The 57,671-nt window shown below is 62.6% G+C and carries 42 protein-coding genes and 1 pseudogene (2 of these 43 only partly in view); 24 read left to right on the top strand and 19 right to left on the bottom strand.

Annotated features, from left to right (window positions below; all coding sequences use genetic code 11):
* From KBY66_RS07585 to KBY66_RS07555, 7 genes are all read right to left on the bottom strand, one after another.
* Window positions 1-2,013 carry the 5' portion of a formylglycine-generating enzyme family protein gene (locus KBY66_RS07585; RefSeq protein ID WP_255088690.1) on the bottom strand. Its footprint begins 948 nt before the window's first position, so the window shows 2,013 of its 2,961 coding nt (coding positions 1-2,013); it begins with the start codon at window positions 2,011-2,013; its stop codon lies beyond the left edge, outside the window.
* The gene (locus KBY66_RS07580; protein WP_410001003.1) at window positions 2,013-2,966 is read right to left on the bottom strand and encodes an AAA family ATPase; all 954 of its coding nucleotides are present in this window, start codon (window positions 2,964-2,966) and stop codon (window positions 2,013-2,015) included. The genes KBY66_RS07585 and KBY66_RS07580 overlap by 1 nt, the downstream gene beginning before the upstream one ends.
* Before the next feature lie 212 nt (window positions 2,967-3,178).
* Complete coding sequence (locus KBY66_RS07575; RefSeq protein ID WP_255088688.1) at window positions 3,179-4,654, bottom strand: toll/interleukin-1 receptor domain-containing protein; 1,476 nt, start codon at window positions 4,652-4,654, stop codon at window positions 3,179-3,181.
* A 1-nt stretch (window position 4,655) separates the two neighbouring features.
* Window positions 4,656-5,096 carry a toll/interleukin-1 receptor domain-containing protein gene (locus tag KBY66_RS07570; protein WP_255088687.1) on the bottom strand — a complete coding sequence of 147 codons (441 nt, stop codon included), beginning with the start codon at window positions 5,094-5,096 and terminating at the stop codon, window positions 4,656-4,658.
* A 354-nt stretch (window positions 5,097-5,450) separates the two neighbouring features.
* Window positions 5,451-6,710, bottom strand: a complete 1,260-nt coding sequence (locus KBY66_RS07565; protein WP_255088686.1) for an SUMF1/EgtB/PvdO family nonheme iron enzyme — start codon at window positions 6,708-6,710, stop codon at window positions 5,451-5,453.
* Window positions 6,711-6,759: 49 nt separating this feature from the next.
* The gene (locus tag KBY66_RS07560) at window positions 6,760-7,413 is read right to left on the bottom strand and encodes an SLATT domain-containing protein (RefSeq protein ID WP_255088685.1); all 654 of its coding nucleotides are present in this window, start codon (window positions 7,411-7,413) and stop codon (window positions 6,760-6,762) included.
* A 208-nt stretch (window positions 7,414-7,621) separates the two neighbouring features.
* Window positions 7,622-9,142 (bottom strand): SUMF1/EgtB/PvdO family nonheme iron enzyme, encoded by a 1,521-nt coding sequence (locus tag KBY66_RS07555; protein WP_255088684.1) that lies wholly within the window; start codon window positions 9,140-9,142, stop codon window positions 7,622-7,624.
* Window positions 9,143-9,186: 44 nt separating this feature from the next.
* Between KBY66_RS07555 and KBY66_RS07550 the strand changes: the two genes are divergently transcribed.
* From KBY66_RS07550 to KBY66_RS07530, 5 genes are all read left to right on the top strand, one after another.
* Window positions 9,187-9,540, top strand: a complete 354-nt coding sequence (locus KBY66_RS07550; protein WP_255088683.1) for a hydrogenase maturation nickel metallochaperone HypA — start codon at window positions 9,187-9,189, stop codon at window positions 9,538-9,540.
* 158 nt (window positions 9,541-9,698) lie between these two features.
* Entirely contained in the window at window positions 9,699-10,529 is an 831-nt protein-coding gene (locus tag KBY66_RS07545) for a caspase domain-containing protein (protein ID WP_255088682.1), read from the top strand.
* Between the two features lie 15 nt (window positions 10,530-10,544).
* Window positions 10,545-16,424, top strand: coding sequence for a CHAT domain-containing protein (locus KBY66_RS07540; protein WP_255088681.1), 5,880 nt, complete (start codon window positions 10,545-10,547; stop codon window positions 16,422-16,424).
* A gap of 65 nt (window positions 16,425-16,489) precedes the next feature.
* On the top strand, window positions 16,490-17,890 hold the full coding sequence (locus tag KBY66_RS07535) for a tetratricopeptide repeat-containing protein (RefSeq protein WP_255088680.1): 1,401 nt from the start codon (window positions 16,490-16,492) through the stop codon (window positions 17,888-17,890).
* 175 nt (window positions 17,891-18,065) lie between these two features.
* A complete protein-coding gene (locus KBY66_RS07530) occupies window positions 18,066-20,000 on the top strand; it encodes a caspase domain-containing protein (protein ID WP_255088679.1) in 1,935 nt (644 codons plus the stop codon).
* A 253-nt stretch (window positions 20,001-20,253) separates the two neighbouring features.
* Here the strand turns inward: KBY66_RS07530 and KBY66_RS07525 are convergent, their stop codons facing one another.
* Entirely contained in the window at window positions 20,254-21,696 is a 1,443-nt protein-coding gene (locus tag KBY66_RS07525; protein WP_255088678.1) for an SUMF1/EgtB/PvdO family nonheme iron enzyme, read from the bottom strand.
* Window positions 21,697-21,821: 125 nt separating this feature from the next.
* On the opposite strand from KBY66_RS07525, the gene KBY66_RS07520 reads away from it, so the two are divergent.
* Together KBY66_RS07520 and KBY66_RS07515 are read left to right on the top strand one after the other, a co-directional pair.
* Window positions 21,822-22,043, top strand: coding sequence for a hypothetical protein (locus KBY66_RS07520; protein WP_255088677.1), 222 nt, complete (start codon window positions 21,822-21,824; stop codon window positions 22,041-22,043).
* A gap of 2 nt (window positions 22,044-22,045) precedes the next feature.
* Window positions 22,046-22,423: a type II toxin-antitoxin system VapC family toxin gene (locus KBY66_RS07515; protein WP_255088676.1), complete on the top strand. Its 378-nt coding sequence runs from the start codon at window positions 22,046-22,048 to the stop codon at window positions 22,421-22,423.
* 327 nt (window positions 22,424-22,750) lie between these two features.
* Here the strand turns inward: KBY66_RS07515 and KBY66_RS07510 are convergent, their stop codons facing one another.
* Complete coding sequence (locus tag KBY66_RS07510; RefSeq protein ID WP_255088675.1) at window positions 22,751-24,151, bottom strand: SUMF1/EgtB/PvdO family nonheme iron enzyme; 1,401 nt, start codon at window positions 24,149-24,151, stop codon at window positions 22,751-22,753.
* A gap of 18 nt (window positions 24,152-24,169) precedes the next feature.
* On the opposite strand from KBY66_RS07510, the gene KBY66_RS07505 reads away from it, so the two are divergent.
* Together KBY66_RS07505 and KBY66_RS07500 are read left to right on the top strand one after the other, a co-directional pair.
* Window positions 24,170-24,406 (top strand): AbrB/MazE/SpoVT family DNA-binding domain-containing protein, encoded by a 237-nt coding sequence (locus KBY66_RS07505; RefSeq protein ID WP_255088673.1) that lies wholly within the window; start codon window positions 24,170-24,172, stop codon window positions 24,404-24,406.
* Entirely contained in the window at window positions 24,407-24,811 is a 405-nt protein-coding gene (locus tag KBY66_RS07500) for a PIN domain-containing protein (RefSeq protein ID WP_255088672.1), read from the top strand. It abuts the gene before it with no gap.
* Between the two features lie 64 nt (window positions 24,812-24,875).
* On the opposite strand, the gene KBY66_RS07495 is transcribed toward KBY66_RS07500, so the two are convergent.
* Window positions 24,876-25,088 (bottom strand): MbcA/ParS/Xre antitoxin family protein, encoded by a 213-nt coding sequence (locus KBY66_RS07495; protein WP_255088671.1) that lies wholly within the window; start codon window positions 25,086-25,088, stop codon window positions 24,876-24,878.
* A gap of 166 nt (window positions 25,089-25,254) precedes the next feature.
* On the bottom strand, window positions 25,255-26,943 hold the full coding sequence (recN, locus tag KBY66_RS07490; RefSeq protein ID WP_255088702.1) for a DNA repair protein RecN: 1,689 nt from the start codon (window positions 26,941-26,943) through the stop codon (window positions 25,255-25,257).
* Window positions 26,944-27,018: 75 nt separating this feature from the next.
* Between recN and KBY66_RS07485 the strand changes: the two genes are divergently transcribed.
* The 10 genes from KBY66_RS07485 (at window position 27,019) to KBY66_RS07440 (ending at window position 44,803) form a co-directional block, all read left to right on the top strand.
* Complete coding sequence (locus KBY66_RS07485) at window positions 27,019-28,938, top strand: ABC1 kinase family protein (protein ID WP_255088669.1); 1,920 nt, start codon at window positions 27,019-27,021, stop codon at window positions 28,936-28,938.
* Window positions 28,939-28,971: 33 nt separating this feature from the next.
* Entirely contained in the window at window positions 28,972-29,556 is a 585-nt protein-coding gene (locus tag KBY66_RS07480; protein WP_255088668.1) for an alpha/beta hydrolase, read from the top strand.
* A gap of 126 nt (window positions 29,557-29,682) precedes the next feature.
* Window positions 29,683-30,741 (top strand): threonine synthase, encoded by a 1,059-nt coding sequence (gene thrC / locus KBY66_RS07475; RefSeq protein ID WP_255088701.1) that lies wholly within the window; start codon window positions 29,683-29,685, stop codon window positions 30,739-30,741.
* Window positions 30,742-31,226: 485 nt separating this feature from the next.
* Window positions 31,227-32,408: a DNA polymerase III subunit beta gene (dnaN, locus tag KBY66_RS07470; protein ID WP_255088700.1), complete on the top strand. Its 1,182-nt coding sequence runs from the start codon at window positions 31,227-31,229 to the stop codon at window positions 32,406-32,408.
* Window positions 32,409-32,412: 4 nt separating this feature from the next.
* Window positions 32,413-33,186: an RNA methyltransferase gene (locus KBY66_RS07465; RefSeq protein WP_255088667.1), complete on the top strand. Its 774-nt coding sequence runs from the start codon at window positions 32,413-32,415 to the stop codon at window positions 33,184-33,186.
* 82 nt (window positions 33,187-33,268) lie between these two features.
* Complete coding sequence (gene purL, locus KBY66_RS07460) at window positions 33,269-35,653, top strand: phosphoribosylformylglycinamidine synthase subunit PurL (RefSeq protein WP_255088666.1); 2,385 nt, start codon at window positions 33,269-33,271, stop codon at window positions 35,651-35,653.
* A 113-nt stretch (window positions 35,654-35,766) separates the two neighbouring features.
* On the top strand, window positions 35,767-37,197 hold the full coding sequence (gene purF, locus KBY66_RS07455) for an amidophosphoribosyltransferase (RefSeq protein ID WP_255088699.1): 1,431 nt from the start codon (window positions 35,767-35,769) through the stop codon (window positions 37,195-37,197).
* 740 nt (window positions 37,198-37,937) lie between these two features.
* A complete protein-coding gene (locus KBY66_RS07450) occupies window positions 37,938-38,618 on the top strand; it encodes an IS1595 family transposase (RefSeq protein WP_255088665.1) in 681 nt (226 codons plus the stop codon).
* Window positions 38,619-38,702: 84 nt separating this feature from the next.
* A complete protein-coding gene (locus tag KBY66_RS07445; protein WP_255088664.1) occupies window positions 38,703-40,259 on the top strand; it encodes a TIR domain-containing protein in 1,557 nt (518 codons plus the stop codon).
* Entirely contained in the window at window positions 40,259-44,803 is a 4,545-nt protein-coding gene (locus KBY66_RS07440; protein WP_255088663.1) for a WD40 repeat domain-containing protein, read from the top strand. Before KBY66_RS07445 ends, KBY66_RS07440 begins: the two co-directional genes overlap by 1 nt.
* Window positions 44,804-45,288: 485 nt before the next feature.
* On the opposite strand, the gene KBY66_RS07435 is transcribed toward KBY66_RS07440, so the two are convergent.
* Window positions 45,289-45,750 (bottom strand): helix-turn-helix domain-containing protein, encoded by a 462-nt coding sequence (locus KBY66_RS07435; protein WP_255088662.1) that lies wholly within the window; start codon window positions 45,748-45,750, stop codon window positions 45,289-45,291.
* An 833-nt stretch (window positions 45,751-46,583) separates the two neighbouring features.
* On the opposite strand from KBY66_RS07435, the pseudogene KBY66_RS07430 reads away from it, so the two are divergent.
* Both KBY66_RS07430 and KBY66_RS07425 read left to right on the top strand, forming a co-directional pair.
* Window positions 46,584-46,721, top strand: a pseudogene (locus KBY66_RS07430) (photosystem II reaction center protein PsbZ); the annotation flags it as partial.
* A gap of 43 nt (window positions 46,722-46,764) precedes the next feature.
* Window positions 46,765-47,586, top strand: a complete 822-nt coding sequence (locus KBY66_RS07425) for a glycosyltransferase family 2 protein (protein ID WP_255088661.1) — start codon at window positions 46,765-46,767, stop codon at window positions 47,584-47,586.
* Between the two features lie 147 nt (window positions 47,587-47,733).
* On the opposite strand, the gene KBY66_RS15860 is transcribed toward KBY66_RS07425, so the two are convergent.
* From KBY66_RS15860 to psbZ, 6 genes are all read right to left on the bottom strand, one after another.
* Window positions 47,734-48,081 carry a glycosyltransferase family 2 protein gene (locus KBY66_RS15860; protein WP_399225314.1) on the bottom strand — a complete coding sequence of 116 codons (348 nt, stop codon included), beginning with the start codon at window positions 48,079-48,081 and terminating at the stop codon, window positions 47,734-47,736.
* Window positions 48,078-48,896 (bottom strand): ABC transporter permease, encoded by an 819-nt coding sequence (locus KBY66_RS07420; RefSeq protein ID WP_255088660.1) that lies wholly within the window; start codon window positions 48,894-48,896, stop codon window positions 48,078-48,080. Before KBY66_RS07420 ends, KBY66_RS15860 begins: the two co-directional genes overlap by 4 nt.
* On the bottom strand, window positions 48,893-49,603 hold the full coding sequence (locus KBY66_RS07415; RefSeq protein WP_255088658.1) for an ABC transporter ATP-binding protein: 711 nt from the start codon (window positions 49,601-49,603) through the stop codon (window positions 48,893-48,895). The genes KBY66_RS07420 and KBY66_RS07415 overlap by 4 nt, the downstream gene beginning before the upstream one ends.
* A gap of 311 nt (window positions 49,604-49,914) precedes the next feature.
* Window positions 49,915-50,442, bottom strand: coding sequence for a transposase (locus KBY66_RS07410; protein WP_255088657.1), 528 nt, complete (start codon window positions 50,440-50,442; stop codon window positions 49,915-49,917).
* Window positions 50,443-51,369: 927 nt separating this feature from the next.
* Window positions 51,370-51,870 (bottom strand): 6,7-dimethyl-8-ribityllumazine synthase, encoded by a 501-nt coding sequence (gene ribH / locus KBY66_RS07405; protein ID WP_255088655.1) that lies wholly within the window; start codon window positions 51,868-51,870, stop codon window positions 51,370-51,372.
* A gap of 6 nt (window positions 51,871-51,876) precedes the next feature.
* Complete coding sequence (psbZ, locus tag KBY66_RS07400; protein ID WP_255088654.1) at window positions 51,877-52,065, bottom strand: photosystem II reaction center protein PsbZ; 189 nt, start codon at window positions 52,063-52,065, stop codon at window positions 51,877-51,879.
* Window positions 52,066-52,545: 480 nt separating this feature from the next.
* Between psbZ and mutS the strand changes: the two genes are divergently transcribed.
* Window positions 52,546-55,338: a DNA mismatch repair protein MutS gene (gene mutS, locus KBY66_RS07395; RefSeq protein ID WP_255088652.1), complete on the top strand. Its 2,793-nt coding sequence runs from the start codon at window positions 52,546-52,548 to the stop codon at window positions 55,336-55,338.
* Between the two features lie 4 nt (window positions 55,339-55,342).
* Here mutS and KBY66_RS07390 read toward each other — a convergent pair whose 3' ends face one another.
* Window positions 55,343-55,951 carry a precorrin-8X methylmutase gene (locus tag KBY66_RS07390; RefSeq protein ID WP_255088651.1) on the bottom strand — a complete coding sequence of 203 codons (609 nt, stop codon included), beginning with the start codon at window positions 55,949-55,951 and terminating at the stop codon, window positions 55,343-55,345.
* 47 nt (window positions 55,952-55,998) lie between these two features.
* Here KBY66_RS07390 and holA point away from each other — a divergent pair, with 47 nt between their 5' ends.
* Both holA and KBY66_RS07380 read left to right on the top strand, forming a co-directional pair.
* Window positions 55,999-56,961, top strand: coding sequence for a DNA polymerase III subunit delta (gene holA / locus KBY66_RS07385; RefSeq protein ID WP_255088649.1), 963 nt, complete (start codon window positions 55,999-56,001; stop codon window positions 56,959-56,961).
* Between the two features lie 61 nt (window positions 56,962-57,022).
* Window positions 57,023-57,671, top strand: partial view of an aspartate kinase gene (locus tag KBY66_RS07380; protein ID WP_255088647.1) — the start only. Its footprint extends 1,163 nt past the window's final position; only the first 649 of its 1,812 coding nucleotides appear in the window; it begins with the start codon at window positions 57,023-57,025; its stop codon lies beyond the right edge, outside the window.

Below are 57,671 nucleotides of genomic sequence, written 5' to 3'. Positions count from 1 at the left end.
CGCAGCGCCGCCTTCCCTCTCCACCTGCTGCAGGAAGGTCAGCAGATCAGTTGGCCGCAGGGTCCGAAACACCACCTGCCGCAGCACAACTTCGTTCCACCGGGCCGTGGTGAAGGCCACCGCCTCCAGCTCGGGGGTGTCGACCAGCTGGGCCGCTTCAAATGCCACCTCCGCAAAGGCCATTGAGGCGGGCCAGGGGGATCCTGGCGGCAAGCCGCTGCCTTGGCGGATGCGCTCGGCGAAGGCCTGGGCCTCCGCCCCGGGCAGGCCGTCAAGCAGGCGGGCCGTGACAGAGGCGAACTGCACAACACCCTCCAACCCTTCGGGTGGCGAAACGGTGGGGTCGCACAACACTGCCTCAAAGGAGGGCTCGCCGATCATGCGGTTGCGGTTCCAGCGGCGCTCCACCAGGGCGCTGACGCGGCTGATCACATCGCGGCGTTCGGTCGCTGGCAGCTGATCCCGGAGCAGGATGGCAACCTCAGGCAGCACTTCAAACTGAATGTGCTGCGGTCGCAGCGACTTGCCGTTGTGCGCCTTCGAGTCAGAAGGGGCCTGCTTGCGCAACACCAGGCCCCCCGTGAGCACCTCGGCGATCGGCAACGAATCGGCCACCTCCGGCAGCTTCGCCGCCTTGAGCAGGCGGATCACCGGCAGGGTGAGCAGCGGAGCTGTGGCCATCACCATCAGCAATTGCTGAGCCTGGGGAGAGGCCATGGCTTGAAACGCCTCCCAGCGGGCTGCGGCCTCCTCGGCGGTGAGGGGCATGGGGGCAGGCGATGGCGCCGTGAGGTCGCGATCGCCAAGCAACTGCCGAAGCCGTTGCTGGAGCTGGGGCCCATGCGCCAGGGCCACGCCTGGGGTGGCATAGGCGGGATGGCCCATCAGCACGGCACTCCAGGTGCCCAGACCCTCGCGATTCAGGGGCAACACCGGCAGCGGCAGATCACGCCCCGGTGACAACGGCACTTCCCACCAGTTCAGGGGGTCGGCCGCATAGGCCGGATTGGCTGCGGCGGGGCTTGAATTGCGCACCGTCACACGCTCCACCGCCGACAGGGCCGTGCGGTTCCAGTGCCACATCGGCAGGGGTTGAAGGATCGCCGTGGGGCAAGTACGGGCCCAGATCTCCAGCGCCGCAAACATGCGCCCATCCCACCAGTGCCGGCCGGCGGTGTCGCTGAGGAACAGCAGCAGCGTCCGGCCTCCCGGCTGCAGCTTGGCCGCTCTGGACAGCTGCTCCACCGCCTGCTGGCGGGCGGCCGAATCCATGCCTCGCTCCACCGGCGCAGGCTGGAGCTCTTGCAACCGCACCCTCGGAAACACCTGGGTGGAGGCCAACACCCGCTGCAGCTCCTCAGCCTGCCGCCGCCACACCTGCATCGACACCCCGCCATCGCGGAGCAGCAGCACCTCATCAAAGGCCGGGCCCTGGCAAGGCTCAAAGACCGGCAGCAGCAAGCCGGTCTGGGCGTAGAGATCCACCGTGCGCTCCTCATTGAAGCGCTGGCGCCGGGGATCCGGTCGGCGCCGCAGCAAGGGCGCCAGGGCGCGCAGCAGCTTGTCGCGATCGCCCAGGGGCGCCTCCTCCCGCACCCGGCCCGGCAGCACCATGCCGGCCAGATCCCTGGCCACGTCCTGCTCGTCCGGCAGCACGGCAACCGGCAGCAGGGGGTCTTCCGGCACGGGCTCGGCCGAGATGCCGGGGAAGGGGGTGGGCAGGGAGGGATCGGGGGGCAGGGAGGGGGCTTCGGGCCGGATCTCCGGTTCGGGCGGCTCGGGCTGAGGGGGTGGACTGATCGATCCGGGCGCCGGATCGCCTGGATCAGGCAGAGGCGGCGTGTGAACAACCCTGCGGCGCTTGGGAAGCTCCGGGAGGCGCCCCGCCAGCCAGAGCACCTCGGCAAGCTCCAGGGGGCCGGGTGTCAGTTCATCGGGGCTGGCCTGGCTGTGGGCCACCATCCAGCTCAGGGCCTCGGCCAGATGGGCGGAACCAGGCTGGCGAGCGGGCATCAGGTCATCCCATCACTATCGGCGCCATCGCGCCCATGCAGTTCTCTGTAAAGGATGGATCGCAGTTGATCGCCAGCAACCGCATCAGGGGATAGCCAAAGGTTCTGGCTGGTCTGCTCCAGGGTGAGCAAGTGCAGAGCATTGAGCAGTTGATCGGTGGCCAGATCGCCGTTCTCATCCTTTCTGAGAAACGCCTCGATCTCTTCGGGCACTGGCGCATCCTTCAGAAATGGATGTTCCTTGACGCCCTTGCCCAAAGTTGCTTCGGGGTGGAAATGGGCCAGCACAACCTCCTTGAGGGTGTCGGCCTCGCTGGGGTGAGGCATCTCCACACGGATGCAGCGGCGGTTAAAAGCGGGCGGAAAATCGCGCTCCCGGTTGCTCGTCATCACCACAATCGGAAACTCCTTGCACTGCACCAGGCCTGCCCGCACGAGGGCGGTGCCGTTTTGATCGGCGGTGCGCACCGGCACGTCCTCAGGGGGAGGCAACGCCTGGTTGTTGCGCTCCGGTTTCCGTCTGGCGCGGTCTACTTCCCGCTGCAGGGGAGGGATGGTGTACGTCCCCTCCTCCAAAAGGCTCAACAGTTCATTCGGAAGTTGGATATCGGATTTGTCGATCTCATCGATCAGCAACACCCGTGGCCGCTTCCAGGGGAGAAAAGCCGTACCGGCGGGACCGAGTCGGATGTACTCCGCCACCGAGAAGGTTTCGTCACGGTAAATCTGCGAATCCTGAAGGCGGGCGATCGCGTCGTATTGAAACAGCCCATCTTCTTTCAACTGGCTGCGAGGAGAGATCGACCAACGCAACACCGGCCCCAGGTTGAGTTCCCAGGCGATGGCGTAGGCCAGGCTGGTTTTGCCGGTGCCAGGGCTGCCGGTGACCAGCAGCGGCCGGCGCAGATGGATCGCCGCGTTTACAGCCAGGCGCAACCGCTCCCCCAAGGGCATGATGGCCTGGCCCACCCGGGGCAGGCGAAAGGCCCGGCCCCGCTGCACGGTGTTGGAGGCGGGTTCCAACTGGGGCACGTCCTGCGCCTCGAGGCCATCCGGCAGATGCCGCACCCGCCAGGGGGGCATAGGGGGCCAGGTGGCCCCGGCAGGACGCGGGCTGCCGTTGTTGGTGAAGAGGTCCCAGGAGTTGGGGGGCGATTTGGGCATGCTCAGGAGGAAATGAGGAGCGCAGATACAGATCCGGGGCGTTCCCCTTCAGGAGCGCTGGAAGGGTCTTGGCGAGAGGGCGAGAAGAGCGCTTGAAGCATTGTCCGATCAGGAGCGCGGTCGGGATGGTCCACCAGGATGGTGAGGCCCCGCAAATCAACCTCAGGATGGCTCCACTTTTGTCGTGCCTTGGCCAGGCGTGTCAGATCCGGGCAATGGGGTCGTTTCACCGTGCGCCCTTGATTGATTTCTTCTCGGATCAAGGGTAGATGGCGCAAACAGAGTTGCACTTGCTCTTCCCCTAGGGAGTTCCTATGAGAGGGCCAAACCACAAGAGGAGCCATGGACATCAGGACCGATCTCAGCCAGGACGCTCTATTTTTCAACGTGGTGGATTGCATCAAACAAATCGCGGCGATCACGGCGTCACCGGCATCTTTATCCTGAGTTTGCCCATCCAGAGTTTCGAGAATCTGCGCCTTGATGAGCTGATCTTGCGGCAGCCAAGCCCCGGTTCCCTCGATGAGGTGTTGGTACATCCGCTTTAACGCTCCACGCCGTATATTCCACTCGCGATTGAGCAGGCGATCCGAGGAGCGCAGGAGAAAGGGTTGATAGGTGTGTAAGGGCTTGTCCTCGCCAGCTTGAGTGCTGATGCTCCCCCAGTCTTGATCAAGCAGATCATCAGGAACAAATAATTCCAGCACAGGAACATCCTCAAGCTTACTGTCGATCTTGATCCAGCCTTGCAGGCTATGCAGCAGCTCGGGAAGTTTCTCTTTAGCGAAGGAAGGCTCCGCACCGATATCACCGTTGGGGACTTCTTGAAAATGATTCTCTCCAACCCTTTGGATGAAAGCCCTCCACTGATAAAAGCGCTCGGATTCTTTTTCTTCTCCTGAAGGAGTGAGAACCAGTGCTACGGCATCACATGCCATGCGGGCCGGTGCAGGCTTGTTCGCTATTGGCACTGGCTGATCGGTGGGTAGTGCTTGCAGACGCTGAGCGAGAGGCGCGAACTCATTCCAGGTCTGAAAAACCACTTCGGATATCTTCTGTTCATGCTGTTCTCGTACGGCACGCGAGCATTTCGTCAAGACAGATCCTGAAATCACCTGCTGGTATTGGATGATTTCTTCTTGATCACAATTGCAAGGTGAGATCTGCTGCCATAACAAATGAATCTGACCTGTCTGGTGAGCCGCCAGCAACGGCTTCGCCTCTTTCTCCCAATGCTCGGAGGCCAAGTATTCATAGCTCACCAACACAACCGCAACCCTGCAGCGTCCAATCGCGGTATTGATCGCGACATCCTTGTTGCTCCCGGCCTGGATCATGCTTCGATCCCAAAGCTCAAAGCTGTCGTTCCTACGCGTAAAGGGTTTAAGCTGAGTTACTATCGCTTCACACGATTTCTGTGCTGCGCTTCCTGCGTTGGCGAAAAAGGAGACAAATACCAAGTCCTTTTCAGCAGCCATTTCAACGCTCCATTGCCTCTGCGATGGTTTCACTAATGGACACCAAGGACTGATTCAATTTGGACTTGCTCAGACTGGCCAGTGGCTGGGAAGGCTCCCAAACAGCCTGATAGTCATTTATCTTAGTTTGCTTGTAGTTGCTGAAGTGAATCGGTATCCAGAGAATTACAAGGCCACCACGTTCAGCCTCTGCCAGCAGGGGCGGCAGCTCATTTTCATCAATGAATTTTGATGCCAGGAAATCTGGGCTCACCAACAGAATTGCCACCTTTGCATCGGCAAGAGCCTTGCGAATCTCATCTGCCCAAAGGGCGCCAGGCTTGATCTTCTGGTCACTCCACACCTCCATCCCATCCCGAGTAAAAGGCGTGAGCATTACATTCAGCTTCTCAAGCCACTGCTTGTCCTTATGGCTGTAACTAATGAAGGCACTCGAGCGCATCGGGTCCAGATGAGGTCTTAGGTAGATTACCCCTTCCGCAGGCTGGTGCTGGCAATCTGGGAGGCAACGGCCTGGCTGTCGCCGCATGGCTCTAGATGGGGAGCTGCAGCCTGTAGTGGAGCCGTACGTGCCGGTGATCCAGGCACCACTCCCACCCGTTGCCGTGTATCGCACGCAGGCCCTAGGCGCAGGCTGACCAGCTCAGCAGTGAGCGCAGAGTCAAAGGCGGAGGAACTGGTGATGCCTGCCCGTCAACAACGGTTTAATCCTCACTTTAATGTCTAGGAGCTGCCTGCCCATCTTGCATGCACACCTGAGCTGGCTTCCATGCCAATGAAAAGGAGATCTAGTTAATCATCTCCTTGACAGAATAGACTTTACTGCAACGTAAAGTTGATCACGCTGATTGATCACGGCTGCAGCACCCAGCTCCATAGCCTCGGCCTCAAGCTCGGGTCGCTTCACTCCCACATAGAAGACAACCGGGATGGATCGGCCACGGGCCTTGATCTCCTGGAGCAACTCCAATCCGGCGCGGGGCCGCCCATGGCGCAACATATCAGAAATAATCGCATCAATAGGCTGGTCTAAAAGAACCGCAAGGGCCTCCTCCGTTGAACCTGCCTGGAGAACCTTGATGCCAAGCTTCTCCAGCTCGGAACGTTCACTCCGGTTGTTGTCATGATTGTCATCCACCCAAAGAACGGTTGCATCGAATCCGCGATCAAGCTCTTGAGGATTAGACTTCTTTCCAGACACACTTTTCGGCAAGCAGACCACACGAAAGCCGACATCGTCGAAGGGGCCTTCCGTAACATTCGTCTTGGAGGGTGATCGGAAAGGCGATCGGAAGGCCGAGCGGCAGAATTTTGGTGGCATGCTCCAGGATCCGCCACGAGTAATTCTCTGTTGTTCCTTAAGTGCCTGCGAATCCACCAAGGCACTCCCATCGTATGGCCCGTCCTCGTAACTGCTGCGAACGGCATCCAAACACCACTCCAGCACGTTGCCGTGCATGTCATGGAGTCCCCAGGCATTGGCGGGGAACATCCCGACCGGCGTGGTCTGTTCCCTCTCGAGTGGCTGTGGATCAGAGGAATCTAGTGAATCTTCATTAGCTATCTTCTCCCCCTTGAAGTTGGCTAGATCTGAACAGATAATGGGTCCAAAATAATACGCCGTACTCGTCCCCGCCCGGCATGCATATTCCCACTGCTCCTCACTCGGCAGCGTGTAATTGCGCTTCGTGCGCTGGCTCAGCCGAGAGCAAAACTCCGTCGCATCCAACCAACTCACCCGCTCTACCGGCCGCTCGTTGGTGTTCATCTCCCCTGACAGCAGGCGGGCCTCCTCGCCCTGGAACTTGGCAGGTTCGGGGTTCAGCTCCCGGCCCCAGCATTCGCCCGGTCGCTCCTGCCAACCCGCCACCACCCGCCACTGGGCCTGGGTGATTGGTGTTTGGCCGATCAGGAATTCAGCCACCCTTACCTCATGCACCGGGCCCTCGTTAGCGATGCGCCCCCGCTCTTGCTCCGGTGAACCCATCTGGAAGGTGCCTGCCGGAATCCTGTTCATGATCAGCCGCGCACCATCGCCCAGCTCCTCGACGAACACCTGGGTGCGGCCGCTCCAGCGCAGAAGCCTCAACGTCAGGCTTGACACATCACTCCCCACCGTTGTCACCGCGGGATTGCGACTCGGCATGCCGGTTCACCGTCTGCAGGGCCTGCTGAAAGTCTTTCGCCCAGAGATCGGTCTCAAGCCGCACCTGCCCATAGACCGCGCGCAAGAACGTTCTGCACAGACCGATGCCTTCCTTGGTGTGATCAGAACCAGAAGACGCTCCAAGGCTGGTGCGGCGATGTTCTTCCCAATCCAGTAGAAACTCGCCTTGCATGCTGGTCAGCGTCTGAGCGGTGCGGATGTAGCGAATCCAACCACTCGTGTAGCCGCCAAAACGATCAATGGCAATCAGCAACCCCGCCAAGGCCAACGCCACTGTGGCCCAGGCGGGGGAGATACCGGGATTGCCATTGCTGCGCTTGAACAGTTCGCCGATCAGCGGAATCAACCCTGCCACACCCACGGCGAGAATGGCCCCGAGGCGAAGCAGAAACCCCAACAGACTTTTGCTCCCCTTTTTGCGGTAGTACCAGTCGATGGAGGCCGCACATTCGCCCACCACGAACCCATAGAGCTTCTCCAATGATTCCTGTTGGCTGGCGGGGCTCCAGTCCAGGGTTGTTGGAAATCCCCTCGGCCGCAGGTTGGGCTCTGCTGATGCGGGCCGAGCTGGTTGCTGGCTGAGCGTGGTCATGGCGCCGCCTCCGGGTTGGCCGCACACACCTCGGCGAACGGGGCCTTGGTGAGGGTGCGCATAGGAGCCCTGCGGCAGGAGCGGACCCAGGGTAAGGGGGTTCAGGGTAAGCAGGGCAAGAGGCAAACAATCGCCGGCGCCTGCGGCGCCAGCCGCAACAGCCAACAGCCAGGGTTAAGCAACAGCCGAGTGTTGAGGGATTGAGGGTTTAAGGGTTGAGGGAAGGGCCCTGGGGGAGGCAGACCACACGGAAACCGACGCCGTAGCTGGCGTCGCCGGGCCCGCCGTGGATGCGGCAGGCCGAGCGGCACCTCCCGGGGAAGATGAACCAGGAGCCGCCGCGCAGCAGCCGATGTTCTTCAGCGCCGGCGGCTGGAATCAGCCAGGGTTGATCATCCCCAGGGGCGAAGTCGTAGCTGCCATGCCAGTGGTCTTCGCACCACTCCCACACATTGCCGTGCAGGTCATGGAGGCCCCAGGCATTGGCCGGGAAGCTGGCCACAGCCGTGGTCTCCTCCCGGTAGGTGCCCTTTGGGCCATCGCCGTAGGTGAAATTGCCGTCGTAGTTGGCCAGCTCCGGCGTGATGGTTTCCCCGAAGTGAAAGGGGGTGGTGCTGCCGGCGCGGCAGGCGAATTCCCACTGGGCCTCGCTCGGCAGGCCATAGCGCTTGCCCGTGCTCTGGCTCAGGCGGCGGCAGAACTCGATCGCATCAAACCACCCCACCTGCTCCACCGGCCTGTTCGCTCCCTTGAAGTGGGAGGGATCAGGTTTCAGGTCGCGCTCCACCTGCTGCCAACCCGCCACTGCCCGCCACAGGGCCTGGGTGATAGGTGTTTGCCCCAGGAAGAAGGCTCCCAGAGTCACCTCATGCTGAGGGCCTTCATCGGCAAAACGATCTGGCTCTTTCTCGGGGGAGCCCATCAGGAACGTGCCGGCCGGGATCTTCACCATCGAGAGGGCAACGCCTTCGCCCAGTTGCTCCTGGTAGCCCTCCACAGAAAGAGGCCGGCGCTCCGTGCGCCAGCGGCCGCCTTCCTGGCGCAACAGGCAGGTGGTGGTGGAGAAGCGCTGCAGGGGAAGGGGGGCGGCAGATGGCTCGGACGCCTCTGGCTGGGCCATCTCGGGCTGGGCCGCCCCTGAGCGGGCCGCTGCAACGGCCTGCCGATCAGCGCCGGGAAGAACCGATGACCCGCTCCTGGGGGCAGCAGCCTGCCGAGGTCTTCCGGCACTGTCGCCCTGTGTTTTCGCTGCTGCAGGTGGCGAATCCTGGCGGGGTGCGAGCGCCTCCTGGATAGCCAGGGCGATCTCCACCAGCGCCTCCTCCTGTTCCACAGGATCCATCCGCGCCAGGGGCCGGCTCGGATCCAGTAGAGCCTGATACGCATTGATCAATGTAACCCTGACAAGGCTGGGCCGCAGGGGCACCCAGAGGATGCGCAGACCTTCCTCCTCTGCCGCCGTCAGCAGCTGCGGCAATTCCGAGTTGGTCACAAACTCGGAGGCCAGAAAATCAGAGCTCACCAGCAGCAGCGCCACCTTCGCCGCAGCAAGCGCCGTTTCGATCTCTTCCCTCCACTTGTCACCTGGTTGGATCTGGGAGTCGTCCCAAAGACGAAGGCCAAGGCTGCGCACCAGCGGCCGAATCATCGTCTGCAACCGCTCCACCCACCCCCGATCGACATGGCTATAGCTGATGAACAGCTGATCGCGTTCGGGGGGTGAGCTCATCGCATGCCGCCAGGCGGGGGCCGTTCCGGTGCGGCTGTATTCACGTGGCGAGGGTAGGGCACCAGGCAAGGAGGAAAGCTGCCTCCAGCGGTGAGCTTCCACCAGAAAGCAAGCAACCGGAGCGGCTCAAGCGTTTTGCCACCCAGGCACGACTGCCGGACCTGGCGGTGCCTGCCGACGCCATCGTGGCCACCCTGCGCGTCGGCAGCCTGGCCGGGGTGGACCCCGATACCCGCCTGTTCCCCTTCGAGCCGGTGCCGGCAGAGTGTTTCTGTGCAGAATGCAAGGCAATCTTCACGGCGGCGGATGGCTGCTGCGAATGTCCGACCTGCGGCACGATCAGTCGGGAGTTAGGGCAGGGGAGAGAACTGCTGTTGCTCTCGCTGCAGTTGGCGTGAAGTCGCTTCGATTTTTCCATCATGTTTCAAGAGATGGAGACAGATGAAGCAGATCTCGCCTTTCGATCTGCCTGGAGAAAGTTGGTCCCTGGAGATCCAGAGCCGGCCCGTCTAGTATCTCCCTGGCGAAGGAATCCTCACACTTCACGAGAAGAGTCATGGCAAAAAACGCCCTCTGCATCGGCATCAACGACTATCCGGGAACCCAGAGCGATCTCAAGGGCTGCGTCAACGATGCCAACGACTGGGCTGCCGTCCTGCAGGGGAGGGGCTTCAGCACCAAGCTCCTGCTCGATGCCCAGGCCACCAAGGCAGCCATGGTGAGCGCCATCACCGGCCTGGTGAGCAGCGCCCAGAACGGCGACACCGTTGCCATCACCTTTTCGGGGCACGGCACCTATGCCCCCGACAAGAGCGGCGACGAATCGGATGGCCTCGATGAGGCCCTCTGTCCCTACGACATCTTTCAGGGCAACGCGCTGATCGATGACGAGCTCCACCAGCTCTTCCAGCAACGCAAAACCGGCGTGCGGGTGATCCTGATCTCCGACAGCTGCCATTCAGGCACCGTGCTGCGCAATGCTCCTTCCGATCCCGATGCGGATGCTCCCAGGGTGCGCTTCCTGCCGATGGGGGCCTGGGTTCCCGAGGATCAGCTCCCCCGGGCTGCCAGTGGCCGCCCCCTCACCACCCTCCCCATCAGCACCACCACCTCCCCCTGGGCCGGTGTGATCACCCCCGGCGGCGATCTGCTGATGGCCGGTTGCGAGGAAGGCCCCAACAAGTTCAGCTACGACGCCAGATTCAACAATCGCTCCAATGGCGCCTTCACCTACTACGCCCTGAAAACCCTCAAGACTCTTCCCGCCGCCGCCACCTATGCCGACTGGCACGCCGCCATCCGTCGCTACCTGCCTTCGGCCAACTACCCCCAGGTGCCCCAGGTGATGGGAGCCAGGCGTGCGCTGAAGCTCAACGTTCTCGCCTGAGGCTGCCGGAACCCCGTGCCGGAACCCAAACGCAACGCCGTCAGCCTCAGCGTTCCTGGCACCCGCCTCCAGGATCCCCCCCTGCCCCGCCTGCTGGCACCTGCCACGCGGGGGACCGAGCTCCGTGGCGAGGATCCTTTCCTCCCCACCGGATTCCTGAAGGTCGAGAGAGGCTTCGATCTCTCGGGCCCATCCCGCGACATCGGTGGCACCGATCTGAACCCGCTCGACCTGCCGCCCAATCAGGTGGTGGTGCTGGAGATGGTGGAGGGCATCACAGTGATCACCTCAGCCGGCAACCTGGCAGCCACCCTGCAGCAGATCGGGGACGGGTCCCTGCAGGATCTGGAGGATCGGGGCCTGGCCGGCGCTGCTTCCCGCGGCAGCAGCGCCGGCCAGCTGATCACCCGGTTGTTCAGCCTCGATCTCGGCAGCGACGCCATCATCGAGGAGGCCAGGGCCAAGGCACTCGCGTGGGCGAAGCAACGGTTGGGGGAGAAGGCGAAGGAAAAGCTGGGCGAGGTGGCCGAGCTCGGCGTTTCCTGGCTCGGCACCAAGGCCCTGATGTGGACGATCGAGCAGCGGCTGCGCGTCAGCCCCGGGCTCTACCGCTGGTCCGGCCGCTCCCGGGATCCCTCGGAAGTCTTCGGCGAGGCGGATCCGAAGCTGGCCCAGGAGGCCCTGCAAGGCCCGCTGCTCGTGTTCATCCATGGCACCGGATCCAACGGCGCCGGTTCGTTCGGGGATCTGCAGGAGACGAGTGAGGAGGATTGGCGCGCGCTCCGGGCGACCTATGGGGAACGCATCTACACCTTCGAGCACCACACCTTCTCCGAAAGCCCCATCGACAACGCCCTGGCCCTGGCCCGGATCCTCCCGGCCGGGGCCCGGATCCATCTGGTCACCCACTCCCGGGGCGGGCTGGTGGGCGATCTCCTCTGCCTGCGGCATGTGGATGACGACCTCATCGAAGCGTTCCGCCCTGGTTCAGCGCCCTTCGCTGCTGACGATCCCGGCCGCCGCGAGAGCCTCGAGCGGGAGGGCGAGCGGGCTTACGCCGAGCAACGCGAACGGCTGCGGGACCTGCGCACCGTGCTGGGGCGGGAGCACGGCTTCCGGATCGAGCGCTACGTGCGGGTGGCGGCGCCCGCCCGCGGCACCCTGCTGGTCAGCGGCAACTTTGATGCCTTCCTTTCCGCCCTGCTCACCCTGCTGGGCACTGTGCCCTACCTGGCGGGCAACCCGATCTATTCCTGCGTGAAGCGGGTGGTGCTGGAGATCGCCCGGCATCGCACCGATCCGCGGCTGGTTCCCGGCATCGAGGCCATGCTGCCGGAAGCACCGCTGGGGCGTTTCCTGGCCAGGGCAACGCCCGCCCCGGGGCTTCAGCTCGCCGTGATCGCCGGCGACATCGAAGGCGGGCACCTGCTCAAGCGCCTGGGGGTGCTGTTCACCGACTTCGTCTTCTTCGAAGGGGTGAACAACGACCTCGTCGTGGACACCGATTCGATGGGGGCGGGCATCGCCCGACCCGGCCACGCCCATCAGCTCTTCGAGCAGGGCCCCCGGGTCAGCCACTTCAACTACTTCGCCAATGCCTCCTCCCGTGGTGCCCTGCGTCGCTGGCTCACCGAAACGAGCCCCACCAGCATCGCCGGGTTCCATCCCCTCTCCGGCCTGATCGATGAGGGCAGCCTCGACACCGATCGTGCCGACGAGCGGTCTCTGCGAAGCTCCACAGGGATCGATGCGACCACCGAGCGGACCCTGCCGGTGGTCGTGGTGTTGCCCGACTGCATGGCCTCCCACCTCTGGAACGAGGCAGCCCGCGATCGCCTCTGGTTCGATCCCGGCACCCTGGCCCTCGGCGGGCTGGAGAAGATCGCCTACGGCGACGCAGCCAATCGGTCCATCAAGGCGGAGAAACTGTTTGCCCTGTTCTACGGCGAACTCTGCAAGTCGCTGATCGGCAGCCATCGAGTCGTGCGCTTCGCCTACGACTGGCGCCGACCTCTGCAGGAAACGGCCGTCGAACTGGCGACCTGCCTGAAGGCTCTGCTGCAGGAAACGGCGGCTTCCGGCCAACCGGTGCGCCTCCTGGCCCACGGCATGGGGGGGCTGTTGGTGCGCGCCCTGGTGAAAACACATGAACCACTCTGGAACGAGCTGATGGGCCGCAGTGGCGCCCGCTTCGTGATGCTCGGCACGCCGAACCAGGGATCGCACCAGATGGTGGAGACCCTGCTGGGTAAGTCAGACCTGATCCGCAAGTTGGCGCGCCTCGACAGCACGCACTCGATGCAGCAGATCCTCACCATCGTGGCCGGCTTCCCCGGCATGCTTCAGCTTCTGCCCAAGCCCGGCTTCAAGGAAGCCGGAGATGTCCAGCAGCGTGACGACTACTTCCAGGAGGGGGTGTGGGAGGAGCTGAAGCAGCGCAACCGGGACCGCTGGACCGGAGACGGCACGGCCGCCACTCCCAGCAAGGACGTTCTCGCCCAGGCCCGCTGGTTGTGGGATCAGGAGAGCCCCGAGCTGCCCGAACAGCACAAGCAGAAGGTGATCTACGTCTACGGCCAGGCCAGCATGACCCCCTGCGGCCTCCTGGAGCAGAACGATCGCTTGAAAATGCTCGGGACTCCGGCGGGCGATGGCGCGGTGACCTGGGCCTCCGGCCCCATCCCCGGCATCGGCAGTTTCTATGCCATGCCCGAGGAGCATGCCGCCCTCTGTAACAGTGCGGCGCACTTCCCCGCGATCCTCGATCTGCTCGCCACGGGCAGCACCGAGCCGGCCAGGCTGAGGGCGGTGAACACCATGGCCACGCTGCGCTCCGCCATGGCACCGGTGGTCTATGACGCCGGCCCCATTCCCTATCCCACCGAGGAGGAAGTGGCCCTCAGCCTGCTCGGCGGGCGGAAGCGCCAGCCGCTCCAGGCCAGGCCGGCCCCCTGCCTGCAGGTGTGCTGCAAGGCCATGGATCTGCGCTTCGTCACCCAACCGGTGATGGTGGGTCACTACCTGCAGGATGCCATCTCCGGGCCCGAGGCCCTGATCGACCGCGAGATCGTCGACCGTGAACTCTCGATGCGCCATCGCCTCGGCCTCTACGCCGGAGCGCAGGGCACGGCCACTGTTGTTCTCCTCACCAGCAACGCCGAGGAACGGCGAAAGGGCAGAACCCGCGGAGCGGTGGTGATCGGGCTCGGCTCCTATGGCGAACTCAGCGCGGTCACCCTCACGGAAGCCGTGCGGGTGGGCACCCTCCGCTACCTGCTCCAGATGGTGGATCGGCAATCTGGCGATGCCCCCGAGGCCATCGAAGCGCCGCTTTCCGCCCTGCTGCTCGGCTACAACTCCACCACCAACATCAGTGTGGAGGATTCGGTGGCCGCCCTCGTGCGTGGGGTGCTGGCGGCCAACCATCAGTTCTCCGAAGCGCGGCCGGACGTTCCGGTGCGGATCACCCAGTTGGAGATCGTGGAGCTCTACCTCGACATCGCCGCCACGGCTGCGAGGGCCCTGGTGCGGGTGGCCGAGCAGATCAACCGCGATGGCGCCCGCTACGGCACGCGCGTGGAAGCCGACCGGGAGCTCCGCCAGGGCAAAGGTTTCAGCCAGCGACTCGATGCCAGCCAGGGTGTGGCCTACTGGCCCCGCCTCGAAGTGACCGATGCGGACCAGCGCGAGGAATCTGCAACAACGGCAGCCAAGCCACGCCGGGCCATCGCCCAACGACTCCGGTTCGCCTACCTCGGACAACGGGCACGCTCGGAAACCACCCTGCATCAGCGGCAGCCAGGACTGGTGGAGTCCTTGGTGGAGTCCTCGATCCGGGAGTCCACCTACGTGGAGGATCTCTCCAGAACCCTGTTCCAGCTGCTGGTGCCCCATGACTTCAAGAACCAGGCCCGGCAGATGGACCGCATGGTGCTGGTGCTCGACGGCTACACCGCCAACCTTCCCTGGGAGCTGCTGCTGTCCGACGACAAGCCCCTGGCCCTCTCGACGAGAATGGTGCGGCAGTTGCAGTCGCCCCGCTATCGCACCCAGGTGCGCCAGACCCTCGAAAAACGCGCCTATGTGATCGGCAACCCCTCCACCGAGGGGTTCAACAAGGTCTTCGCCGATGGCCCCACCCGGAAGGCTCCCGAAGCCCTCGATGGCCTCGAAGGTGCTACCAACGAAGCGCAGACGGTGGTGACCGTGCTGCGGCAGTACGGCTACGAGTGCGAGGAGGCCATCGGTGGTGAAAAGGCCGTGGACATCATCAACAAGCTCTACCGATCCCTCTATCGGATCGTTCACATCGCCGCCCACGGGGTATACGACGAGAAGACCCGCGACGGCGGCTCCCGCAGCGGGGTGGTGCTCTCCGATGGGCTGCTGATCACCGCCGCCGAGATCGGGGCCATGGAAACGGTTCCCGACCTGGTCTTCCTCAACTGCTGCCACCTGGCCAAGGCGGATGCCCGGCCGGTGGCCTTCAACCGGCTGGCCTACAGCATCTCCCGCGAACTGATCGAGATGGGGGTGCGAGCCGTGGTGGCGGCAGGCTGGGCCGTGGACGATGGCGCCGCCAGGGTGTTCGCCGAGGAGTTCTATGGCCAGATCCTCCGCAACCGCCCCTTCGGCGATGCCGTGTTCGCGGCCCGCTCACGCACCCACGAGGAGTTCCCCAGCCTCAACACCTGGGGCGCCTACCAGGCTTACGGGGATCCCAGCTTCGTGATCGATCCCCTGCGCGACCGCGCCGACTCCGAAACGGTGGACGGCTGGAAACCCGTGACCCACGAGGAGCTGATTCAGCGGCTCAGGGAACTGGCCACGAAAGCGGCGGACGGGGATCCACCGTCGTCCCAGCGGAGCCGTGAACTGGCGGGTGCCGTCGAGTTGGCGCTGCAGTCCTGTCCCGATGCATGGAAGAGCCTGCCGGCGGTGCGTTTCACCCTGGGTGAGGTCTACGCAGAACTCGGTGACGCCTACTTCGACAAGGCCCGGGAGCAGTACCTTTCCGCCATCCGCGAAGAGGACGGCAACGGGGGCGTTCCGATCCGTGCCATCGAACAGCTTGCCAACCTCGAAGCCCGCACCGGCCATGCCACAGCAGACGCGTTACTGATCACCACCGCCCTGGGACGCCTGGATGGACTCGTACAGCTGGCATCGACCACCCTGGATCGTCCTGAACAGAACAAGGGAACAGAGTCGCCAGCGGGCAACAATCCCGAACGGGCCGCACTGCTGGGAAGTGCCTACAAGCGGCTGGCCGCCGTTCTGGCGGGGAACCTGCGTAAGGATCACGATAAGGAAGGTGGGGATAGTCACCAGGCCCTGGAGCGGGCCATCGACTGGTACGCCAAGGCCGGAGAGCAGCCGTATCAGAGGCTGAACCGCCTCGCTCTGGAAGCGGTGAGGGATTTCGGCATCGAGGCGAAGCCGGCCTCTGTCGAGCTGGCGCGTGGGTGTGTGCAGCAGGCCCGTGCGGCCTGGCGTGCAAACCCGGATTTCTGGAACGCGGTGATGCCGGCCGACGCGCTGATGACCGAGCGCCTGGTCGATCGTTCCCTTGGCAGCAAGGGGCGAGCAGGCGAAACCAGCTTCACCGAAGTGCAGAAGACCTATGCCGATGCCCTGGCCCATGTGCCCGGAACCCCAAGGGAGCTGGATTCGGTGGTGCAGCATCTGCGCATCCTCCAGGTGCTCTTCGAAGCGCAGGGCCACCTCAACCCCCGCCTGGCCGGCCGGGCCAAGCTGATCGCCGAACGTCTGGGTCTTCTTGCCCAGCAGACGCTGGGACCTGCAGCCGACCAGGGGGGTGCTGGTGCCTCCGCCGCTGTTACCAGCTATGGCACGGGTGGGGAAGAAGATTCGGAAATCGTCACGATCCAATGATCGTGACAGCTCATCTATCGTGAGACCAGCTCTAGCGCAAACCTCCTCAGAAGAAATCCAGAGCCATGACAGACTCCAGCGGAAGGGCCTTTATCGTTCGGCCATTCGGCGTGAAAGCGAATTCCCTCGGAGAGAATCCGATCGATTTTGATTTGATTGATACGGAACTGATCAGTGCGGCACTCTCCCAGCTAGGGATGACAGGAGGCACCACCGGTGAATTCATTCAGCAAGGAGATATTCGCAGCGATATGTTCCGGGAGCTACTTGTTGCAGACCTCGTGATTGCGGATATCTCCATCCACAATGCCAATGCATTTTACGAGCTTGGCATTCGCCATGCTCTCAAGAGCCAGTACACAGTGATGATCAAATCCGATAAGCGTGGCGACCCGCATGTATTTGATCTGAAAGTTGACAGGTATCTTCCCTATGATCCAGACCACCCGTCCCAGGCCGTTGAAGCACTGGTGCAAACCATCAAGGCCACCCTGAACAACGAGAAACCAGACAGCCCCGTCTTCCAGTTGCTCCCGGGCCTCACAAGCTTCGATGCCGGCAAGGTGGTCGTGGTGCCGCTCAAGTTCCGCGAACAGGTTGAGCAAGCGGCCCCCATGCGCGCAGATCTGCTGAAGCTCTGTGAGGCTGTAGCAGGCCAACCATGGGAAAAAGAAGGTTTACGCATGATTGGCGAAGCCCAGTTCAAAATGGGTGATCACGAAATCTCTGCCAAAACCTGGGAGCGCATTCGTGAGTTCGACATGTTGGATGTCGAGGCCAATCAAAAGCTGGCCACGATCTACCAGAAGCTGAAGAAGCTAACAGTTTCGGATCAGGCCGCGGAACGAGCACTTCAATCCAGCAGTCTCACGGACTGGGAACTTGCCGAGACCCATTCTTTGATCGCCAGCAACTGGAAAACACGGTGGCACAACGCAGTGGAAGTTGAATCCGACCCAGCCGAACTACAACGCAGAGCACTGTTGTCTCCATTCCTTGAGAAGAGCCTTCAAGCTTATCTGCAGGGTTTTGAAAAACATCGAAGTCATTATTATTCAGGCCTTAATGCTGTCGCCATGCAATCGGTTCAGATTGAGCTGGCCAAGTTGCATCCCAATGAGTGGGCCCTGAATCACGATGATGAGCGAATCGCAGAAATGGAGCTGGAGAAACGCGCTGACTTTCTCGCCAAGTTGGTGGCGGCGACAGAGCTGGCCATTGAATCATCGATCCGTAATTATCCGGATGACGAATGGGCCACCCTTTCCCGAGCAGATCTGATGCTCCTCACTTCCAACAACCCAAAAAAGGTTGCCCTGAATTACATGAGGTGTGCCGCCATGCCAGCATTCAATGCCGATTCCCTGCGTCGTCAGTTAAAAATCTATCAGGATTTGGAACTGTTCCAGGAGAATCTGAAGGCCGCCCTCCAAGCCTTCAAAGCACCTGCTGCACCCCAGGGATAGCCGGGCCGTGGCCGCCAGGGCTGGGGAGCCGACAGGGTGTGCGAAGAAACCGCAATGGTCGAGGCCTGCCAGCCCAGATCCTCTCTACGATGAATAGTAGAAGCTGCGGCTGGTGATTTCGCATTCATCAGTTGGATGACGTCAGATTTTCCTCCCAATCAACTCCATACCTCCCATGACACGCAAAGCCGTTCTCTGTGGCATCAACAGCTACCTATCAGCACCCCTCAAGGGCTGCGTGAATGATGTTCATAATCTCCGCGATCTTCTGGTCAACAGCTTCGGTTTTCCGCCAGAGGAAATCCAGCTGCTTGTAGATGAGCAGGTCGTGAAGGCGGAGGTGCTCAGGCAATGGGACTGGTTGACGCGCGGGGCCAGGGCTGGAGACTTGCTGGTCTTTCATTTCTCCGGGCACGGATCCTATGTGCCGGATGAAAGTGGCGAAGAGCAGGATATGCGCGATGAGATCACCTGTCTGCAGGACATGGATTTCAACGATCCCTCCACCTATCTCAGCGACGACGAATGGTATGAGCTGGCCCAGCGGGTCGACCCCGCCGTTCAGTTGATCATCCTCAAGGACACCTGCCATTCCGGCGGCAGCGCCCGCTTCATCGGTGTGCGCAGCGAAGACGGGCAGGAGCGCGTCGTGCTGGCCCACCCTGCGGAACTGCAGGGCCGCCGCTCCAGCGACCCGCCCCCCGAGAGCAGCATCAGCAACGCCCGCTTCCTGGTGCCGCCCCAGGCCCCCGCCAGGGCGTGGCGGGGCGAGGTGGGAACCACGCGCCCCACGCAGCTCGCCGAGGTTCCCCAGACCAGCCTGATGGCCTGCATGGAAACCCAGACGGCCGCCGATGCCCCGATCGACGGTGAGTTCCACGGCGCCTTCACCTATCACTTCTGCAAAGTGCTGCGGGGCAATGACCACCTCGGCAGCCGGGAAGCGATCGAGGCCGCGGCGCAGCAGCTGCAGGGGCAGTTCGAACAGGTTCCCCAGCACGAGGGCCGGGAGTTGGCCGCGCCGATCTTCGGGCAGGCCGGCGAGATCGACAACGGTCCAGATGAGGCGCCATCGGGGCAAGGCCCCTGCGGGGATCTGGCAGCCGAACTGCATGCGGGTGCGGAGGCCCTCACCGCCCAGCAGATGGTCTACCAGGCCCACATGAAGTACCTGGACACGATGGTGACGCTGCAGGGCGTCTCCCTGCCGGAGCGGGGCCTGCGGGCGAGCGGCCGGGTGCTGGTGACCGTGCATGGCATCGGGAACCACCGCGCCGGCTATTCAAACGACTGGTGGCAGGCCCTTTCCCCCCATGTGGGGGTCACCTTCGATCCCAGCGATCTGGGAAGGGGAAGGCAGGAGGTGCTCTGGAGCGACCTCGTGAACCGCAGCCGCAGCCTCCAGCGCAGCCTGCCCGCCGAGGAGGTGAACGCCCTGCGGCAGTCGATCCTTGATGTGATCGACGACCGCCGCATCCATGAAGCCTCCCGCAGCGGTCGCCTCGATCAGCTGCCCGTCGCCCGCGGCAGTTCCCTGTCCATCGACGATTTCCTCGTCTACATGCTCGATGACGGCATGCGCCGTCGGATCCTTGATCGCTTCACCCGGGTGGTGGGTCCCCTGCTCACTGCCGGGACCCGCATCGACGTGATCTCCCACAGCTGGGGCACGGTGGTGGCCTACGAGGGCCTTCGGGAGCTGGAGCGGCAGCATCCCTCCGGTCGGGTGGCCAACTGGTTCAGCGCAGGCAGTGCGCTCTCGATCGCACCGGTGCAGGGCCGCCTGCGGCCGGAGAACCGTCCCGCCAACGGCCGTCGAGGCCCCTATCCGGCACTGGTGGACGCCTGGGTCAACCTCGATGCCAAGGGGGATCCGGTGGGCGGGCCTCTGGGGGGCCGCTTCCCTGTGACCCGGGAGTACCTCGAACTCGATCCCACCACCTGTGCCCGCCAGTTCTGGGGGGGCTACGAGATCGGCTGTGCCCACGGCTCCTATTTCCAGGTGACCAACCTGAAGGTGAACCGTGACATCTTCGCCGGCCACATGCTCGGCACGGCGCGGGAGCCCGGGGCCCGCCAGAGCGACACTTCGGGGGCCTCCGGCCCCTAATCGATCTCGATCAGCTCCAATGGCTCCCTGGCCGACCATGCCTTCGTGAATCCAGCCACCTGATCTTGAGATGACGGGCTGATCGAGAAGCTTAACCTCATCATCACCACCATGGACAGAGGGATGGCCCCGCCGGCTAAGACCTTGCTCCAAATCGCCGGCGCCTGCGGCGCCGTCCCGGAACAGCCAACTGCCAACAACCAACGCCCGACAGCCAGGGTTAAAAACAGCCGAGTGTTGAGGGATTGATGGATTAAGGGTTCAGGGAAGGGTCCTGGGGGAGGCAGACCACACGGAAACCGACGTCGTCGTCGGCGCCGCCGGGCACGACGCGGTTGCGGTAGGCCGAGCGGCACCTCCCGGGGTCGCTGATCCAGGAGCCGCCGCGCAGCAGCCTTGGTTCATCAGCAGCGGCACCAGGAATAAACCAGGGTTGATCATCGCCAGGAGCGAAGTTGTAACTGTCATACCAATGGTCTTCGCACCACTCCAACACATTGCCGTGCATGTCATGCAGGCCCCAGCCATTGGCCGGGAAGCTGGCCACATCGATGGTCTGCTCGCGGTAGGTGCCCTTGGGGCCGTTTCCATAAACGTGATTGCCGTTGTAATTGGCCAGCTCCGGCGTCTGCGTGGCCCCGAAATGAAACGGTGTGGTGCTGCCAGCGCGGCAGGCGTATTCCCACTGGGCCTCGCTCGGCAGCCCGTAAAGCTGGCCCGTGCGCTGGTTCAGGCGGCGGCAGAACTCCAGCGCATCAAGCCAGCTCACCTGCTCCACCGGACGGTTCGCTCCCTTGAACGTCGAGGGATCGGGCTTCAGGTCGCGCCTCACCTTCTGCCAAGCCGCCACCGCCCGCCACTGGGCCTGGGTGATCGGTGTTTGAGCCATGAAGAAAGCACCCAGCGTCACTTTGTGCTGGGGGCCTTCATCGTCTGATCGCTCTGGCTCGTCCTCAGGAGAGCCCATCAGAAAGCTGCCGGCCGGGATCGTCACCATGGTGAGGGCCACGCCCTCCCCCAGGTCCTGCTGGTAGCCCTCCACCTGCAGCGATCGCCGCTCCATGCTCCAGCGGCCGCCTTCCTGGCGCAACAGGCAGGTGCTGGTGGGGAAGCGCTGCAGCCGCGAGGAATCCATTGCCGCTGGGGCGGCTGGGGAAGATGGCAAAGGCGCAGGAACGGGCCGTGTTTGAACCTGGGCTGGTTGAGCCTGGGCTGGTGGAACCTGGGCCGGGGCAACCTCAGAGCGAAGAGCATCGCGGATAGCCCCGGCAATGGTCTTGAGCGCCCCCTTCTGCTGCACCGGGCTCATCGCATCGAGGAGCTCTCCGGGAGGCAGCACCGCCTGGTACTCGTGGATGGGGGTGGCTTCGTAGAAGCAGGGGGTAAGACATACCCAGAGGATGCATAGGCCTTCCTCCTCGGCAGCCCGCAGCAGCGGCGGCAGCTCCTTGTTGGTCACGAATTCCGAGGCCAGAAAGTCGTCGCTCACCAGCAGCAGGGCCACCTTGGCGCTAGCGAGGGCCTTCTCGATTTCTGCCTTCCACTTCGCCCCCGGTGGTATCCGGGAGTCATCCCACAGCCGCAGGGCCTCGCTGCGCACCAGGGGCGTGATCATCTTCTGCAGCCTGTCCACCCAATCCCGATCGGCATGGCTGTAGCTGATGAACAGCTGATCGCGTTCCGGGGGTGGGGTCATCGCATGCAGCCAGGCGCGGGCCGTTCCGGTGCGGAACGAGTCTGGTGGCGAGAGTAAGGCGCCAGCAAAGGCCAGCCGCTGCCAGCGGTAGGCTGCTAGCAGACAGCAAGCAGCCCGAAAGCCCCATGCGGACGCTCTACCTTCGCAACGTCCCTGACGAGGTCGCCGAGCGCCTCGAACGGCTCGCCACCCAAGCGGGCCTGCCGCTCAGTGCCTTTGCTGTGCGTGAACTCAGCGAAGCCTCCCGCAGGGCGAACGCCGCCTCCCAACTGGCCGCCCTGCCGGATCTGGCGGTGCCGACCGACTCCATCGTGGCCGCCCTGGGCTCGGAACGGGACGAACGGTGATCGTGGCCGATGCCTCAGCGGTGGTGGCCGCCCTGCTGAATGATGGGCCTGCACGGCGGAGCCTTTCCTCACTCCCCATCCATGCACCCCATCTGGTGGATGTTGAGGTGGTGTCGGTACTGCGGCGCCTGAGCCTGGGCGGCCAGCTGGACCCTCCCCAAGCCGAGCGGATGATCATCGTGCTGGCCACTCTCGGCATCCGCCTCCACGGCAGCGCGGACCTGCTGGGCCGCGTCTGGCAGCTGAGGGGGAATCTCACCGCCTACGACGCCACCTACGTGGCCCTGGCGGAGACCCTCTCGTGCCACCTGCTGACAGCGGATCGCAGGCTGGCAAACGCGTTTGGCCCGAGGTGCCCCATCCAACTGGTGCCGGGTTGATCCAGCGTGGGCTGACCATCGCCAAGATCGTTGCCGGCTCCAGGCGCTAAGTGCTGAGCACCGAGCCATCGGGGAGACGGAAGCTGCATGAGCTGTCGAACAGCACCCAGCCGCCCTGACGATCAGCCCAAAGCTGGAGACGCATCAACAGACGCGTGTTGCGCATGCTGGACCTGCCGCCGGGTTGGCGGCACACACCTCAGCGAACTGGGCCGGGGTGAGGTCGTTCAGGGAAGGCAGGCCAAGGGGCAAACAATCGAAGGCGCCTACGGCGCCACCCACAACAGCCAGGGTTAAGCAACAGCCGAGTGTTGAGGGATTAAGGGTTTAATTGTTGAGGGAAGGCCCCTGGGGGAGGCAGACCACACGGAAACCGACGTTGAGGGAGGCGTCGCCGGGCCCGAGGTGGTTGCGGTAGGCCGAGCGGCACTTCCTGGGGAGGGCGCTCCAGGAGCCGCCGCGCAGCAGCCTTCTAGAACCTTCTCTGGCAGACGGATCCAGCCAGGCACTCCCATCGTCTGGAGCACCATGGTAATAGTTGTGCCAGTGGTCTTCGCACCACTCCCACACATTGCCGTGCAGATCGTGGAGGCCCCAGGCATTGGCCGGGAAGCTGGCCACCTCGGTGGTCTGCTCTCGGTAGGTGCCCTTAGGACCTTTTCCATAGGTGTAATTGCAGTCATAGTTGGCCAGCTCCGGCGTGAGCGTGTCTCCGAAATGAAACGGCCTGGTGCTGCCGGCGCGGCAGGAATACTCCCACTGGGCCTCGCTGGGTAGGCCGTAGAGCTTGCCAGTGCGCAGGCTCAGCCGATGGCAGAACTCCATCGCTTCAAACCAGTTCACCCGCTCCACCGGACGATTCGGCCCTTTCAAGCTGGAGGGATCGGGCTTCAGGTAGCGCTCCACCTTCTGCCAGCTAGCCACCGCCCGCCATTGGGCCTGGGTGATCGGCGTCTGCGCCATTAAGAAAGAGCCCAGCGTCACTTTGTGCTGAGGGCCCTCTCGGTCCAACCTCTCCGGCTCATCCTGGGGAGAGCCCATCAGGAACGTGCCCGCCGGGATCTTCACCATGGAAAGGGACACGCCAAGCGCAAGTTCCTCCAAGTAGCCATCCAAAAACAGATGGCGCCTCTCAAGCTGCCACTGGTCGCCCTGACGCAGCAGAAGGCCCTGGGTGGCGTTGAATCGCGCGGGAGTCAACACCGGCGGCTCCACGGCTGGCTGAGCCTCGGCTTTGGCCAGGTCCTGCAGGAACGCAGGCCGCCCCAGTGGCGGCTTGCGGTAGCGGGGCAGCTCATGCAGCTCCCGCAGCAGATCCTCAAGTCGCTCGGCGTAGAGCTCGTCGTCGCGGAAGTCGAGCCAGAGGCGGGGGCCCAAAAAGTCCGGCACCAGGGGGTCGGCCGGGTTGTCGCGGACCAGGGGGATGAACTTCACCGTGTCGGTGGAGCGGGCCACGTGGCTGGTCACGATCATGCCCTCGTAACCCGCGCCCCCCTTGCGTTGCTCCGCCTTGCGCACGTAGGTGCCGGTGCACACCATCAACACCCGGTCGGCCCCGCGGATCCCCGCCTCCATGAAGGCCACCAGATCGGCGCCGGCTCTCAGATCCCATTGATCCAGCGTGGCGTCCACGCCCTGGCTGCGCAGATCCTCCGCCAACTTGCGCACCCAGTCCTTGTGGGCCTGCGAGTCGTGGGAATAGGAGAGGAACACCGAAGGGTTGCCCATGGTCAGCCGTTTCGGCCGATGGCGCCGCTGGCCCCGATGGTATGGCGCAAACCAGGGGTGATTCCCGCCGCGATTCGCCAACGCTACGACCTCGGGCCGGCTTGCCGGCTGGAGTGGTTCGTGGAAGGGGATGGCTCGATCCGGGTGGTGCCAGTGAAGAACGACCCCATCGATGCCTTCCGGGGGTCGGGGAAGGGCGGCAGCCTCGCGCGGTTGCTCACTAATCGGGGCCTCGATCGGGCCAGGGAACACTGAATGGGCCACCGCTGGCTGCTGGACACCTCGGCCCTGCTTGCCCTTAGGGACAACGAAGCCGGTGCCTTGCGGGTCGCAGAAGTTCTGCGGCTGGCCGCCACAGGACAAGGAATTTGCTTGATCTGCTTCATGACGCGGATGGAAGTTCTCTACCGCGTCTGGAAGGATGAGGGCGAGGCGAAAGCCAGGCTCGCCGATGAACAGCTCCTCAGCCTCCCCATGCAATGGGTGGAGGCCTCAGGCCCACTGCTGGAAACAGCCGCCGAGATCAACGCGTTGAACGCCCTGTCCGTGGCGGATGCCTGGATCGCCGCGGCCGCACTGGAAAACGATGCAAGCTTGGTGCATCAAGATCCTGAGTTCCGAGCACTCATCAACCTGGAACAGGAGTGGTTGGGTTCATAACTTCCCTCCCCTTGGTTCCCTCATCCTGCGCCAGATGGTGGTCGCATCGCTCAACCCCAGGGGATCACATGTAGGAGCCTGCCGCCATGGCGCCGATCAAGCTGGAGAGCACGGTCTCGCCATCGCGGCTGTTCAGGTAATGCTCAGGACTGGCGCCGCCAAGGGCATGGTTGGGGCGCCGCAGCCAGCGGTCGACCCAGGCGGCGGCATCGAAGGGTTCGTCGTTGCCCGACTCGCGCAGCAGCACCTCCACCTGCTCAATCAAGCTAGCTCTCACCTCCGCCCCATCCACCTAGCCTTCAGATCGATCCGGCGCAGCCGTGGAGCTGGCGCTGGAAGGGTCGTCGCGCTGGGTTGTGGGTTGCGTTGCGGGCGTCATCACCCCACTTTGCCACTGAATTCAACGTTCAGCCCTTCTGGGGCGCTACGAACTGGGCGCTGCTTCAGGCCGCCCGCTTCTCCAACAGACTGGCCACGTAGCTGCGGGTCTCGCCCGAATCGCCACCGGCCAGCTCGGCCAGCTCCCGCTGCCGCTCCTTGGTGTCCCGCAGGTGGGACACCCGCGTCAGGGTCTGGCCCTCCTCCACCTGCTTGCTCACCCGGAAGTGATGATCGGCCGCCGCGGCCACCAGGGGCTGGTGGGTGACGCAGAACACCTGGCGCTGGCCGGCCAGGCGATGCAGCAGATCGGCCATGGCGCCGCTCACCCGGCCGCTGACACCGGCGTCGATCTCATCGAACAGCAGGCTGACGTGGGGATCGGTGGCCGCAAGGCAGGTTTTGAAGGCCAACAGAAAGCGGCTCATCTCCCCTCCTGAGGCCACCTCCGCCAGGGGCGCCAGGGGCTGGCCTGGGTTGGCGGAGAACAGGAACCGCACCGCATCGGATCCCTCTTCACCGGCGGTGGCGGGCTCCACCCCCACGACGAAGCGCACCGCCGCCAGGCCCATGGGCCGCAGGGCCGTCATCAACTGCTCCTGCAGCCGGGCGGCGGCCTGGCGCCGCAGCTCGCTGAGCTGGCCATGAAGGCGATCGCGCTCCTGGCGGGCCTGCCGCTCCGCCCCTTCCAACTGGGCCAGGGAGGCCTCACCACCACCAGGCCCGAGCCACTTCCTGAGGCGATCTCGCTCGGCGATCAGCTCCGCCAGATCCAGCCCATGGCGCCGCTCCAGGCTGCGCAATTGGGCAATCCGATCCTGCAGGATGGCCAGGGTCTCCGGCTCGCTCTCCAGGCCGGCGCTGTAGCGGTCCAGATCCCGGGCCAGATCCTGCACCTGGCTCAGGGTCTCCACCAGGGCCCGCAGCCTGGGCTGCAGGTCCGCATCCAGGGCGGCCATCGCCTGCAGTTCCTGCTCACAGGCGGCCAGGTGATCCAACACCGACGGCGCCCCCTCGGCCCCCTCCTGCAACCGACCGATCAGGGCCATCACCCCCTCCTGGAGCCGCACCCCGTGGACCAAACGATCCTGGTCGGCCTCCAGGGCGGCCCGCTCGCCCGGTTCCTCCAGCCGGGCCGCCTCCAGTTCATCAAGGAGCTGCTGCTGAACCCGGCGCTCCTGCTCCAGCCGTTGGCGATCACTGTGGGCCTGCTCCAGGGCGGCGACGGCCTGTTTCCAGCGCCGCTGAGCGGCGCGGGCCGGCTCCAGTAGGGCCAGCAACTCCTCGCCGCCAAAACGGTCCAGCCAGCGGCGCTGCTGCCCGGGCCGGGCCAGCTGCTGGGTCTGGCCCTGCACGGTGATCTCCAGCAACAGGGGGCGGAGTTCCAGCAGCTGGGCCCGGTTCACCGCCACCCCGTTCAGCCGGCTGCGGCTCTGGAGCCGATCGGCCATCTGCCGCCACTCGCGGCTGAGCAGCAGCTCCGGTTCGTCGCCGTCGAGATGCTGCTCCGCCAGCCAGGCCCGCACCGGCGCCGAGATCTCGAAACAGGCCTCGATCAGGCCCCGCTCACAGCCCTGGCGCAACAGCCGCGCTCCCTGGCTGCCCTGGGCGCCGCCGAGCAGGGCATCGAGGGCATCGAGCAACAGGGATTTACCGGCGCCGGTTTCGCCGGTCAGCACCGTGAAACCCCGGTCGAAGCTGAGCTCCAGGCCGTCGATCAGGGCGATGTTCTCGAGGCGCAGGCCCGTGAGCACCACGGTCTCCGGTCAGTGGCCCGACCGTAGCGGTGGCTGGATTCGTTTAGAAGAGGTGAAGTGCTCCTCCCCACGATGGTTCGCTCCGACAGCGGGGGCGCCCCGCCCGAGCTCAGCGATTTCATCGAAGCGGCGGGCCTGCTTCGCTACGACCCGGAAGCGATCAGCCGCATCTACGCCGGCCATCCGCAGCGGCTGGTGAGGAGGCTATGGCAGACGCTCGTGCCAATCGGGCTGTTTCTGCTGGGGGTGGGCTTCGACCGCTTCAGTGGCCTGCTGGCCAACCCGGAGCGGGCCCAGGCTCGCGCCACGGAATGCGCGGATCTGCTGGCCAGCCTGGGGCCCGCCTTCATCAAGGCGGGTCAGGCCCTCTCCTCGCGGCCCGACATCGTGCCGCCGGTGCTGCTGGAGGCCCTGGCGGAACTGCAGGATCAACTGCCGGGCTTCGACAGCGCCCTGGCCATGGCCTGCATCGAAGAGGACCTCGGTGCTCCGGTGGAGGAGATCTATGCCGAACTCGACCGGGAGCCGATCTCGGCCGCTTCGCTGGGCCAGGTGCACCGGGGCCGGCTCAAAGGCGGTCAGGCAGTGGCGGTCAAGGTTCAGCGACCGGGCCTGCGGGAGCAGATCACCCTCGATCTCTACATCGTGCGGAACATCGCCGCCTGGCTGAACCGCAATGTCCGGTTGATTCGCAGCGACCTGGTCGCCCTGATCGATGAGCTCGGCCAGCGGGTGTTCGAGGAGATGGACTACCTCAACGAAGCCACCAACGCCGAGACGTTCGCCCGCCTGCACCGCCACAACCCCCGCATCGCCGTACCGGCCATCTACCACCAGGCCACCAGCCGGAGGGTGCTGACGATGGAGTGGATCGATGGGGTCAAGCTCACCAACCTCAAGGCGGTGGAAGCCCTGGGCATCGACCCCGATGACATGGTGCGGGTGGGGGTGAACTGCAGCCTGGAGCAACTGCTGGAGCACGGCTTCTTCCACGCCGATCCCCACCCCGGCAATCTGCTGGCGATGGCGGACGGTCGGCTGGCCTTCCTCGATTTCGGCATGATGAGCCAGGTGAGCCGCGAATCCCGCACCGGGCTGATCCAGGCGGTTGTTCACCTGGTCAATCGCGACTTCGACGCCCTCTCCACCGATTTCGTCACCCTGGGGTTCCTGGGGGAACAGGTGGACCTGCAGCCGATCGTGCCGGCCTTCGAGGCGGTGTTCGGCCAGGCCCTGGAGATGGGGGTGAGCCGGATGGATTTCAAGGCCGTCACCGACGACCTCTCGGGGGTGATGTATCGCTTCCCGTTCCAGGTTCCTCCTTACTACGCCCTGATCATTCGCTCCCTGGTGACCCTGGAGGGCATCGCCCTGAGCGTGGACCCGGAGTTCAAGATTCTTGGTGCCGCCTATCCCTACTTCGCCCGCCGCCTGATGGAGGATCCCGATCCGGCCCTGCGCCGCAGCCTGCGGGAGATGCTCTTCGAAGGCGACGACTTCCGCTGGCAGCGCCTGGAGAACCTGATCAGCAGCGCCTCCCTCCAGGACCAGCTTGACGTGGAAGGGCTGCTCGATCAGGTGCTCGATTTTCTGTTCTCACCCCGGGGGGGGATGCTGCGCCAGCAACTGGTGGACGCCCTGGTGGACCGGGTCGATGCGGTGGGCTGGCAAGCGTTTCAGAACCTGGGCCGCCGACTGCCGAAGCGGCTTCAGCCGCCTGGGCTTCGGGGTGCTCGCGCGGCGAGCCCAGAGGATTCGCTGCTGGGCCTGGCACCGATCGAGCCCTTGCTGGAGATCCTGCGGTCCTTGCCTGGGTTCGAACCCCAGCTGCTGCTGAACCGCCTGCCGCGGCTACTGGCGGAACCCGACCTGCGGCGTATGGGACTCCAGCTGGCCCAGGGACTTGCCGAGCGCAGCGTGGTGCGGCTGTTGCGGGATGTGCTGGTGGCCCCGGACATCGGCGCCAGGGCTGGTTTGGCTTCAGCTCGATAGCTTCTAGAGTTCGGCGTAGATCCGGAGCGATCCTTGCCCAGAAGCTCGAAACTCTGGGGAGCCCTGCTGGGACTCTCCCTCAGCATGGCCGCGCCTGGCCTGCAGGCCGCCGAGCAGATCGTGTTGGTGAGCGGCGCCTTTCGCCGCTCGATTCCGGTGGCAGACCTGGCGCACCTTGCCCAGACCGGCGAAGCGCGCGGCTTGCTGGGAAACCTGCTGAGCCTGAGCCGCCAGAATCCGGCCGAGGTTTCGAAATTGCTGAACCAGAAGGTGACCCTTCCCCTGGTGCTCACCAGCCGGTTGCTCAACACCCGGATCGGCTCGGCGCTGCTGGAGCGGCTGGCCGGCATCATCGCGCCCCTGAGCGCCCCCCAGACCGGGGTTCCCGCCCTGCGCTCCGCGGTGATCTTGGGACTGAATCAGGGCAACGGAACGCTCACACCACTCGGCTTTCTGGAGGCCTATCCGGTCAATCAGATGGCGATCAGCATCCCCGCCCTGATCAGCCTGGCCAGCAAGGCCAGTTCGATCTCCGATCTGGTGTGGTTCTTCTCCGAATCCCCCCTCGACGGACTGCGCGGCGAACCGGAAGCCAAGCCGGCACCGAAGGCACCCTGAGGCCCGATCTCGAACGATCGCCTTGCGGCCAGTGGCTCAGGGCGGACGCGTAGATTCGAACCAGCCCCATCTGCTGCGATCGTGCCCGTGCTTTCCGCTCTCAGACGTCTGGGCGCGAAGCCAACGATGCAGAACTGGCCCGGTCTGATCGAAGCCTATCGCCGCTGGCTGCCGGTGACCGATCAGACGCCGGTGATCACCCTGCGGGAGGGGGCGACGCCGCTGATTCCGGCTCCGTCGATCGCGCAGAGAATCGGGCGTGATGTGCGGGTGTTTCTCAAGTACGACGGCCTCAACCCCACCGGCAGCTTCAAGGACCGGGGCATGACCATGGCGGTCAGCAAGGCGAAGGAGGCCGGGGCCGAGGCGGTGATCTGCGCCAGCACGGGCAACACCTCCGCCGCTGCTGCCGCCTACGCCCGCCGGGGCGGGATGCGGGCCTTCGTGTTGATTCCGGATGGCTACGTCGCCCAGGGGAAGCTGGCCCAGGCCCTCGTGTACGGCGCTGAGGTGCTGGCGGTGAAGGGCAACTTCGACCGGGCCCTGGCGATCGTGCGGGAGGTGGCCGATCGCTATCCCGTCACCCTGGTGAACTCGCTCAATCCCTTCCGCCTCCAAGGCCAGAAAACCGCCGCTTTCGAAGTGGTGGATGCCCTCGGTGAAGCCCCCGACTGGCTGTGCATTCCGATGGGAAATGCCGGCAACATCAGCGCCTACTGGATGGGTTTCCAGGAGTACCAGGCGGCCGGCCACAGCCGGCGGCTGCCCCGGATGATGGGCTTTCAGGCCAGCGGCTCGGCGCCGCTCGTGCTCGGTCACACCGTCGAGCAACCCGACACAATCGCCACGGCGATCCGGATCGGCAACCCGGCCAACCGGGACAAGGCACTCAAGGTGCGCCAGGAGAGTGGCGGCAGCTTTCATGCCGTGACCGATCAGGAGATCCTGGAGGCCTACAAGCTGCTGGGCCGCGAGGAAGGGGTGTTCTGCGAGCCCGCCAGCGCGGCTTCGGTGGCTGGCTTGTTGCAACAGGCCAGCGACGTGCCCTGGGGCGCCACCGTGGTGTGCGTGCTCACCGGGAACGGCCTGAAGGATCCCGGAACCGCAATCGACAACAGCGACGGGGCCTTCCACGCCGGTCTGGCGCCTGAAGTGGACGTGGTGGCGGACGTGATGGGCTTCTGAGCCCGATCCTGATCAACCGAACCAGGCAAGGCTTCGAGTCGATCCGCTGTTGAGCGAGCAGGGTTCCAGAGGGATCCTGGCGTCGATCCAATGGGTGAACTGTCTCTTTCGAGGCTGAGGAAAAGCCTGCCCTCCACGGGGAAAGACGGGCCAAAGTCCACCCCGCCGCCCTGATTGCTGTTTTCCACAAACAGGGGAATCTGTGGGAAAGGTGTGATTCAGGGTTGTGAGCTTTCCCTTGTCCCCAATGCCAATTCGTTGAATCCGCTGGCCGCCAGCCTGTTCAAGCAAATTCCCCCGTTTCCACACCCCCTACGACTACTGACTTTTTCTTCTTTTCTGAATCTTTAATCCCAGCAGGGAAAGCGGGGGATTGTGGTGGTGATCGGTTGGGGGGCTTCGGTTCCCTGCCGTTGCGGATCGGCAGGGGTTGTGGAACCGTGGTGGGGCCCTCGCCGGGTGTTCCTCTTCCCGATGTCGCCGCCATGAAGCTGGTCTGTTCCCAGAGCGAACTGAGCGCCAGCCTTCAGCTGGTCAGCCGCGCGGTTTCCGCCCGGCCGACCCACCCCGTGCTTGCCAACGTGCTGCTCACGGCCGATGCCGGCACCGGCCGTCTCAGCCTCACCGGCTTCGATCTCAGCCTCGGGATTCAGACCAGCCTGGCCGCCTCAGTGGAGACCAGCGGCGCGATCACGCTGCCCTCAAAGCTGTTCGTCGAAATCGTTTCGCGCCTCTCGGCTGACAGCCCGATCACGCTCAGCTGCGAGGAAGGCCAGGACCAGGTGGAGCTCACCAGCCGCTCCGGCACCTACCAGATGCGGGGCCTGTCGGCCGAGGATTTCCCCGATCTACCTCTGCTTCAGACCGGAGCACCGATTCGTCTGAACGTGGATGCCTTGGTGCGGGGGTTGCGGGCCACCCTGTTCGCCAGCAGCGGCGATGAGGCCAAGCAACTGCTCACTGGCGTCCATCTCGGCCTTGAACACCGGGGCCTGGAGTGCGCCGCCACCGATGGCCACCGCCTTTCGGTGCTGCGCCTGGAGAACGCCGCCCAACCCAGCGCAGGGGCCGCCATCGATCACGAGGCCGAGCTGGACGGTGAAGCCGCGACCGACACCTTCGCCGTCACCGTTCCGGCCCGCTCCCTGCGCGAACTGGAGCGCCTGCTCTCCGGCCGCCAGTCCCAGGAGGCGGTGAGCCTCTACTGCGACCGGGGCCAGGTGGTGTTTCTCTGGGCCGATCAGGTGCTGACCAGCCGCAGCCTCGACGGCACCTATCCGAACTATCGCCAGCTGATTCCCACCAGCTTCAGCCGCAGCCTGGAACTGGACCGCCGTGGCTTCATCACCGCCCTGGAGCGGGTGGCCGTGCTGGCCGATCAGCACAACAACGTCGTGAAGATCAGCAGCGATCCGGCCACCGGCCAGCTACACATCAGCGCCGATGCCCAGGATGTCGGCTCCGGCTCCGAAGACCTGGCCGCCGTGGTTCGGGGCGAGCCGATCGCCATCGCCTTCAATGTGCGCTACGTGCTCGATGGGCTCAAGGCGATGGCCGCCGATCGGGTGGAGCTGCGCTGCAATGCACCCACCACCCCAGCCGTGCTGGTGCCGGTGGATGATCCGAGCTTCACCTATCTGGTGATGCCGGTGCAGATCCGCAGCTGATCCCGTGGCCCTCCCCCAGCAGCTCCTGCTCAGTGACCTGCTGAGGCTGCGCGTTCGCTGCGATCAAGGGCTGGAGCATGGCGCCGGTTTGGTCGCCTGGATGCATCCGCCCGTCCACCGGCTGCTGGGTTGGGCCAGCAAACCCTCCGCCTTCGGCGGCCGGCGGTTGGTCTGGCGCCTCAACCAGTTGCGGGGAGTCACCGATCTCGAAGCGCTGGTGTTGGGGGAACCGGCCGAAACCGAGCAGGGCACGCTGGATCGGCTGCCCACCCTGTTCGACGCTGCCCTCACCGGAGCTTCCAGCAGCGTGCTGGGATCCGTGGTGGATGCCGCCATCGAGCTGCGCACGGGCCGCATCCTTCACTACCTGGTGGCCCGCAGCGATCCGCGCCTGCCGGGCAGCAGCCGCTGGCGGCTCAGCCCCGAGCGCATCCTCGATCAGCAACCGGGCCAGGTGCTCACCTCCCTGGCTGGTCTCGATGACCTGCCCTTGGCCAGGGCAAGCGTCCGCCAGGAGTTCCTGCGCCGCTCCCGCCGCTGGCGCGGCCAGTTCCAGGAGGTGGGCGATCGGGTCGAGCAGCGGCTGGAGGGCTGGCTGGAGGAGCCCCCCTGGCAAGAGCCCCTGGAAAGGGAGCCGGAACGAAGGCGGTATCCCGACGACGACGATCCGCTCGAGAATTGGCCCGATGATCCCGTTCCCCAGCGCGGGCCTCGGGCTGAGCCTGAGCACCGCCGCCGAGGAGCTGATCCCCTCGAGGATCTCTGGGACGAGACCTGAGCCTCGGTTCGTCAGCCGAGGTGACGCCCTTGTGCCGGGTCAGGCCCTCAGGGAGAGTGGAAGGCCGTTGCAGCTCCGCCCGGTGGTCCGCTCCTCCGCTCCCCCGTTCTCGGTTGCCGAGGCGCTGAAGAAGGAGGGCCTCAGCCCGGCCGACTACGAGGAGATCGTGCGGCGGCTGGGCCGCGAACCGAACCGGGCTGAGCTGGGCATGTTCGGCGTGATGTGGTCGGAGCACTGCTGCTATCGCAACTCCCGGCCCCTGCTGCGGGGGTTTCCCACCAGCGGCCCCCGCATCCTGGTGGGCCCTGGCGAGAACGCCGGTGTGGTGGATCTGGGGGAGGGCCAGCGGCTGGCTTTCAAGATCGAGAGCCACAATCACCCCTCGGCGGTGGAGCCGTTCCAGGGGGCGGCCACCGGCGTGGGCGGCATCCTGCGGGACATCTTCACCATGGGCGCTCGGCCGATCGGCCTGCTCAATGCCCTGCGGTTCGGTCCGCTCGAAGACGCGCGCAACGTGGGCCTGATCGAGGGGGTGGTGTCCGGCATCGCCCATTACGGCAATTGCGTGGGGGTGCCCACCGTGGGCGGTGAGGTGGCGTTTGATCCCAGCTACAGCGGCAACCCCTTGGTGAATGCCATGGCCCTGGGGCTGATGGAAACCGAGGAGATCGTCTGCTCCGGCGCGGCCGGTGTTGGTAATCCGGTGGTGTACGTGGGCAGCACCACTGGCCGCGATGGCATGGGGGGGGCCAGTTTTGCCTCGGCCGAGCTGAGCGCCGCCTCCCTTGATGACCGCCCCGCCGTGCAGGTCGGTGATCCGTTCCTGGAGAAGGGGTTGATCGAGGCCTGCCTGGAGGCGTTCAAAAGTGGTGATGTGGTGGCGGCCCAGGACATGGGTGCCGCCGGGCTCACCTGCAGTTGCTCAGAGATGGCAGCCAAGGGTGGCCTGGGCATCGAGCTGGATCTGGACCAGGTGCCGGCCCGTGAAACGGGCATGACCGCCTACGAGTTTTTGCTGAGCGAATCCCAGGAGCGGATGCTGTTCGTGGTGAAGGCGGGTCGTGCGGAGCCCCTGATGGCCCGCTTCCGCCGCTGGGGTCTGCAGGCAGCCGTGGTGGGTCGGGTGCTGGAGGAGAACGTGGTGCGGGTGCTGCAGCAAGGCCAGGTGGCGGCCGAGGTGCCGGCCAGTGCCCTGGCCGACGACACGCCGATCAACCACCACCCGCTGCTGAGTGAGCCGCCGGTGGAAATCCAGGCCCACTGGCGCTGGAGTGAGGCCCAGCTTCCTGCCGCCACCCTGGCCGGCATCACGCCGGAAGGCCGGTCTCCCATGGGCTGGGGGGAAGTGCTCGAGGCCTTGCTCGATGACCCCACCATCGCCAGCAAGCGCTGGGTGTACCGCCAGTACGACCAGCAGGTGCAGGCCAACACCGTGCTGCTGCCGGGCGGGGCCGATGCGGCGGTGCTGCGCCTGCGGCCCCAGGAAGGGGCTGCGGCCCTGACGGCTTGTCATCGTGGCGTGGCCGCCACCGTGGATTGTCCCAACCGCTGGGTGGCGCTGGATCCGGAGCGCGGCGCGATCGCGGCGGTGGCGGAGGCGGCCCGCAACCTCAGCTGCGTGGGAGCTGAACCCTTGGCGGTCACCGACAACCTCAATTTCGCGTCGCCGGAGACCCCCACGGGCTACTGGCAGCTGGCGATGGCCTGCCGCGGGCTGGCCGAGGCCTGCCGTGCCCTCGACACACCGGTCACCGGCGGCAATGTCTCCCTGTACAACGAAACCCGCCGTCCCGACGGCAGCCTCCAGCCGATCCACCCCACCCCGGTGGTGGGCATGGTGGGATTGGTGCACGATCTGGCCCGTGTCACCGGACTGGCCTGGAAGCAGTCCGGTGACACGATCTGGCTGCTGGGCGTGCCGCTTGAAATGGCCGCCGTCGCGGATCAATCGGCTGACACGGGAGTTGAGGATCGTCTGGGTCTGGGGGGCAGCAGCTATCTGGCGCGGATCCACGGCCTGGCCACCGGCCGCCCGCCCCGCACCGACCTGGCCCTGGAGCGCCAGGTGCAGAGCCTGCTGCGGGAGGCGATCGGCCGGGGCCTGGTGGCCTCCGCCCACGACCTCAGCGACGGCGGCCTGGCTGTGGCGGCGGCAGAATGCTGCATGGCCGCGGGGCTGGGTGCCCAGCTGGTCCTGCCGGCCAGCACCAGCCGCCTGGACCGGTTGCTGTTCGCCGAGGGTGGCGCGCGCATCCTGGTCAGCGTGCCGGTGACCCAGCTGAGCGCCTGGCAAGAACTGATGGCTTCCTTCCCAGCGCTGGTTCCAGCGAAGCGGCTGGGAACGGTGGAGGACGACGGCCAGCTGCGAATCAGCCTGGCGGAGGATCCGGTGCTGAATGCCGACGTCGCCGCGTTCGCCAGCGTTTATGAGCAGGCGATTCCGCGCCGCCTGGTTGCCTCAGCCTGAGGCACAATGCTGTCAAGACCCTTTAGGTGATCACGCCTGTGGTATCGGTGCATCCCAGGCTTCACCACCCCGAGCGGGCCCAGCTCCCCGACCAGCAGGAGCGGCCCGACCGAATGGAGGAGGCCTGCGGGGTGTTCGCGGTTTACGCCCCGGGTCAGCCCGTCGCCAACCTTACCTATTTCGGGCTCTACGCCCTGCAGCACCGCGGCCAGGAATCAGCTGGGATCGCCGTGTTCAACGGCGCCAAGATCCGTCTCCACAAGGACATGGGCCTGGTGAGCCAGGTGTTCGATCAGGACGTGCTCGAGCGGATGCCCGGCGATTTGGCGATTGGCCACAACCGCTATTCGACCACCGGCAGCAGCAAGGTCTGCAATGCCCAGCCGGTGGTGCTGATGACCCGGCTGGGACCGTTCGCCCTGGCCCACAACGGCAATCTGGTCAACGCCGCCGAATTGCGGCAGGCCCTCAGCCATCTGGCCGGGGAGTTCACCTCCACCACGGATTCCGAGCTGATCGCCTTCGCCCTCCAGGAGGCTGTGGATGGTGGCCAGGGCTGGAGGGCCGCCATCGAAGCGGCGGCGGGCCAGTGCCGCGGGGCCTTCAGCCTGGCGATCGGCACCCCTGAGGGGCTGTTCGCCCTGCGGGACGGCTATGGCGTGCGCCCGCTGGTGTTCGGCCATCTGGGTGAGAAGCACCAGGGCCAGTGGGTGGTCAGCAGTGAAAGCTGCGGCCTGGACATCATCGGAGCCTCCTACGACGGCGAGGTGGCGCCCGGGGAACTGATTCATTTCCAGGCCGGGGAATCGGTGCCGTTGCGCAGGCGCTGGATCGTGGAGCCCACCAAGCTGTGCGTTTTTGAAATGATCTATTTCGCCCGCCCCGACAGCCGCTTCTTCGGCGAATCGCTTTACAGCTACCGACACAGGATCGGAGCCCAGCTCGCCCGGGAGACCGAGGTGGAGGCCGACATCGTGATCGGCGTCCCCGATTCCGGCATCCCCGCCGCGATCGGTTTCTCCAAGGCCAGCGGCATTCCCTACGCCGATGGGCTGATCAAGAACCGCTACGTGGGGCGCACCTTCATCCAGCCCACCCAGGCGATGCGGGAGGCGGGAATCCGCGTCAAGCTCAATCCCCTGCCCGATGTGCTGGATGGTAAGCGGGTGGTGGTGATCGACGACTCGATCGTGCGCGGCACCACCAGCCGGAAGCTGGTGCAGGCCCTGCGCGATGCCGGCGCCACGGAGGTGCACATGCGGATCAGTTCTCCCCCGGTGACCCACCCTTGTTTCTACGGCATCGACACCGACAACCAGGAGCAACTGATCGCTGCCCGCCTCACCCTGGAGGAGATCACCCAACATCTGCAGGTGGATTCCCTGGCCTACCTGAGCCAGAAGGGAATGCTGGAGGCTGCCCACGACCATTCCGCCAACTTCTGCACGGCCTGCTTCGACGGCCACTACCCCATCCCGATGGATGACAAGATCCGCTCCAGCAAATTGATGCTTGAACCCTCGGGGATTGCCGCCACAGTCTGAGTTGGGTCGCCAGCTTCCCTATAGATTGCTGGCACTTTCCAGCAGCAGCTTTTTCCCCTGGCTCACCTGGATCGGGTGGATGGCATGGTCACCCTGGATCTCCTGAAGGGTCTTGCGGCCCGAAATTGCCGCCATGGCCATCTGGACCTTGAACCCCCCGGGGCTTTTGGTTTTGGGTGTAGCCAACATCTACGGTGAAGGCTGCAACTAAAGTGGGAAAAACCTGGTTGGGCCTTTGCCCTACCTCTGAAGTTAACGATAGCCCTGGTCCAGAAAATCCTGACCCCTATAGCGATGAGTTAAGATGTATAGATTATAGGCTATGCCACTGAAAATTGAACCAAATTGCCGTTCTTGAGATGTCGATCATGTCGATTTAAAAAAGGGGTGTCCGGATGACGGCATTAGACTTATCGCGTGATTCTTCCTTTGCCGGTGGCTGGGATGCAGTACCCCGGCAATCTCGCGGCGGTGCGCGCGTGGTTCCTGGACGACGCGGCGTGCCTGGACTATCTGGACTGGCTGCGGGCGGGTGGCCTTGTGGCGTGTGCCGTAGGCGGGTGCGCGTCTTGGCCGGCACGGTCTTCCAGGACACGAGGACGCCGATGACCGTGTGGTTCGATGCTGCGTGGCTGATGGCAGCGACGAAGAACGGGGTCAGCGCCGCCTCTCTTCAGCCGCTGCTGGGGCTGGGGTCGTATGAGACCGCGTGGGGGATGTGCCACTAGCTGCGCACCGCGATGGGCCGCACCTCGACGGATCTGCTGTCTGACAATGTCGAGGTCGACGAGACGTTCATCGGCGGTGTCAAGACCGGCGGCAAGCGTGGAAGCGGAGCCCCCGGGAAGGCCTACGTCGCGATCGCGGTCGAGGCCAAGGCAAAGGGCTTCGGCCGATGCCGACTGCAGGTGGTGGAGAAGATCGACGCCGAGCATCTCGGGGAGTTCATGCACCGCAACCTCAGCCCAGGCTCGGTCGTCGTCAGCGACGCCTTGCAGTCCTACCCACTCGCGCCTGCTCGGGGTTTCGTCGGGCACAAGCTGTTCAACATCAAGCGCTCCGGCCTGCCGGCTCACGAACGTCTGCCTGGGTTACACCGGGTGGCGAGCCTGCTCAAGCGCTGGCTGGCCGGTACCCACCAGTCCGGAGGCTCCGCCGAGCACCCGCAGGCCTACCTGGATGAGTTCACCTTCCGGTTCAACCGCCGTCATGCTTGTGGATTGCTGTTGCTTCGTCTCCTGGAGGGCGCCGTGGGCGCGGGGCCGACGCCGATGCGGGAACTGATCAAGATCCCGAACCCACACCCCGTCGCGATGCACTCACCAGTAGGGCCGAAGTGGCCCGAAAGCCTTGCAGCAGGCTCACTTGACCGCCCATGGCGAGCAGAAGACCCGTCTGATCTACTGCCGTCATCCGGATAGCCCTTAAGGGCAATTGCTAGTTCTGGCCAAGGCGTCTAAACTCTGGTTCAAAGGGTTTTGATTCCAGGGGGTCCGAGGTGGTCAATGAACTTTGACAATGACGTCTTTATTAGTTATGCTCATACAGATAATGAGCCGCTGCTTAGTGATCCTGGATGGATCAACACGTTCCATGCTTATCTCAAGAAACGCCTCCCCCAGTTGCTCGGCAAGAGCTCTCGCATCTGGAGGGATCCCAAGCTGGCCGGCAATGATGACTTCGATCAGGTCATCCAAGACAAGATCGCCACGGCTCAGCTACTGATCTCCGTGCTCTCGCCGAGCTACATCACCTCGGAATGGTGCCCCAAGGAGCTCAAGCTTTTCTGTAACGCCTGCGAGCAACAGACAGGGGGAGTGAAGGTGGGGTCACGTTCTCGCATCTTTAAGGTAGTGAAGACCCCTGTTGATCGACGCCGGCTGCCCGATTGTTTCCAGCCCCTGCTCGGCTACGAATTCTACGAGGAGAAAGACGAAGGCGGGCCACCACTAGAATACAATCGCTTATTCTGGCAGGATTGGGAACGCCGCTTCGCCACGCGCATGGAGAAGCTGGCAAGGGACATCAGCGATACCCTCACAGACGAGTCACTATGGACTGTTGCAGAGTCACAATCTCCCAAGCCAGCAGTGCCCGATCACCTGCAGGCCGAATCGCAACCCTCATCCGCCAGCCGCATTCGAACCGTCTACGTTGCTGAGTCGACTGCTGATCTTAACGAGGCCCGAGCCGCAATCCTGGCCCAGCTCCAACAGTGGGGGCACAGGGTGCTGCCTGATCGAAGCTTTCCTTTGACCTCACCGGAATACGAAGAGGCTGTTGCGGAGGCACTGTCCACAGCTGATTTATCTATTCACTTGGTAGGCACCCGATATGGGGTGATACCTGAGGGGCAGGAGATGGGGGAAAAATCCATAGTAGTTTTGCAGTATGAGCTTGCTCGCCGACGTGCTGATGAATCGTCTTCTTTTCGCTATCTGCTTTGGACTCCGAGTAGGTCGGAATCCAAGGAGATTAAGCCCGAGCAAAAACTTTTCATCGATTTGCTCCAAACTGATCCCCAGTTACTCCAGACTACGTTAGAAGAACTTAAGACAATTCTTTCGAAAGAGCTTACCAAGGAAACAGCAGATGCCCCTCAAGCTTCCCCCGCCGCCACCAGCAACCGGCATCTGGTCTACGTGATCGGCACTCCGGAGGATTTCACCGTTAAGGACGGTCTCGCATTAATCATTCCCCATCTTGAGCAGCAGGGCTACGACGTGATCACGCCGCAGTTCGATGCACAGGCCGTCCAGGACAGGCTCCAGAACGAGGGCTGCCTTCGGCGCTGCGATGCGGTGCTCATCTACTACGGGAGTGCCAGCGAAGCCTGGTTGATGGCGAAATTGGCCGAACTTCGCAAAGCCCCTGGATATGGACGCAAGGCCGATTTTCTCGCGACTGCCGTGTTGGTAGGTCCACCCCTCAACGCTGATAAGCAGTCCTGGCAAACCGACGAAGCCCTAGTGCTCCGGTGCGGGAAGGGCTTTGACACCACTGTGGTGCAGCCCTTTCTTGACAGCATCGCCGTCGTTTCTTCCGATGGCCATACATCGTGATGAGCAATGCCAAGCGCACCAACCCCTTTCCTGGTCTGCGACCATTCGAGCAGGACGAAACACACCTGTTCTTCGGCCGTGAAGCACAGACCGACGAACTCCTGAAGAGACTGCGCGAGCATCGATTTCTCGCCGTCGTCGGTACTTCGGGTAGCGGCAAGTCCTCGTTGGTGAAGGCCGGGTTGCTTCCGGCCCTGTTCGGCGGTTTCATGACGAAGGCTGGTGCAGCCTGGCGTGTCGCTGTGATGCGGCCAGGGGCCCAGCCCATCGCCAGTCTCGCTCAGGCTCTCATGTCGCCGGGGGTGTTTGCGCCGGTTGGCGATGAGGACCCCCGGATCAGTTCGATGGTCACTGATGCTGTGCTTCGCGCTGGGGATCGCGGCTTGATCGAGGTGGCGTCAGATGCCCGCATGCAGCCGGATGAAATTTTGTTGGTGGTAGTCGATCAATTCGAAGAGCTATTCCGATTCCAGCAGACAGCCTCTGAGGAGTCAGCTGCGGCCAACGAGACAGGCGGTTTCGTGAAGCTGCTGCTCCAAGCAACCCTTCAGAACCACGTGCCGATCTACGTGGTGATCACGATGCGTTCCGACTTCCTCGGCGACTGCGCCCGGTTCCGGGATCTCCCCGAAACCATGAACGAATGCCAATACCTGATCCCTCGCATGACGCGCGAGGAGCTGCAACAGGCAATCGAAGGGCCGGTGAGGGTTGGCGGAGGTTGTATCTCTCCAGAACTCGTGAACCGCCTACTCAACGACGTGGGCGACAATCCCGACCATCTACCAGTGCTGCAACATGCACTGATGCGTACCTGGGACTTCTGGATACAGCGCGGAAGTGAAGGGCCAATCGATCTATCGGGTTATAAGGAAATCGGAGAGATGGAACATGCCCTCTCACGCCATGCCGACGAGATCTTCAGTAGTTTGCCCGGAGAGTCAGGCAAAGCCATCGCTCGCAGTCTTTTCAAGAACCTCACCGATCTCCGCTCCGATAGCCGCGGGGTGCGACGACCCTCCAGATTTTCAGAGATCTGTGCGGTCGCTGGCGCCGACAGCACGGCAGTGAGTCAAGTAGTGGAGGAGTTCCGCTCTCCCGGCAGGACCTTCCTCACCCCCCCCGTGGGAGTGGAGCTGCTCCCCGATACGATTCTTGATATCTCCCACGAGAGCCTGATGCGCATCTGGGACAGCTGTCGAAAATGGGCAGAGGAGGAAGCAAAAAACGCCCGAGTTTACACTCGATTGGCGGAGCAGGCTGCATTGTTCCAAAGGGACGAGGCTAGCTTGTATCGCGATCAGGAGCTTGACATAGCCCTCGATTGGAAGGAGAAGTTCCGACCCAACGAAGCATGGGCGAAGAGGTACGACACCGGCTTCCAGCAGGCGATGGAGTTTCTTGATCGCAGCGTTGAGCGGCGGGAGAAGGAATTGGCTGATCAAGAAGCTCTACGCCAGGCTGAACTCGATCGCTCCCAGAGGGAGATTGAACGCCAGAGGCAGGTGATCCTGATCAAAGAGCAGTCTCTGGCCGACTTACGGACATCAAGGCTTTTCCTTTCTGCTGGCTTGGTTGCGGCACTATGCGGCATGGGAGCGTCCATTTATCTTTACAGCAAGGCACAGCAAAGCGAGATTCGGGCCATGATCACTTCCTCCACGCGACTGGCATCCATGAATCACCAGGCTGATGCCGTCCTGGAGCTCATCAAGGCGGGCTCGATGGCCCAGCACTCCTCATGGATCATTGGCCCCCAGCTCACCAACAACGTTCGTCTCCAACTTGCGCGGGGATTGTCAAGCTTGCGAGAGATCAACACCTTTGAAGACGACCTTGTGAATGCATATGAGTCTGATTTTACTAATGACGGCAAGCTGATGGCAGTTGCCTCGCGTAAAGGTATCCGTTTATTTGATATCGGTGGAAGTCCATTTGGCCAGATGATGAAGAATGAAAAGGGCGGTATGATATCTGTTGATTCTAATTCTTCCGGGGGGCGATTAGCATCTATAGACTCGCTTGGCTCTCTTCAAATCTGGAATGTAAAAACACAAGAGCCATTATTGGCAATGCCAATAAATGTTAATGGATACGTAGTTCGCTTCAGCCCAAATGGATCTTTTGTTGCAACTGGTGGAGACGACGGGAAGGTACGTTTCTTTGCTGATAATGGTGATTCTACTGGGATTAAAATCTTGAGTGTAAGCAATAAGCCCCTATATTCCATCGATTTTAGTCACGATGGATCGCTGCTTGCCACAGCAGGATCTGATGGCTTCATTCGTCTCTGGAATGTGAAAACAGGTGCGCGCATCCACGTTATCCCCGTAAAGGATTACAAAGATGAAGACCAACAGACACGTATCTATAGCGTGAGTTTCAGACCCGACAGTAAGACCTTTGTTACAGGGAGCTTAGATGGTGCTGTTCGGCTGTGGGACACAACCTCTGGCAAGTTGCTTGCAACAGGTAAACCAGCGGATGATTCTACAATTAATCAGGGAGGAGATCAAAATACAAATGACACCTCAGGGCATAAAGGAACGGTACTGAGTGTTGCTTTTAACCGCAGCGGGGATTTGATTGCATCGGGTAGTATTGATGGAACTTTCCAACTCTGGAGGCAGAAAAATAAGGAACTCATGCAGGAGCAGGAATTTTCTGCCTACGGCAAGCGGGTATGGGATGTTCGCTTCAGTCCCGACGGCAAGCGGCTGGCGGCCTCCACCGCAGGCGGAAAGATCCGCATTGTCGATTGGCAGGGCGATGAGTATCTCCACAGGCGCGGGCACAAGAGTCCCATAACGGGGCTTGGATTCTCTCCTAATGGCAAGCTTCTCGCGTCTGTAAGTGAGGATATGAATCTGCGGCTATGGAACCTTGGGGAAGCGGGTGCACGACCAATGGATCCAATCCTCCTACGTACCGGGGGCAAACCCCGCCTGAGCATCAAGCCTGATGGAATGCAAATTGCAACTGGCCAACAAGATGGCTCGATCCAACTTTGGACATCCTCTGGTGAGAAGGTGGGCACACCCCTCACGGGTCATAAGGGTCAAGTCTTGGACGTTCAATTCCATCCAAATGGGCCCACTCTTGCTTCAGCTGGTGAGGACGGCACTGTCCTCCTTTGGGATCTTAAGACCCGGAAACCCCAACAGCTTCTATCTCCACAGCCTGGCAAGAATGAGGAGCCATTTAATGCTATTGCCTTTAACCCTGACGGATCAATCATCGCCGCAGCCAGAAATGATGGATCCTTGATCGTTGTGCCCGTCAACGGCAAATCAAAGCCGCAGAAGGTTCTTACGAGTGACTCAGATTCTCTCAGCCATCTTCAATTCAGCCCCGATGGCAAGTCGCTTTATGCGTTAGGCGATAAGGGTTTTATCCAACGTTGGCAGGTGGGGAGTTGGGAGTTTCGTGATCAGATTGGCCTAGAGGATAGTCCTAGCCACATCAATGGCTTTGTAGTCAGCCCCGATAGCCAAGCAATCATCACCGCCAACGTGAATGGATCAGTGACTCTTTGGCGCCCTAATGGTGAGAAGATCAGCATGCTCGAAGGTGTGGATGGCAGTGGCTTTAGCCCTTTAAGTGTGGCTTTAGCCCGTGATCATTCTAAAATCGCTTTTGCTGGAATGAGTGGCGATATCACTTTTTGGGAGCTTAAGCTTGACAGTCTTGTTGATCGATCCTGTGAGCTGCTCAGTGATTACTTGAGTACCCATCCCCTCATTCTCAAGGAGGTGGAACCCTGTCAGTCTCCTGAAAGGCTGAACCGTGCAGCAGAGGCTCTTGTGCGTGAGGGGGATCGTCAAGTTAAACAGAAAGACGGACTACGTGCCCTACAAAACTTCCAGCTCGCAAAGCGATGGAGCAGAAGTAAGTCCATTCATCCAGAAGTACGTGTAGCGCCTATACTAGTTTACTCAGGTATTCGCATTGCAGAGCTGACAGGAGACGTGGCTAGTACGGCCAAGCAGCTAAACAATGCTCACGACATCGATCCAAAGCTAAATCTAATGCCAAGAGACAAGATGCCTGATTATGTCACCATTGATATTGTTGAAACAGATCCATATAAAGCGGCTGTTTACTGGGCTACACTATCTTTTCTGACTAAAGTCGAAAATGATAATTCCTTCAAGGCGGCAAAGTACCTTGAAAACATATATCCTTCTTTCAAATCAATTGTGAAACTTCATCCTAAGCTATTTAGAGCTTCTGATTGGAATGCAATCTGCTGGTTCGGATCTATTAAAGGCTTGCAAGAACTAGTGAAACCTGCCTGCGACCTCGCTGTGAGAATGGCATCTCCCGAGGATATTTTTCTTGCTAGCGACACTCGGGGCCTGAACGCGGCCCTGCGTGGAGACATTAGTCGCGCTATTTCCGATTTTCGCTCTTATATGGGAGACACGAGTATTGAATCAAAGTATCGGGAGAAACGGGCCGAGTGGGTCAGGCTCCTCAAGGGGGGGGTCTCACAGAAGACAATCTTCACCCCCCAAGTTCTCGAGAATCTCAAAGATGAATGAAACGGGGTATCCGGATGATGGCAGTAGACATGTCCCGTGACTTTGTCTTTTCCAGTGGGTGGGGTGCACTACCCTGGCAATCTCGCGGCGGTGCGCTCGTGGTTCCCGGACGACGCGGCGAGCCTGTACTATATTGATTGGCTGCGGTGGCTTGACGGCTTCTGCTGTCCGCACTGCGGGGCCAAGAAGGACTGGCGCTAGCCTGAGGGCGGGTCGTCTTGTGGCGGGTGCGCGCTCTTATAATACACGAGGATGCGGCTGACCGTCTGGTTAGAGGCTGCGTGGCTGATGGCAGCGATGAAGAACGGGGTCAGCGCCGCCTCTCTTCAGCCGCTGCCGCTGCTGGGGCTGGGGGTCGTATGTGACCGCGTGGGGGATGTGCCACAAGCTGCGCACCGCGATGGGCCGCACCTCGACGGATCTGCCCCCGCTTTCAGGAAAGATGACACCCCTCTCAATTGTCTTCCGTCGGTGCGCGGCGCTGGTCAGCCTTCCGCGTCCTCCGAGCAGAAGGCCTCCCATTTTTTTCGCAGCACCAGCAATGCCACCATCTCCGCCATGGCCTTCTCCTTGCGCTGCAGCTCCTTTTTGAGAGCCTTGATCTCGCGCTGGTCCTGGGCGCGGAGCTTCTCGAGCTCCTTCTGCTCTTTCAAGGTGAGCACTGGCTTTTCATTGGCATCCTGGGCGGCCTGCCGCCAACGGCTCACCTGCTCAGGGAGCAGCCCCCGCTCCCGGCAGTAGGCGCTGAGCTCTGTGGCGTTCATCCCTTCCGTCTCCAGCACCACCGTGAACTTGTCGGCAGCGCTCCAGCCGTCAGGGTCCTTCTCGGATGCCGGCACCACTTCTCCCTGCAACCGCCAGGTCTTCCTCCATTTGTAGAGGGTGATCACGTGGATGCCCAGCTCCTCGGAAATCCGGGCCACGCTCTGCCTGTGCGGCGGGCTCATCCGCCTTCTCACATCAGCCTTGACGGCCTCGCTGTAACGACGCATTGATCTGCTCCATCAAGCCCCCGGGTGTGCGATTGAGAGGAGTGTCATCTTTCCTGAAAGCGGGGAGGCAATCAATTCAAATCTCCCTTTCCAGGGAATATAGTTTGATTGGCTGATAGCAATTCTTTTCCCTTTCTTATTTCCGCTACTGCTAACATGAATCGCTAGGGCTACCAAAATCCAAAAATTGTATCTTGATATATTCTACCCAGCAGTCAAGGCAGTCGACGCGGAATGCCTAGCTCCTTCAAGCAAGTAAAGAAGCCTGTTTGGTCTGATTCATTCGCGAATAGAATTGGCCAGCAAGGCAATAGACCATGCATCGCCTAAATCCATATCCTTCCCTAAGTATACCGCAGGATCTCTTTCATGAAGCGCGTTTTCGAGAATGCCCATATCAGCGCCATTTGGAGACATTGCGGACAGCGTTCCTCCATAGGCTGTGGCTGGTTGGATTTCAGTCGATCCAAGCCTGCATTCAAGCGGTGATCCATGGCATCAGCGAGCTTCTGAACATGACGACACGGCAACCATCACCTGAATCTTGCAAAAACTCTAAAATGTCCCTGCCGCAAGATGGGTCGTTTTGCTACGTGGTCCTAGACCTCCCCAAGGATAGGGCTTACTAGAATTCTCATGGGGAGTCTAGGTTGGGGCCTTTCTACGCTGCCCACCTTGGTGCGCCCGCCCCATAAAGTGTGAAGATGGAGTTGACTCCAGACCAACCTGCGGCTTGATATGGCAGGATACAAAATGATGACTAAACAGAGGATACAGCCTCCCTGCCCATGCTGTCCATCAGTACCCTTACCCTTCTGGCACTGTTGGCGATGTCCTTTGCTCTAATTGTGGCGGTACCGGCGCTCTATGCCTACAGCGATGACAGCGGCCATTCCAATCGCCTGAACCTGATCAGAAATGGCGCCTGAACGGCCTTGGTGCTTATGAACTGGGGGATGAGCCTGCTTGTTGTCTGAGTCTTACAGTGGCATGAGGTCGTCGGGCCTGAGGGCCGCACTAATCTTTGTTGCTTATCATCCTGGTCAGGAGGAAGTCAAACGGCTTCAGGCCTGTCTGAGTGCACTGCCGGAGTGGATCGGATATGTGGTAGTTGCCAACGATCACCGAGTGGGTGAGGCGGTCGATCAGTTGATGGCCAATTCTCTCCTGTTTCTCGGAAACCAAGATAATCCAGGCTACGGAAGGGCTGTCAATCAGGCGGTTCAGGCCCTTCAGGAGCGCGATGTCCTTCCATCCTTCATCGGTGCTATTAACACCGACATCACCTGGGTACCGGGCACCTTTGCCCGTCTGATCACTTGGCTTGAGAAACGTCCTGATGTTGTGCTGGCTGTTCCTCGTCTGATCAGTTCATCTGGGGAGACGCAACACCTCTGCAAGCATGATCCTACGGTTCTTGGCCTTTTCAGTCGGCGCTTCGTCCCACAGTTCATGAAGCCCAGAGCGCTTAGAAGATATGATGAATGGTACGTCATGTCCGAAAAGAATTATGCGACAATTTTTGATGTGGAATACCTGAGTGGTTGTTGCATGTTGATTCGCTCCGCGGCTTTTCTAGAGGTTGGAGGATTTGACTCTGATTTCTTTCTCTATCTCGAGGATGCCGACATCACAAGGGCATTGCGACGTATTGGTCGTGCCATTCATTTACCATTGGAGTCAGTGATTCACAATTGGGGGAGAGGAAACTACAGGAGCTGGCGATTGGTTTTTGTGAATCTCCATAGCGCTTGGATTTACTTTTGTAAATGGGGCTTTAAACTCTTTTAGTGAGGCGGGGCTGAATCTTTTCATTGAGGGATCTGCCCGTAGGTGATTGATCTTTGCTCGATCAAGCGGCTGAAGGCTCTCCTCAGGAAGAAGTAGATCACTGCTGCCAATCACAACAGGAAGGTTGACGCGGACTGCCGTGCTGACCTAGTGATTTAGTACATCAGGTGATGCAAGCCGATCGTCAGAGTCAAGAAAGAAGAGGCAAGAACCACGGGGAAAAGCATCACCAGTGTTCTTCGCTGGACCTTGACCGAGGGAATGGCTGTGGGAAACAATGCGAACCCGATCATCGCGGAGAGCATAGTCCTTCAATAACGGGAGAGAACCATCGGGTGAAGCGTCATCAACCAGCACAAGCTCCAGATCATCAAAAGCTTGCCCCCGAACACGATCAATACAATCAGGAAGATACTCCCAAATATTATGCACAGGTGCAACCACCGAAACGAGTGGAGGCTGAACTTTTGCTCGTTTCAGTTGATTGCAGCTCATGACCACAGTGCAATTCGATAGCGAAGCCGGTGGATAAGATACATCATCAACCAGGCAATCAGCAGATTAAAGAAAAAAGCCGGGATCTGAACTTCCAAGCTGACCTGGTTCTCAAGAATCGCACGACGCACTGGAGAAAGAGCCCGATAAAATGGGTTGAAGTCCGCGATGTAGCTGTGCGCTCCGAGAGCCTTTTTGGGATAAAGGATTGGCGATACAAGAAAGGATAGTTGAAGGAAGATCGGCAAAAACTGGGCAAAATCTTTGAAGCAAGCGCCCAACATGGAACAGGCGAGCATCATCCAAAACACAAAGACAATCAAATTGATGATTGGCAGTAGCGCCGAGGACAATGCCGAAAGGAGAATCGTTGGCTTGATGAGCGCCAACACCAGCACCACGAAGGCCAACGCTTGGGCAAAACACTGCAGCTGAAATGCCCATTCCTCAAGGCAGAAGAATATCGGCGCAAACCGATTATTCTTCATCTGCTGACCACGCCTGACGAAAAGGCTGCTGGCACTGCTGAGCGATTCAGCAATAAACCCCCAAATGGTGACCCCCACAGCAAGAAACATGAAGTAGGCGACTGGATCCTTAACCTTGAAGACCACTCCATACACAAATCCAAGCAAGAGCACACTGAGAAGATTGGTCAGGCCTATCCAGAAGCTTCCGAGATAAGTTCGGCTGAACCGACCGAGAGTGCGTAGCCAGGCCGCATACCACCATGTCCGAAATGTACGGATGGCATAACGAATTCCATAGCCTTGTGGACGGATGACCTTCAACCCTTGGGTTGTTTCTAGCGTCATTCGCTCAGGTGTGAAAGATAGTACGTTTCAGCCGCTTCGAATCCGCCATCAAAAGCGATTCTACCGTGGCTAAGCACCACACCCCGTTTGCAGAACTGGCGGAGAAGATCATTGGAGTGGGAGGCCAGGATCAGGGTGCCTACATTGCCAAGAAAACTTGACAGCCTCTCCTGGGCCTTGTTGAGAAATGACTGGTCACCTGCTCCGATGCCTTCATCGAGGGCAAGCGCATCATGCTGAAACCCGGTCAGCAAGCCAAATTGAAGGCGTGTGCGCATGCCATCGCTATACGTCCGCAGGGGTATGTGCATAAAGTCAGCAAGCTCAGTAAAAGCCAACAACTCACCATAAAACTCATCAAATCCCTTCAGTGAGTTCCGGTTCAGGAGATACTGGGCTTTTGCCGCATGATAGCCAGTCAGATCCTGATCCACCCAACTGCTCTTGTCAAGCATTGGTTCGATTGAAACTGACCGGATGATTCGACCAGAGCTTGGCGAATAGATATCGCAGAGAAGACGTAAGAGTGTGGATTTACCGGCCCCATTGTGACCGAGGAGGGCAATGCGTTCACCGGATCGGATCACCAGGTTGAGATTGGACAAGGCCTCAACCCCGATTGAGCGCCGTGGCTCCCGCCTCAGAAGCCCTCCTGTCAAACCGGTGACCAGGTTGGCTTTGAGCGATCGCTTGGTGGCGCCTTCCACCGGAATCAACAAACTGACATCCCTAAGTTCGACGACAGGTTGTCCTGGTAGTTTCACCCACTCACCCTTCGAAGAGGTCCGCTTACAATTATGCCTGCTGATCTCAACCCTCCTGGGCCGCTCCGTTGGTGTGTGCTGTCATGATGAAGGCTCATCCAGCCAAGCTGTCAGCGGTGATCTGGGCGTCATCATTTCCTTTAGCGATTTCTCAAGATTTTTCATTTTCCAGACATTGCCTGTGTGTGGCGATCACATCGCCCAGGGGACGTGGCCCCTTGCAGGCGATGTGGGTTCTCATCCCAACCATCTGGCTAGCATCCGGCCTTAAATTCCTTGTTCTCTTCTCGGCTATTGTGTTGGCACTGCTTCGCAGAAGCTTTCGGCGTGGGAATGGGTACCCAAGTTGCATCAATGATCTGGCCAGCACGGGCTTCGAGACCATTTTCTCGAAGGCATGCCTCAAACTTTTCGCAGAGCTCTTCGATGACGACTGTTTTGTAAAGACTTTTCCTGAAGAAATTGACGGGTGTGGAGTCTGGGATATTGTTCATCACCCCAAGACCTACGAACTCCTCAAAGGATCGCCTGTCGTTGGACTGGAATTCAAGCTCTTCATCGCTCAGGGTGAAAAGTTGCTGGAGCTCCAGCATCTTGAAAAATAACAGCGGATCAATCCTCTTGCGACCAGCATTGCTCTTGCGCTCCAGCGTGTAGCCCATCTCAAGTAATGGGAGGAATGATTCCCAGCGAATAGAATCCGAAAACCGCTTGAGGACCGGCTTCTTCTCCTTGAGTTTTCCGACCCTTTGTCGTTCGTCCCAAAAGCCACGCTCCCCCATTGCTGATATCAATTCTAAGGTCTTGATTCCAATCTAGATTTTAGCTCGGTCAAGTGATATGTCGATTACTCGAGCTGCCCTGGCTTCTAAATCCAGATCGTGGCTCAACCAAGTCATTTGACTTTGTATCGAGATGTTCATGATCTTCTAATTAATTCTATACAGCAAAGTCAATTCTGATGCATCAAGTAGTCAAGCTCTATGGAGCTGATCTTGTCACCATACTGGCGGTTTTCAAGAAATATCTCGCGACTTTTATCTACTCTACTGCGATTATGGTTTTAAAGCCACCACCCATCTCCATGCGGGTCGAATAGGGGGGCTTCAGTCCGCCGGAAAAGAGCGGTCCCATTATCAATGATGTCTAATAGATCCCACATGTCATCCTCGGCGAGGATGTCCCCCATCCGTCCGATGCTTGGAATGTTGACATCGTTCAGGATGAGATAGCCGCCAGGACGGACTAGAGGGTAGAAATAGATGTATTCGAATTCAGGAAATAGCCAGCCATGGGGAGTATCGACAAGGACAAAAACGTAGGGCCTCTCATGCTGGTGATTGAGGAGGGTTGCCTGGCTGGGGCCGAAGACGTCATGAACGTGGGTAACGTTCGTGTGGGAATCGAACGATAGAGCAAAACTGAGGATTCCTTTACACTGGTATCGTCGAGTGTGAAAATATGATGACTGTGCGATATTTTGCCAAACAAGATGGTCGAATTTCCACAGCCAGTCTCTGCTGCTCTTCCCATCCGGGAAGGAAGCAGTTCTTCCAGGCGCTGAAGCCTTGAAGTGGGGAAAGCTCCTTCACCATGATTGTTGGCCTTGGTTCTCATCCCAAGCAATAAATCGATCTATCCCGGGGGACAGTATGGAGTTCTGCAGAATGGATACGCTAGTCATAATCACAGCTGAATAGGGAAACTTATTACAATCTACTGAGTATGCTGTTATCTGATAAGACCCCCATCAAGCTCCCCATCTCCAGCGCCTGCAGGGCATAGCTCCAGCCCAGGTTGCTCTTGATCCCGGCCCGCTCCAGGGCCTGCTGCAGCGTGTCGGTGGTGAGCACGCCGAAGATCACCGGCACGCCGGTTTCGCGGGACACGGCCGCCACACCTTTGCTCACCTCGGCGCAGACGACGTCGAAATGGGGGGTGTCCCCGCGGATCACGGCCCCCAGGGTAATCAGGACTTGGTAACGCCCGCTGGCGGCAAGCTTCTGGGCCACCAGGGGAATCTCGAAGCTGCCTGGCACCCAGGCCACGTCCAGTTGCTGGCTGGCGGCGCTCACGTCGATGCCGTGGCGGGAGAGGCAATCCAGGCAGGCGCTCAGGAGCTTCCCGGTGACAAGGTCGTTGAAACGCCCCACCACAACAGCAATCCGGAGGCCGCTGACCTGGGTGAACCGTCCTTCAAAAACCGCCAAGGGAACTCAGACCACGAAGTAGCTCATGCCCCAGTTGAGCAGCACCAGGGCCACCCAGGCCGCTCCCCCGAGCAAGATCAGGCGGTTCGAGCGGCCGCTGTCCTCTGTGCTGGCATAGAGAACAGGAACGGCCACCACCAAGGCAAACGACAGCACCACCAGGGCCAGAACGGTGAGGGTGTTGAGAATTTGCATGGGACCTGCGGGGGCCTGGACGGGTAATACAGCGATCTTCCCACGAAGGGCTGGCTGCCTCGCTGCTCCCCAGCTGGTTCCTTCACAACTTGTCGGGGGTACGGGCGCAAGCAGGAGGTTGTCTTCCGACTCCTGCATCGATGCTGAAACAGTGGAATGGCCACCACGACGGTCTCCTCCAAGTCCCAGGTCGTGCTGCCCAAAGCGGTGCGGTAGCACAACGACCTTTCACCTGGCCAGGTTCTCTAGCCCATCTGCCTGCCCGATCGGATTGAGCTGCTGCCGCTGCAACCCGCCTCGGCCCTGCGCGGCTTCCTGAGCGGAACCAATGGCTGACAGCCTGATGCTCGCAACCTCCCGGGCCTTCGGTGCCCCGTTGATCACCCAGGATTCGGACTTTCAGGGGCTTTCAGGGGTGCGCTGCCTGACGAAAGCCTCGGGCTGAGCCTCCTACGATCGCGGCCTTGGTGCAGGTGAGGCGTGGCGGCGGAAGCCCAGGAACAGCTGTCGCTGATTGCTGCTCCAGTCGTCCAGGGAAGCCTGTTCGGCGCTGGCGAACCCTCGCCCCAGGCTCCTGGCGAGGCAGTTCCAGCCGACATCGAGCTGGATGAGGCGGTCCTGATCGCCCAGGCGGCCGCCCGACCCCGTCATCGCCGGGTCCTGGCCGAACCGAGCTCCGCTCCAACCAGCACCGGAGACCCTGCCCCCGATGGCGACGGGGACCTACCCCCTTGGCACCACCACAGCCTGGTGGCTCCTGCGGCACTGCCGCCGATGTTGCGCCACTACGTGGAGCTGAAGCGGGCCCATCCGGAACGGGTGCTGCTGTACAGGCTCGGCGACTTTTTCGAATGCTTCTTCGAGGACGCGATCCGGGTGTCCCGCCTGCTGGAGCTCACCCTCACCGGCAAGGAGGGCGGCAAGACGATCGGGCGGGTGCCGATGGCCGGCATCCCCCACCACGCCGCCGAGCGCTATTGCGGCGAACTGGTGCGGCTCGGCCTCAGCGTGGCCCTCTGCGACCAGCTCGAAACCACCCCCGCCAAGGGCGCCCTGCTCAAGCGCGACATCACCCGGGTGATCACCCCCGGCACCGTGCTTGAGGAGGGAATGCTGGCCGCCCGCCGCAACAACTGGCTGGCGGCGGCGGTGGTCGAGCAGGGCCACTGGGGCCTGGCCATCGCCGATGTGAGCACCGGCGAATTCAGGGTGAGCCAGCGGGAGGGCAGCGCCAGCCTCCATCAGGAGCTGCTGCAGCTGGAGGCCGCGGAACTGCTCTGGCCGGCCCTTGAGGGGGTGAAGGATGGGGCGGTCGTTGGCCCAAACGGCGAATCCGCCGCGGCCTCCCCCAGCTGGTGCCCCGACGCCCTTCACCTCACTCGCCTGCCCCTGACTCCGTTTTCGGCGCCGGAGGCCCGCCGCACCCTGCTGGAGCGCTTCGAGCTGGCCAGCCTCGAAGGCCTGGGCCTAGGGGAGTTCCCTCTGGCGATGCGGGCGGCCGGCGGCCTGGTGCGCTACCTCGATGACACCCAGCCGGGCGAAGCGGACCAGGGCGGCGGCCGGCGGTCGGTGGTGGTACCTCTCGACCCCCCTCGCCTCGCCTTTGCCGGCGATCAGCTGGTGCTTGACGCCCAGACCCGCCGCAACCTGGAACTCACCCGCACCCAGCGGGACGGCCAGCTCCAGGGATCCCTGCTCTGGGCCCTGGATCGCACCATGACCGCCATGGGCGGCCGTTGCCTGCGCCGCTGGATCGAGCAGCCGCTGCTCGACCTGGCGGCGATTCGCGAACGCCAGGAGGGGGTGAGCGAGCTGGTGGCCCAACGCCCCCTGCGGTTGGCCCTGCGTCGCCTGCTTCGGCCGATGGGAGATCTGGAGCGCCTGGCCGGCCGGGCCGGTGCCGGCTCCGCCTCGGCCCGCGACCTGGTCGGCCTGGCCGATGGGCTCGAGCGGCTGCCGCTGCTGGCCGCCCTGCTGGGCCCGGCCACCAGCGCCCCCTTGCGGGCCCTGACCCAGCCCGCCCCCGCCCTGGCCGAGCTGGCGGCCCAACTGCGCCACGCCTTGCTCGATCCGGCGCCCCTCAGCCTCAGTGACGGGGGCCTGATCCACGACGGCGTCGATCCCCGGCTCGATGGCCTGCGCAACCGCCTGGATGATCACCAGGCCTGGCTGGCCGAGCAGGAGGCAGACGAGCGGCGCGCCAGCGGCATCTCCACCCTGCGTCTGCAGTTCCACCGCACCTTTGGCTATTTCCTCTCGGTCAGCCGCGCCCGGGCCACGTCGGTGCCCGGCCACTGGATCCGTCGCCAGACCCTGGCCAACGAGGAGCGATTCATCACCCCCGATCTCAAGGCCCGCGAAGGCAAGATCCTGCAGCTGCGGGCCCGTGCCGCCCAGCGGGAGTACGAGCTGTTCGTGGCCCTGCGCGACGCGGTGGGGGCCCTGGCGGCGCCGATCCGGGCCGTCGCCCGCCAGGTGGCGTCCCTCGATGCGATTGCCTCCCTGGCCGAGGTAGCTGCCCTGGGCGGCTACTGCTGCCCGGAACTGACGGAAGACAGGGTTCTGGCCATCGAGGCGGGCCGCCATCCGGTGGTGGAGCAGGTGCTGGTGGAGGAGCCGTTCACCGCCAATGGTGTCCATCTCGGCGAGCCCGGCCAGCCCGATCTGGTGGTGCTCACGGGGCCCAACGCCAGCGGCAAGAGCTGTTACCTGCGCCAGATCGGGCTGCTGCAGCTGATGGCCCAGATCGGCAGCTGGATTCCGGCCCGCTCCGCCCGCCTGGGCCTGTGTGATCGCATCTTCACCCGGGTGGGGGCCGTCGATGACCTGGCCACGGGCCAGTCCACCTTCATGGTGGAGATGGCCGAAACCGCCAACATCCTGCACCACGCCACCGACCGCTCCCTGGTGCTGCTCGATGAGATCGGCCGTGGCACCGCCACTTTCGACGGCCTCTCGATCGCCTGGGCGGTGGCCGAACACCTGGCCGAGGGGCTGCGGGCCCGGGCCGTGTTCGCCACCCATTACCACGAGCTCAACGAACTGGCCTCGCTGCTCCCGAATGTGGCCAACTTTCAGGTGCTGGTGGAGGAAACGGGCGAACGGTTGCTGTTCCTGCACCAGGTGCGGCCTGGCGGCGCCAGCCGGAGCTACGGCATCGAGGCGGCCCGGCTCGCCGGTGTGCCGGCGCCGGTGGTGCGCCGCGCCCGCCAGGTGCTGGGGCGGATCGAGGCCAACAGCCATGTGGCCGTCGGCCTCCAGAACGCGGCTTAGGGCTTCAGGATCGATCCAGCCAGGCCCGCCGCAGCAGGGCATTAACAGCCGCCGCCGCCAGGCCCGCCCCGCCCTTGCTGCCCTCCAGCCTGATCTGGGGCAGGCCGCTGCCTGCCAGGTGGCGCTTGCTCTCGGCCACCCCCACGAAACCCACCGGCATGCCGATCACCAGGGCCGGACTGAGTGCCAACGAGGGCTCCGGGGCCCGGAGCGAGGCAGGCTGCTGCAGCTCCAGCAGCCGCTCCAGAGCGGTGGGGGCACTGCCGATCAGCACCACCGCCTGGGGATGCTCCGCCAGGGCTGCGGCCATCCCCTCGGCACTGCGGGTGCCACCGGCCGGGGCGAGGGCTGGCGCCCACCCGAGGATGCTGCGCACGGGGTTGGCGAAGGTGCGGCCAGCCATCGGCGCCACCGCCGCCGCCGCCATGGCGGTATCGGTGAGGATCACAGCCCCCGAGGCCAGGGCAGCCATGCCCCGCTGACAGGCCCCGGCGCTGAAGCGCAGGTCAGGGGCAATCGATAGGTCGCCGCTGCTGTGCACCAGCCGCTCCAGCACCTCCGACTCAACCCCCTCGTGGCCGGTCGCCCCCAGCCGCTCCCGGATGATCCGCATGCTTTCGATGAAGATCGGGTGATCCAGGTGATCCACAGCCAGCCCTGATGCCGATCCATCTCTACTGGGGAGACGACGAAGCCAGCCGCAACCGGGCCGTGGAGACCCTGATCGCGGCCGTGGTGGAGCCGGCCTGGCAGAGCATCAACCTCACCCGCCTCGATGGCAACGATCCGGCCCAGGCGGCCCAGGCTCTCAGCGAGGCCCGCACCCCGCCCCTGGGGGGTGGTGACCGGCTGGTGCTGGTGCAACGCAGTCCGTTCTGCAGTGTCTGCCCTGCCGAGCTGGCCGCCCTGCTGGAGGACAGCCTGGGCCTGATCCCAGAGCAATGCCACCTGGTGCTGGTCAGCCCCGGCAAGCCCGATGCGCGCTTGCGCACCACCAAGGCCCTGAAGGCCGTGGCCAAAGAGTTGGGTTTCCCCCTTCCGGCCGCCTGGGATGGCAGCGGCCAGCTCGAGCTGGTGCGCCACACGGCCCAGGCGCTTGGCTGTGCAGTGGCCCAGGGGGCCGCGGAGGCCCTGGCGGAGGCGATCGGCAGCGACAGCGCCCGCCTGGCCAGCGAGCTCGAGAAGCTGGCGCTCTATTGCGGCCAGCGGCCGATCGATCGCGACGCCGTGGCCGCCCTGGTGGGAAGCCATGCCACCACGAGCCTGAAGGTCGGTGATGCCCTGCTGGCCGGTGACCTGGGGGAGGTGATCGGCCTGCTCGATGACCTGGTGGCGGCAGGGGAGCCTTCCCTGCGGATCGTGGCGGCCCTGACCAGCCAGATCCGCGGCTGGCTTTGGGTGAGCCTGCTGGAGGCCCAGGGTGAGCACGACGTGGCGGTGATTGCCAAGGCGGCAGGCATCGGCAACCCGAAGCGCATTTACGTGATGCGCAAGCAGATCCGCGGCCGGCCGGCCAAACGTTTCCTGGAGCTGCTGGGCCAGCTGCTTCAGGTGGAAGCGGCCCTGAAACGGGGCGCGGGGGCCGGCGATGCCTTCCGCGACGGGTTTCTCGGGAGTCCTTGAGGGGCCCCTGGCGGCGGCCCCCGATAATCATCCGATTCGCTCACCGTTGCGCGCGGAAGGGATGGCCCTGCTCGTTCAGAAATTCGGTGGCACCTCCCTCGGCAGCGTCGAGCGGATCCAGGCGGTGGCGCGGCGCATCGAGGCCAGCCGCGACGAGGGCCATGACCTGGTGATCGTGGTCTCGGCCATGGGGCACACCACCGACGAGCTCACCGGCCTGGCCCACGCCATCAGCGCTGACCCTCCCCAGCGGGAACTCGACATGCTGCTGGCCACCGGGGAGCAGGTCTCGATCGCCCTGTTGTCGATGGCCCTGAACGCCCTGGGGGTGCCGGCTGTGTCGATGACCGGCACCCAGGTCGGCATCGTCACCGAGTCGGCCCATGGCCGGGCCCGCATCCTCGAGGTCCGCACCGACCGGCTGCAGAAACTGCTTGAGGATGGACAGGTGGTGGTCGTGGCCGGCTTCCAGGGCACCAGCTGCGGCAGCGCCGGCACACCGGAGATCACCACCCTGGGGCGGGGCGGTTCGGACACCTCCGCCGTGGCCCTGGCCGCGGCCCTGGGGGCGGCAGCCTGCGAGATCTACACCGACGTGGCCGGGGTGCTCACCACCGACCCGCGCAAGGTCAGCGACGCCCAGCTGATGGAGTCGGTGAGCTGCAACGAAATGCTGGAGCTGGCCAGTCTGGGGGCCGCCGTGCTGCACC

The organism is Synechococcus sp. Tobar12-5m-g, from assembly GCF_024345415.1.
Lineage (GTDB): Bacteria > Cyanobacteriota > Cyanobacteriia > PCC-6307 > Cyanobiaceae > Regnicoccus.
This window is presented reverse-complemented; position numbering and strand designations above follow the sequence as displayed.

What these genes read in the sequence shown, in the direction of transcription:
- KBY66_RS07390 (WP_255088651.1), bottom strand. Translation starts at nt 55,951, where the DNA reads ATGCGGATCATCCGGGAGCGGCTGGGGGCGACCGGCCACGAGGGGGTT.
- psbZ (WP_255088654.1), bottom strand. Translation starts at nt 52,065, where the DNA reads ATGCAAATTCTCAACACCCTCACCGTTCTGGCCCTGGTGGTGCTGTCG.
- KBY66_RS07440 (WP_255088663.1), top strand. Translation starts at nt 40,259, where the DNA reads ATGAGCAATGCCAAGCGCACCAACCCCTTTCCTGGTCTGCGACCATTC.
- KBY66_RS07420 (WP_255088660.1), bottom strand. Translation starts at nt 48,896, where the DNA reads ATGACGCTAGAAACAACCCAAGGGTTGAAGGTCATCCGTCCACAAGGC.
- KBY66_RS07555 (WP_255088684.1), bottom strand. Translation starts at nt 9,142, where the DNA reads ATGAGCTCACCCCCCGAACGCGATCAGCTGTTCATCAGCTATAGCCAT.
- KBY66_RS07505 (WP_255088673.1), top strand. Translation starts at nt 24,170, where the DNA reads ATGGCGCCGCTGGCCCCGATGGTATGGCGCAAACCAGGGGTGATTCCC.
- KBY66_RS07580 (WP_410001003.1), bottom strand. Translation starts at nt 2,966, where the DNA reads ATGCCCTTGGGGGAGCGGTTGCGCCTGGCTGTAAACGCGGCGATCCAT.
- KBY66_RS07485 (WP_255088669.1), top strand. Translation starts at nt 27,019, where the DNA reads ATGGTTCGCTCCGACAGCGGGGGCGCCCCGCCCGAGCTCAGCGATTTC.
- KBY66_RS07445 (WP_255088664.1), top strand. Translation starts at nt 38,703, where the DNA reads ATGAACTTTGACAATGACGTCTTTATTAGTTATGCTCATACAGATAAT.
- KBY66_RS07450 (WP_255088665.1), top strand. Translation starts at nt 37,938, where the DNA reads ATGGGCCGCACCTCGACGGATCTGCTGTCTGACAATGTCGAGGTCGAC.
- KBY66_RS15860 (WP_399225314.1), bottom strand. Translation starts at nt 48,081, where the DNA reads ATGAGCTGCAATCAACTGAAACGAGCAAAAGTTCAGCCTCCACTCGTT.
- thrC (WP_255088701.1), top strand. Translation starts at nt 29,683, where the DNA reads ATGCAGAACTGGCCCGGTCTGATCGAAGCCTATCGCCGCTGGCTGCCG.
- KBY66_RS07510 (WP_255088675.1), bottom strand. Translation starts at nt 24,151, where the DNA reads ATGGGCAACCCTTCGGTGTTCCTCTCCTATTCCCACGACTCGCAGGCC.
- KBY66_RS07530 (WP_255088679.1), top strand. Translation starts at nt 18,066, where the DNA reads ATGACACGCAAAGCCGTTCTCTGTGGCATCAACAGCTACCTATCAGCA.
- KBY66_RS07525 (WP_255088678.1), bottom strand. Translation starts at nt 21,696, where the DNA reads ATGACCCCACCCCCGGAACGCGATCAGCTGTTCATCAGCTACAGCCAT.
- dnaN (WP_255088700.1), top strand. Translation starts at nt 31,227, where the DNA reads ATGAAGCTGGTCTGTTCCCAGAGCGAACTGAGCGCCAGCCTTCAGCTG.
- purF (WP_255088699.1), top strand. Translation starts at nt 35,767, where the DNA reads ATGGAGGAGGCCTGCGGGGTGTTCGCGGTTTACGCCCCGGGTCAGCCC.
- holA (WP_255088649.1), top strand. Translation starts at nt 55,999, where the DNA reads ATGCCGATCCATCTCTACTGGGGAGACGACGAAGCCAGCCGCAACCGG.
- KBY66_RS07500 (WP_255088672.1), top strand. Translation starts at nt 24,407, where the DNA reads ATGGGCCACCGCTGGCTGCTGGACACCTCGGCCCTGCTTGCCCTTAGG.
- KBY66_RS07435 (WP_255088662.1), bottom strand. Translation starts at nt 45,750, where the DNA reads ATGAGCCCGCCGCACAGGCAGAGCGTGGCCCGGATTTCCGAGGAGCTG.
- KBY66_RS07560 (WP_255088685.1), bottom strand. Translation starts at nt 7,413, where the DNA reads ATGACCACGCTCAGCCAGCAACCAGCTCGGCCCGCATCAGCAGAGCCC.
- KBY66_RS07570 (WP_255088687.1), bottom strand. Translation starts at nt 5,096, where the DNA reads ATGCGCTCGAGTGCCTTCATTAGTTACAGCCATAAGGACAAGCAGTGG.
- KBY66_RS07575 (WP_255088688.1), bottom strand. Translation starts at nt 4,654, where the DNA reads ATGGCTGCTGAAAAGGACTTGGTATTTGTCTCCTTTTTCGCCAACGCA.
- KBY66_RS07535 (WP_255088680.1), top strand. Translation starts at nt 16,490, where the DNA reads ATGACAGACTCCAGCGGAAGGGCCTTTATCGTTCGGCCATTCGGCGTG.
- KBY66_RS07545 (WP_255088682.1), top strand. Translation starts at nt 9,699, where the DNA reads ATGGCAAAAAACGCCCTCTGCATCGGCATCAACGACTATCCGGGAACC.
- KBY66_RS07520 (WP_255088677.1), top strand. Translation starts at nt 21,822, where the DNA reads ATGCGGACGCTCTACCTTCGCAACGTCCCTGACGAGGTCGCCGAGCGC.
- KBY66_RS07410 (WP_255088657.1), bottom strand. Translation starts at nt 50,442, where the DNA reads ATGGGGGAGCGTGGCTTTTGGGACGAACGACAAAGGGTCGGAAAACTC.